Below are 56506 nucleotides of genomic sequence, written 5' to 3' on the forward strand. Positions count from 1 at the left end.
GCACGCGGTCACCGTGACCGTGCGCGACGACGGCCCCGGCATCGAGCCCGGGCGTCTGGAGCGGGCCCGCGCGGACGGCCGCCTCGGGGTCGCCCAGTCGGTCGTCGGCCGGGTCCGCGATCTGGGCGGCACCACCGAGCTGTACTCGGAGCCCGGTGAGGGCACCGAGATCGAGATGTCCGTCCCCCGCGACTGAACCCCCGGGGGCGGGCGCGGCGTCAGCGGAGCGGCGGCCCGTCCCCGGGTTCCTCCTGGTGGGAGAAGCGTTCCTCGTTCCAGGGGTCGGCCCTGTTGTGGTAGCCGCGCTCCTCCCAGAACCCGCGGCGGTCACCCACCATGTACTCCACGGACCGCAGCCACTTCACGCTCTTCCACCCGTACAGGTGCGGCACCACCAGGCGCACGGGGAACCCGTGTTCGGGGGCCAGCGCCACGCCGTCGCGGTGCGTGGCGAGCAGCACCCCGTCGTCAAGGAAGTCGTCCACCCGCAGGTTGGCGCTGTAGCCGTACTCGCCCCACGCCATCACGTGCGTGACCTCCGGTGACGGCGGGGCCAGCCGGACGAGGTCGGTGGCCAGGAGTCCGCCCCAGGGAACCTCGGGCACGGTGAACCGCATCACGCAGTGGAAGTCGCGGACCACGTCCGTGCGGGGCAGGCCGCCGAACTCCTTCCAGGTCCACCGGTAGGTGCCCAGGGACTCGGTCGCGCCGAACACGCGGAAGTCCCACCGCTCCGGTCGGAAGGTGGGCACCCGGCCGTAGTGCAGGGGCCTGTGCTCGTGGCGCACCGCCTGGCCCGGCGGCAGTCGCGGTCGATGCTCCGCGCCCGTGCCCCCGGCCTCCTCGCCCTCGGACAACCCGTCCTCCCGTCCCTTCGATGCGGCCCCGCGGGCCCTGGTACGTCCCCCCGCGCAGGGGTGGACGACGGCGTCCTGTCATCCTGCCAGGCGTCGGCGAGAGCCACGTCACTCCCCCCGGTTGTGTGGGGGAGCGCTCACCTTGCGCTATAGTCACTGCCATGCAGCAGAACTTTTGGCGCTTTTATGGCTACCGGCCCATCTCCCCGGTCGCCTGTAAAGCCCTGCGCTGACACAGACGACTTCCCAGGAGCCCCGGGCCGGTAACGGCCCGGGGCTCCTTTGTTTTCGCCCGGGGTCGAAGCCCCCGGCCTCGGCGCGACAACCGCGCGGCTCAGCCACCCAACCGACACACAGGGAAAACCACATGGTCATCGTTATGGCGCCGGGCGCCACCGCCGACAACATCGACGCCCTCGTCGAGCTGGTCACCTCCGCCGGAGGCGAGGCGTACGTGACACGCGGCGTCAGCCGCACCATCATCGGCCTGGTCGGCAACGTCGAGCGCTTCCAGGACCTCGGTCTGGCCGCCAAGCCCGGTGTGAGCGAGGTGCTGCGCATCTCGGCGCCGTACAAGCTCGTCAGCCGCGAGAACCACGACAGCCGCACCGTGGTCAGCGTCCGCGGCGTGCCGATCGGCGGCGACAACATGACGGTCATCGCGGGCCCCTGCGCCGTCGAGACCCCCGAGCAGACCCTCGAAGCGGCCCTCATGGCCAGGGCCGCGGGGGCCGCACTCCTGCGCGGTGGCGCCTACAAGCCCCGCACCTCCCCGTACGCCTTCCAGGGGCTGGGCGAGGAGGGCCTGAAGATCCTCGCCGACGTGCGAGAGAAGACCGGCATGCCCATCGTCACCGAGGTCGTGGACGCCGCCGACGTCCCGCTGGTCGCCTCCTACGCGGACATGCTCCAGGTCGGCACTCGCAACATGCAGAACTTCGCCCTCCTCCAGGCGGTCGGTGACGCAGGGAAGCCGGTCCTGCTCAAGCGCGGCATGAGCGCCACCATCGAGGAGTGGTTGATGGCCGCCGAGTACATCGCCCAGCGCGGCAACCTCGACATCGTCCTGTGCGAGCGCGGCATCCGCACCTTCGAGAAGGCCACCCGCAACACGCTGGACATCAGTGCCGTCCCGGTCGCGCAGGGGCTGACCCACCTCCCGGTGATCGTCGACCCGTCGCACTCCGGAGGCAAGCGCGACCTGGTCCTCCCGCTCTCCCGCGCGGCCATCGCGATCGGCGCCGACGGCGTGATCGTGGACGTGCACCCGAGCCCGGAGACCGCGCTGTGCGACGGTCCGCAGGCGCTGCTGGAGGAGGACCTGCCCCAGCTCCGCGACCTGGCGGGCACCCTGGCCACCCTGAGCGGCCGCACCCTCACCCCGGCGCCCGCGCGCGAGCTCGCCGACAGGTGAACGCGGTCCCCTGAGGCTCCGGCCCCGGGGTGAGACGACGGTGCCCCGGACGCTCACGAGCGTCCGGGGCACGTACCGTCCACGGACCCTGAGCGGGTCCGACCGGTCCTACACGGCCGAGGTGACGGCCTTGGCGGCGGAGGGGGCGACCTGGGTGGGCGCGGCCTCACCCAGGAAGCTGGGGCGGTGCAGCTGCGCGGTGGTCACCAGGTGCTCGGCCAGCTCCTCGGCGTCCAGACGCTTCTCGATCTGGCGTAGGTCGGGGATCTTGGCGGCCGTCTCCACCTGGCGCGGAGTCAGCATCGTGCAGCAGTCCTCGTCGGGCAGCTCCGAGATGGCCAGCGTGCCGATCCGGCGGGCCTGGTCCATGATCTCGGTCTTGTCCATGCCGATGAGCGGCCGCAGGATCGGCAGGTCCACCGCGTCGTCCAGGGCGGTCAGGTTGGTCATCGTCTGGCTGGAGACCTGGCCCAGAGCGTCACCCGTGATCAGGCACTCCGCCTTGAGGTCGTCGGCCAGCGCCTCGGCGGTCTTGAGCATCAGCCGCCGCTGGGCCACGATCTGGAGCCGCTCGATGCCGGAGCTCTTCAGCTGCTGCTGGGCCTTGCCGAACGGCACCACGAACAGGCGCGAACCCACCTGGTAGCGGTCCAGCTGGCGGACCAGGCTGTAGGCCTTGTAGATGGACTCGGGCCCGGTGAAGGGCATCCCGGAGAAGTGCAGGAAGTCCACCTTGAGCCCGCGCCGGATCATCCGGTGGGCCGCGACGGGGGAGTCGATGCCGCCGGACATCAGTACGAGGCCGCGCCCGCTCATCCCGGCGGGCAGCCCGCCCTGGCCGGGGATGCCGTCGGTGAAGACGAACGCCTCGTCCTTGTCGACCTCGACGTACAGGGTGTTGTCGGGCCGCTTGAGGTTCACCTTGTAGCCGTGCGCCTCGATGATCCTGGATCCGAGGTACCCGGCCAGGTCGCCGGAGTTCATCTCGAAGCGCTTGTCGCGGCGACGGGCGCGCACCGCGAAGGTGCCCTCGCGGCCCGCCATGGAGCGCACGCCGATGTCGACGATAGCGTCCAGGTCCTTGGCCACGCGGCGCACCAGGTGCACCCAGACCACGCCCATGACGTTGGCCATGCGGTCGGCGATCTCCGCGATCTCCAGGTCGGAGGCGCCGGGCTTGCGCACGATGATCACGCCCGCGCCGCGCTGGGAGAGGCGGATGTCGCCCAGGTCGCGCACGGAGGAGCGGATGTTGTTGTGCAGGCGGCGCTCGAACAGCTTGCGGTTGGAGCCCTTGAGAACGATCTCGCCGAGCTTCATGAGCACGCAGAGCTCGCCGAGCCCGGCGTCGGCTCCGACCTCGGTTACGGGGAGCGGCGCGGACTCAAGCGACGCGGACATGGTGCTACCTCCGGAGGGTGATACCTGGGGTGGGCGATGGAACGATGCCTTCCAGTATCGAACAATCCCCGGACCGCTCGGTCCATTCCCCGTGTACACGGCATCCGGGTGAGACCCCGGACACGGCCGGGCCCCTCCCTGACGTGGGAGGGGCCCGGCACACGCTATGGTCACGCCCTAGCCGAAGAAGACCTCGGCCTCTTCGTAGCGCTCCGCGGGCACGGTCTTGAGGGTGTCGGTGGCCTCGGCCAGGTCCACCCGCACGATGTCGGTGCCCTGGAGGCCGACCATCTTGCCGAAGGACTTGTCGTGCACCGCCTCGATGGCGTTCACGCCCAGGCGGGTGGCGAGCACCCGGTCGAAGGCGGTGGGGGTGCCGCCGCGCTGGACGTGGCCCAGCACGACCGAACGGGCCTCCTTGCCGGTGCGCCGCTCGATCTCCTCGGCGAGCGTCTGGCCGATCCCGCCCAGGCGCACGTGGCCGAAGGCGTCCGTCTCGCCGGTGGCCAGCTCCAGCTGACCCTCCTTGGCGTGGGCGCCCTCGGCGACCACGATGATGGGCGCGTACTGGGTCTCGAAACGGCTCTCGACGTGCTTGACGACCACGTCCATGTCGAAGGGGCGCTCGGGGATGAGGATGACGTTGGCACCCGCGGCCATGCCCGAGTGCAGGGCGATCCATCCGGCGTGGCGGCCCATGACCTCCACGACCAGGGCGCGGTGGTGCGACTCCGCCGTGGTGTGCAGGCGGTCGATCGCCTCCATGGCGATGTTGACCGCGGTGTCGAACCCGAACGTGTAGTCCGTGGCGTTGAGGTCGTTGTCGATGGTCTTGGGCACGCCCACCACGTTGACGCCGCGGTCGTGCAGCTGGCGGGCCACACCCAGGGTGTCCTCGCCGCCGATGGCCACCAGCGCGTCAACGCCCAGACCGGCCATGTTGTCCTTGACCCGCTCGACACCGCCCTCGATCTTCATGAGGTTGGTGCGGGAGGAACCCAGGATCGTGCCGCCCCGGGGAAGGATGCCGCGCACGGCGGAGACGTCCAGGGGCATGGTGTCGCCCTCCAGGGGGCCGCGCCAGCCGTCCCGGAAGCCGACGAACTCGTATCCGTAGTCCTTGATGCCCTTACGGACCACGGCGCGGATGACCGCGTTCAGACCAGGGCAGTCTCCACCGCCGGTCAGCACCCCGACTCGCATACGACTTCTCCTCGACGTTGGTGGGTGTTCCGGGCGCTGGGCGCCCTATGGTCTAGACCATAGTGGGCGGGGGTAGCCCAGGCCAACCCCGCCTGGAGAACACCATCCGAAACCCCGCGTTACGGCCGCCGTTGGAGGGAGTCTTCACGGAGTCATTCGTCCAGGCCCCGGTCGATGGCGTAGCGCACCAGCTCCACCCGGTTGTGCAGGTGGAGCTTGGTCAGGGTGTTCTGGACATGGTTCTGGACCGTGCGGTGGGAGATGGTGAGACGGCGGGCGATCTGCTTGTAGGCCAGTCCCTTGGCCACCAGTCTCAGCACCTCGGTCTCCCGGGGTGTCAGCTCGGGTGCCCGCTCCCGGCCGTCGTCGGAGCGGTAGTCCTCGGCCGACAACCGCCGGTACTCGCCGAGTACCAGTCCGGCCAGTCCCGGCGTGTACACGGCCTCGCCGGTGTGCACCCGGCGGACGGCGTCGAGGAGCTCCTCCCGCCCGGCCGACTTCACGAGGTAGCCGGTGGCACCGGCCTTGACCGCCGCCAGCACGTCGTCACTCTCGCCGCTGGCCGAGAGCACCAGCACCCGCGGCGGCTCGGGCAGCGCCACCAGCGCCGCGGTCAGCTCCACCCCGTTGGTGTCGGGCAGGTGCAGGTCCACCACGGCCAGGGTGGGCCGGACCGCCGGGGCGATCCGCAGGGCCTTGGCGCCGTCGCCCGCCGTCCCCACCACCTGGAGCCCGGCCTCGGCCAGGTCCCGCGCCACCGCGTCACGCCACATGGGGTGGTCGTCCACGACCATCACCCGGATCTCGTCACCGCTCATGCGGCCGACACTACTAGGGCGTGTTCGGCGGGCACACGCCCTGCTACACGTCGCCCCAGCGGCACTTGCACTGCGTTCTCATCAGTCGACAGCCAAACCCGGGCTGACTCCTTCTTCGGCCTTGCGCCAGCACCACTGGACGCACCGCTCGCGACGGGCAGCACCCACCGAACACGCCCTGACCGCCGCCCCCTCCCGGACAGGGAAGGGGCGGCGGTCATCCGGGCGGCGCGCGGTGGCGCGGAGTCCGGTCAGTCGTCGTCGTCCTCGTCGAGGTCGCCCAGGTCGATCCCGCCGGGAGTGGCGGTGAGCTTGATCTTGGTGCCCTCCGGCGCGCTGCCGGTGTGCGACTGGTGCGCCACCACGCGGCCGCCGAAGATCCGTTCGACCTCGACCTCGAACCCGGCCTCCTCCAGCTCCTTGCGGGCGTCGCGGACGGAGTCGCCGACCACGTCCGGGATGTCGACCTCGGGCGGGCCGCTGGAGACGGTCAGCGTCACGCTGGCCCCGGGGCCGACGTTGGTGCCGGTGTCGGGGGACTGGCTGATCACCAGGCCCTCGTCGATGTTCTCGCTCTCCTCCTCCACGATCTCGGCAGTCAGGCCGAGGTCGCTGAGGGTCTTCTCGGCGTCCTCGCGCTTCTCCCCGGCCAGGCTCGGAACGGGGATACCGCTGCTGACGGTGATGGTCACCGTCCCCTCCCGGTCCGCCTCCGCCCCGGCCTCGGGGCTGGTGGCCAGCACCTCGCCGGGGGCGTTGTCCGGGGAGTCCTGCTCCTCCTGGACGACGCTCTCGTCGTCGAAGCCGAGGTCCTCCATGGCCTTGAGCGCGTTGGCGACGTCGTCGCCAACGAGGTCGGGCATGGACACGTTCTGCGGGCCCTTGGACAGGAACACCGTCACCGTGTCACCCGGGGAGAGGCGGTCGTCCACCTCCGGATCGGTGTCGCCGACCTCACCGGCGGCGGCGTCGTCGCTGTACACCGTGTCGTCGGACAGATCGACCACCAGACCGGCCCCGCGGATCTGCTCGCTGGCGGCCTCGGGGGACAGCCCGATCACGTCGGGGACGGACTCGTAGCGGCCGAGCAGGAACCACCAGCCCGCCACACCCACGACCAGGGCCGTCACGAGCGCCCCGACCACCAGGAGGCGGTTGCGCGAGAACCACGACCCGCCCCTCACGGGGTAGTCGTCGTAACCGTCGTCGTCGTAGTCGTCCCGGCCCAGGTCGGCGCCGTTCATGTCCACGACCATGGTGGCGTTCTCGGTACCCGGACCTGCGCCGCCCGCGATCAGCTGGGGCGCGGTCATGGTGGCGGCCGAGTTGGCCTGCGGGGCCACGGGGGCCAACGGCGCGGCCGGAGCCGAGCCGGTGTCCGGCAGGGTGCGCAGGACCTCCAGGACCTTGGCCAGGTACTGGCCCGCGTTGCTCGGACGGTACCGGGGGTCGCGCTCGGTGGCCTTGGTGACCAGGCCGTCGACCTCGGGCGGCAGGTTCGGCAGGAAGTGCGAGGGACGCGGGACGTCCTCGGTCACGTGCTGGTAGGCGATCGCGATCGGCGTCTCACCGGTGTGCGGCTGGCCGCCGGTGAGCAGTTCGTAGAGCATGATCCCGGCGGCGTAGACGTCGCTGCGCGCGTCGGCGGTGCCCTTCTCGATCTGCTCGGGCGCCAGGTAGGCGGCGGTGCCCATGAGCGTGCCGGTACGGGTCAACCCCTGGTTGGACTGCTCCACCGCGCGGGCCAGACCGAAGTCGGCCACCTTGACCCGGCCGTCCTTGCTGATGAGGACGTTCTCGGGCTTGACGTCGCGGTGCACCATGCCGGCCTGGTGGGCGGCGCCGAGCGCGGCCAGCACCGAGGCCATGAAGTTCAGGGCCTGCTGCGGGCCCAGCCGACCGTGCTCCTTGAGGAGGTCGCGCAGGGTCTGGCCCGGGACGTACTCCATGGCCAGGAAGACGTGTCCCTGGTCCTCACCCTGGTCGAAGACCTGCACGACGTTGGGATGCGAGAGCTTGGCGACCGAGTGGGCCTCGTTGATGAAGCGCTGGACGAAGGTCGGGTCCTGGGCCAGGGAGGGGTGCATGACCTTGAGTGCCAGCCGTCGGTCCAGCCTCAGGTCGTGGGCGACGTAGACCGTCGCCATGCCGCCACCGGCGATCCTTGACTCGACGAAGTAGCGACGGTCCAGCGTCGCGCCTACAAGCGGGTCGGAAGTCGTCATGTCCACGGCGGGATTGTGTCCTTGCTGCGGGGAGCGCGGGCGTTCGCTGCCGGTGGCGCGTACCCGACACCTGGTGTCGATCCGACACGATAGCGGAAGCCGGTGTCAGGTTTGCCCCGCGGTTCACGGTCGCGGCGGCCCTCGTGTCCACCGTCGTGGAGCCGACCGGAGTCGGTTCGGGGCGTTCGCGCCTGGGCGGTATGTGGGTGCGGTGCCGCCGCGCGGCACGCACACCCCTCCCACGGTAGGGGACGGCACCAAACCCGGTTTTCACGGTGTGTTCGAGTGTCGTGACCCCATGTCCAGGGTGGTGTGTCCGCGCAGGCGGCGGCCCCGGCCCCCGGCCCCCACCGTGGCGGTGTCCTCTGGGGACGCTCAGACCACGTCGGGGCTGGACGCCCTGGCGTGGCGCCGGACCGGGATGCGTCCGGCCAGCCGGGCGCCGCGTCCGGCGCGCACGGCGTCGCGCATCGCCGTGGCCATCCGGACCGGCTCCTGGGCGCGTGTCACGGCCGTGGCCAACAACACGGCGTCACAGCCCAGCTCCATCGCCAGGGCGGCGTCGCTGGCCGTGCCGATGCCCGCGTCGACGATCACCGGGACGTCGGCCTGCTCGACGATCAGCTCCAGGTTGTGCGGGTTGCGGATGCCCAGACCGGAACCGATCGGCGCGGCCAGCGGCATCACGGCCGCGCAGCCCAGCTGCTCCAGGCGACGCGCCAGCACCGGGTCGTCGTTGGTGTAGGGCAGCACGGTGAAGCCGTCGTCGACCAGCGCCTCCGCGGCGTCCAGCAGTTCCACCGGGTCGGGCAGGAGGGTGTGCTCGTCGGCGACCACCTCCAGCTTCACCCAGTCGGTGCCCAGCGCCTCGCGGCCGAGCTTCGCCGTGCGCACGGCGTCCACGGCGGTGAAGCACCCGGCGGTGTTGGGCAGCGGGCGGATGCCGTTGCGGTCCAGGACGTCCCACACCGACCCCTGGGTGCCCGGGCTGATCCGGCGCATCGCCACGGTGGTGAGTTCGGTCCCCGACGCCAGGAGCGCCTCCTCCAGGACCTCCAGGGAGGGCGCCCCGCCGGTACCGGTGATGAGGCGGGAGCCGAAGGAGACCCCCGCGATGACGAGCGGGTCCTCCGGGGCGCTTTCCGCGACGGTCACGGACTCGTGCGTCTGTGTCATGGTTCAGCCTCCCTGTACGGCGGTGAGGACGTCCACGCGGTCGCCCGCGCGGAGCGCGGTGTCCGTCCAGGCGGTGCGGCGCACCACCTCGTCGTTGACCGCGACCGCGATCCCCCCGGGGACGGCGCCGTCCCCGGCGTCGGTGAGCGCGCGCACGACCCCGTCCACGGTGGTCGCCGCGCTGTCCCGGGCCTGTCCGTTGATGATCAGTTCCACTGCTACTCCCACGTCTGCTCACGCGTCCATCTGCTGGCTGCGAACCGGCGCGCGTACGGGGGCAGCGCGCCGGTGGTGAGGGCCTCGGCCATGACCTCCCCGGTCACCGGGGCCAGCAGGACCCCGTGCCGGAAGTGCCCGGCGGCCAGGTGTAGTCCGGGGACCCGTGTCGGGCCCAGGAGGGGTTCGTTGTCGGGTGAGCCCGGCCGCAGCCCCACACAGGTCTCGACGACCTCCAGCTCGCTCACCCCCGGGACGAGTTCGCGCGCGTCCCGCAGGACCTGCCAGAGCCCGCCCACCGTCAGGGATGTGTCGTGGCCCAGTTCCTCCTGGGTGGCGCCGACGATCACCTCGCCGTCCGCGCGGGGCACCAGGTAGACGGGGAACCCGCGCACCAGGCCGCGCACGGTGCGGGTGACCAGCGGTGGTTCCCCCGCGGGGACCCGGGCGCGCAACAGTTGCCCCTTGACCGGGCGCAGCGGCGGCACCACGGGTTCGGGCACCCGCACCCGGTCGCCCCAGCACCCGGCGGCGAGCACCACCTGTTCGGCGGGCAGCGCGGAGCCGTCGGCCAGGCGCACGCCCAGTCGCGCCCCGTCGGGGCCGGGGGTGGCGACCTCCTCCGCGTACCCGGAGACCTCGCGCACGCCCGCGCGCTCCCCGGCCCGGGCCAGGGCCAGAAGCAGGGCGCGCGGGTTCACGGAGTGGTCCTCGGGGGCCAGTACCCCGCCGCGCACGCCGGGCGCGAGGGTGGGTTCGAGGCGGCGGCACTCGCGGCTGGTCAGCCGTTGAGTGGGGATGCCCAGGCGTTCCTGGAGGGCGTGCAGGTCGGTGAGGACGGCCAGGTCGTCGCTGTCGAAGGCGACCAGGAGGGTGCCGGTGCGGCGGTGGCCGACGTCGACCCCGCTGGCCTCCTCCAGTTCGGCGACGAAGTCGTCGTACAGGCGCGCGGAGCGCACCCCCATCTCCATCAGCTCCTCCTCACCGAAGACCGCCTCGGTGGCGGGGGTGAGCATGCCCGCGGCGACGGTCGAGGAGGCGCGGGCGGCGGAGGGTTCGGTGACGGGGTCGGGTTCGACGAGGGTGACGGCGAGGCCGCGCTGGGCGGCCCGCCAGGCGGTGACCCGGCCGACGACACCGCCGCCGACCACGACCACGGTAGTGGTGGGATGAATCGTCTTCTGCGGGGGAACGTCGTTGGTGCGCACGGCGCCGTGTTCCACTCCCTTCGCCGGTATGACCCGGATCAGGTTCGTGCGGTCGGAGGCCGCGAGCCTCCCTCTCAGCCGGGTCCACCCGGCTCCCGCGGGACATGTCTGTCCACCCATCCTAGGACAACCCGTCCGGACCGGCCGTGGCGGGGATCTCCCAGGCAGGGAGCCCCCAGGGCGGCGCGATGGTCTCCGGGGCCCGGTCGGGTGTGGCAGATTGGTGAGGTGACACAAAGCGATCGTGAACTCGACGAACTCGTCGGCGAATGGCTGACCCTGCGTGAGGCGGCCGCCCCGCTGGGCGTGAGCCCCAACCGCATCAAGACCCTCATCCGCGAGAACCGCCTGATGGGCGTGGTGCGCGGTGGTGAGCTCTCCATTCCCGCCGCCTTCCTGGACGGCCAGGACCTGGTCAAGGGCCTGCCGGGCACCATCGTGCTGCTGACCGACGCCGGATTCTCCACCGGGGAGGCCCTGCGTTGGCTGTTCACCCCGGACGACACCCTGCCGGGCACGCCGATCCAGGCCATGCGCGAGAACCGGGGCACCGAGGTCCGCCGCCGGGCGCAGGGCATGGCCTTCTGAGCCGTCCACGGCCCGGGGACGCACCACCTCGGTGACGTCCCCGGGCCGTTGGTTATGGTGGGGCGCGTGAGGACGAGCCACGGAACCAGCCTGCGCGAGCGCCTGGACGCATCCCTTCTGTACCTGTGCACCGACGCCCGGGCCGGGAGCGGTGATCTCGCGGAGTTCGCGGACGCCGCCCTGTCCGGCGGTGTGGACATCATCCAACTCCGGGACAAGGGGCTGGAGGCGCGCGGGGAACTGGCCGCCCTGGAAGTCCTGAGGGAGGCGTGCGAACGCCACGGCGCCCTGCTCGCGGTCAACGACCGCGCCGACATCGCCCGCGCGGTGCGCGCCGACGTACTGCACCTGGGCCAGCGCGACTTGCCGGTACCCCTGGCCCGCGACGTCATCGGCGCCGACCCCCTGATCGGCCGCTCCAACAACGACCCCGAGGCCGCCGCGCGATCGGCGGAGGAACCCGGGAGCGACTACTTCTGCGTGGGCCCGACCTGGGCGACCCCGACCAAGCCGGGACGCCCGGCGGCCGGGCTCGAACTGGTGGAACGCGCGGCCGCGCTGGGCACCGACCGGCCCTGGTTCGCGATCGGCGGCATCGACCTGGAGAACGTGGACCGGGTGCTGGACGCCGGGGCCACCCGCGTGGTCGTGGTGCGCGCCGTCACCGAGGCGCAGGACCCGCGAGCGGCAGCCAGCGCCCTCAAGGCCAAGCTCACCGCGCGACTCGCCTGAACGAACACCGACGGCCCCGGGACCCCGCACGGGACCGGGGCCGCTCCATGCCCTGCCCCTCCCAGGGATCGTCCTCGAGCCGGCGACCGCACGGGGCCAGGGCGTGGTTCTCGGGTGCCTTCGCCGACGGCGGCCTGGCCGCCAGCGCCGTAGGAGTTGGTGGGGACGGTGGTGAGCGACGTCGGGGCGGATCGATCCAGAAGAAGGGCCCTGTGTGTCCCCTCTTGGACGCACCGCCGGTGGCGGCGCGGCCGCCATCGATGTGAGCGTCCGTCTCCCCTGCTGTGCGCTGCCACGCGGGCTCCGCGGTGTCGCACGGTGGGACCCGACCGGGTGGCTGTCCGAGCTTCATCGGCGCACAGGCACATCCCGGTGGTGACGCGAGGACACCGCGCCGCAGGCGTCCGTCGAGGTTGGCGGCGGGCGGCGGGCGGGAGGAATGATCCGGTCAGCACGACTCAGGGGACCAGGAGCACCTTTCCCGGCACACGGCGGCCCTCAAGAGCGGCGTGTGCCTCGGCGGCCCGCTCCAGCGGCAGGATCAGCCCCACGTGCGGTCGCAGGTGTCCGGCCCGCGCCTCCTCCAGTGCGAGCCTGGTGAGGTCGCCTCGGTCCGTTCCCGGCCGCGCCTGCATCTCGTTCAGACCCAGGGCGGTGATCCCGCGCCGCTCGGCCTCGGTCGTGTCCACCTCGGCGAACGAGCCTCCGGCCGTGCCGTAGCTGAGGAACCGGCCGCCGTCGGCCACCGCCCCGAAGGAGGCCGATCCCAGCTCACCGCCGGCCCCGTCGATCACCACGGCGGCCCCGGCGCCGCCGGTGATCCCGCGCACCCGGTCCAGCCAGCCCGGCTGCGAGTAGTCCACGGCCTCCTCCGCTCCGAGGGACCGGGCCAGCGCCAGCTTCTCCGCGCCCCGGGCGGCGCCGATCACCCGGGCCCCCGCGAGACGGGCGAGTTGCACGACCAGGCTGCCTGCCCCGCCGGTGGCGGCCAGGACCAGGACCCAGGCATCCGGACCGAAGCGGGCGGCCCGCTCCAGCATCATCGCGGTCGCCCCGTCGACCATCAGGGCCAGGGCGTCGAGGGGGCGCAGCTCCTCGGGGACCCGGAGCAGCCCCTCGGCCGGGACGGTGACGCGGTCGGCGTATCCGCCGTCGTCCGTGCGGGTGAGGACCCGCGTGCCCGTCCAGGCCGGGTCGGTGCCGGGGCCGACCGAGGTGACCCGGCCGACCACGCTACCCCCGGGCACGTAGGGCGGGGCCTGGGGGAAGTGGCCCTGTGCGGCGCCGCTGCGGATCAGGGTGTCGAGGTAGATCACGTTGGCCGCCCCGACCTCGACCAGCACCTCGCCGGGGCCGGGTTCGGGGTCGGGCAGCTCCCGCGTCACCAGGACCTCCGGGCCACCGAACTCGTCCACTCGCACCGCGCGCATCTCCACCACTCTCCTTCGGCGGGGGAGTGTCCCCCGGAGCCAAGACTGGTTCCTCAACGAATGTTGAGGTCAAGGGCCGCCGTCCCGGACAAGGGGAACCGCCGCGCCCGGGGCACGGCGGTGGCGGGGGAGGGGGCGGTCAGCCCCCGACGTGGGAGAGGGCGCTCGGATGGCGGCGCAGGAACCCCTCGATGGACTGCGCCGGGTGCCCGGTCAGGTCGGGAACGACGGGCGAGACCACATCCAGCTCCCCGGCGGCGATGGCGGCGTACGAGGAGGCCCAGCCCTCGATCGCCCACTCGGCGGCCCCGCTCGGACGACGCGATTCCAGGGCCTCCTCCCAGGTCTCGGGCACGTACCGGACGCTCCGCCCGGTCAACCGGCCCAGCTTCTCCACGGTGGCGCCCACCGACAGCGACTCCGGCCCGGTCACGTCGTGTGTCCTGTCCTCCGAGGCCGCCGCCACCACCGGATCGGTCAGCACGGCCGCGGCGACGTCGGCCACGTCGTCGCGCGAGACCCACGCGACCCGGCCCTCCCCGGCCGGGCCGCGCACCACGCCCTTCTCGTCCACCCAACGGGGCAGCAGGTCCAGGTACAGGCTGGGTCTCAGGAACGTGTGGGACACACCCGTCGACCGGATGTGGGCCTCCGTGTAGAAGTGCGTGCGGGCGAACGTGAACGTGGACGCCGGGCCCGCGCCCAGGAACGACAGATAGACGATCCGTGACACACCGGCGCGGACCGCCCCGTCCACGGCGCTCAGATGGGCCTCCACCCGGTCCTCGGACTCCGTCGCCGAGACCAGGAAGAGCGTGTCCACGCCACGACAGGCCTTCTCGAAGGCGGCTGTGTCCTCGTAGACCGCCATCGCCGCGCTGCTCTCCGGGTACTCCGGAGCCCGGTTGATGTCGCGCACGATGAGGCGCTGAGCCAGTCCGAGCCGTGCGATCCGGGCGGCCACACGCCCGCCCAGCGCACCGGTGGCCCCGGTCACCCCTATGGTGTGGTTTGTCATGTGATCGTCGCCCATGGAAACCCATCCTGGGGTACGAGTGTCCACCGGTCGCTGACCGGCGCGCCCCTTTTTGCGCCCCCCGGTCAGGCGCTGGTGCGCTCTTGGTGCTCGTCCGCCCGGGGCGGTCCGGAGGGCTCCGCGACCGCCCTCGTCGAACGCCGGTAGGACAGCTTGCGCAGCAGCACCTCGGCCGGTCCGCGTCGTCCGGCGCGCTCCATGGCGTAGGCGCCCGCCACCGTGACCAGCCACACCGCGACCGCGTACAGGAACATCGTCCACGAGGTGAGGTACGCGGCCAGGCCCAGACCCCACGCGGCCAGGATCGGCGCGCACAGGACGGACTGCGCCAGGTAGGCGCTGAGGGAACGCCTGCCGGTGGCGCCCAGAGCGGTCACCACGACCCCACCGGTCCGGCCGCGCTCCTGGAGGCGGTGGGCGATCAGCGCGATCAGCGCGACGTACCCCAGGCCGCCGAAGAGCCCGGTCAGCATGTGCGGGAAGGCGAGCATGAGGCCCTGGGCGGCGTTCAGGTCCCAGACACCGACCTGGTTCAGCGCCTCGGGGAGGCCGCCGATCCAGCCGACGGCGATGCCGAGGACCGCCACCCAGCGCAGGGCCCGCAGGTTCTGACCGGGCTCCTCCAGGAACCCGCGGCGCGCGGCCCAGAAACCGATCAGGATCGCGGTGGGCACGACCAGGCCCAGCAGTCCCTGGCCGACGCTGACCAGGGGCCAGTTCGCCACCCGGTCCACGGCGGCGGAGGCGATGGACGGGTCACCGATGTTGCCCGCCATCTCGCTGATGTCGAAGCCGCCCGAGCCGCCGTCGGTCTCGCTGACGAACGGCAGGGCCAGGAGGCTGAACGCGCTGACCAACGTCATGAGCGAGGTCAGCACGGCGCCCCACACGATCAGGGTCACGTCCTTGCGCCGGAAGAACAGCCAGCCCAGGACCAGTCCGGCCACGCCGTAGGCGCCCAGGACGTCGCCCATCCACAGCAGCAGGGCGTGGAAGAAGCCGAAGACGATCAGCCACAGGTTCCGGCGGCGCAGCAGGGCGTTGACGCTCCTCACGTCGGCTCCGGCCGCCTCCTGGCGGCGGGCCAGCTGCATCATCCCGTAGCCGAACAGGAACGCGAACATCGGATAGCTGCGCATGTCCACGGCCATGATCGTGAAGAACTGGGCGACGGAGTCCAGGCCGCCCTCGGGGGTGGGATGCATGGTCGGGCCGTTGCTCGGGGCCGCCCACAGGTACCAGACGGTGTTGGCCAGGGCGATGAACAACAGCATGAAGCCGCGCGCGAGGTCGGGCGCCAACGCCCGCTCCGTGGCACCGGTCGGACCGAGCACGGGGGTCTGTCGGGACATGGGGAGGACTCCGGTGTCGAGATGTATCGTGAGTCTCGATTCAATCGGGAGTCAGGCAGAAGCCGCAACAGGTACCAGGCGTGAGAAAACCCCCGAAGTCGCCAGGGTTGACCCCTAGGGGCTTCGAGGGTGAGCGCCGGGGGTGGGTCGGTTCGACCCACCCGAGGCGGATCAGTGCGAGCGTCGCGTGGCCGCCACCACCAGGTCGCCGAGCGGCCCGCGGGCGGACGAGTCCAGCTCGGGGCTCTCCAGGGCGGCCAGCGCCTGGTCCGCGTACTCGGAGACCATCGACTCGCAGGCGGCCAGAGCCCCGGAGGACTCGATCAGGGCGCACATCCAGTCCACAGCCTCCACGGCGAGGTCCGGCGCGCCCAGCAGGCTCCGGAAGCGCTCGGCGTCGGCCGCGCCGGACCGGGCCAGGGTCTCGGCGACGACCAGGGTGCGCTTGCCCTCGCGCAGGTCGTCACCGGCGGGCTTGCCCGTGGTGCCCGGGTCGCCGAAGACCCCGAGCACGTCGTCGCGCAGCTGGAAGGCGATGCCCAGGGGGATGCCGTAGTCGGTGTAGACGCCGGCCAGCTCCTCGTGGCGCCCGGCCAGCGCGGCGCCCAGGTGCAGCGGCCGCTCCACCGTGTACTTGGCCGACTTGTAGCGCATCACGCGCAGGGCGGCCTCGCGGGTGGCGGTGCCCCGCACCTGCTCCAGGGTGTCCAGGTACTGACCGGCCATCACCTCCGTGCGCATCGCGTCGAAGGGGGGCCGCCCGGCCTGGAGCGTGTCCGCTGAGAACCCGCTGCCCTGGTACATCTCGTCCGACCAGGCCAGGCAGAGGTCGCCGATGAGGATCGCGGCGCCCTCGCCGAACCCCTCGCTGTCACCGTTCCAGCCGTGGTCGGCGTGCAGACCGGCCATGCGCTTGTGCGTGGCGGGCCGCCCGCGCCGCGTGTCGCTGTTGTCGATCACGTCGTCGTGGACCAGGGCACAGGCCTGGAGGAACTCCAGGGAGGCCGCGGCCCGCACCATGCGCTCGTCACCGGCGGTGCCGCCCGCGCCGCGCCATCCCCAGTAGGCGAAGGTGGGGCGCAGGCGCTTGCCCGCGGAGACCATCACCTCCAGGGAGTCCATGGCCGGGGCCAGTTCCTCCCCGATCTCCAGGAGCCGTTCGCGGTGCGAGGCGCAGAAGGAGGAGAGTTCGCGGTCCACGTCGGAGCGGATGACGGACACGGCTGAGGTGGCTGAGGAAGATGTGGAGACGGCCATACCCTGCACATTAGCGGCTGGTCCGCGCGAGGATGCCCCGGATCGAGGTAATGGGGTCCGGTCCCGGCAGAGGGGGCGAGTGAGACCCACTTTGCCCATAATGGGAGACAGTGTTGTCCAATGTGGCATTTGTTGTCTCGCATTATGAGAAATGGAGCCGGGTTCCAGTTTTTGTCTCAGAAAGTGGGACGCGGCGTCCGGTTGCGAGGGGGTCTCGCCTAAGGTTGATGCCATGTTGGCTGCACCGACCCGCCCCGTGGCGCCCCGAACCCCGGCTTCCAGGCCGCGTCATATCCGCGACCTCCTCGACTCGGGCGAGCCGATGTTCTCCTTCGAGTTCTTCCCGCCCCGCAACGCCAGGGCCCAGGAACGACTCTGGCGCGCGATCCGCGAGATCGAGGCCCTCGGCCCGTCCTTCGTCTCCGTCACCTATGGCGCCGGAGGCGGCACCCGCGACCTGACGGTGGAGACCACCGAGCGCATCGCGACCGACACCACCCTGATGCCGGTCGCCCACATGACCCTGGTGGACCACTCCGTCGCCGAACTGCGCCACCTCATCGGCCGCCTGGCCGACGCGGGCGTGTCCAACATGCTGGCCGTGCGCGGCGACCCGCCCGGCGACCCCGACGGCGAGTGGGTCCAGCACCCCGCCGGGCTCACCTACGCCGAGGAGCTGGTCCGGCTCCTCAAGGAGAGCGGCGACTTCTGCGTCGGAGTGGCGGCCTTCCCCTACAAGCACCCTCGCTCGGCCGACGTGGAGGTCGACACCGACCACTTCGTGCGCAAGTGCGAGGCCGGGGCGGACTACGCCATCACCCAGATGTTCTTCGACGCCGACGACTACCTGCGCCTGCGCGACCGGGTGGCCGCGCGCGGCTGTGAGGTGCCGATCATCCCCGAGGTCTTCCCGGTGGTGAAGCTCGCCTCCATCCCGCGCTCGGAGAAGCTCTCCGGAGCCCCGTTCCCCTCCGCGCTGGCCGAGCGCTTCCAGCGGTTCGGCGACGACGAGGAGGCGGTGCGCGCCTTCGGGATCGAGCACGCCCAGCGCATGTGCGAGCGGCTCCTCTCCGAGGGCGCCCCGGGCATCCACTTCATCACGTTCAACCAGTCCACGGCCACAAGGGAGATCTACCGCGAGGTCGCCGGGCACCGGGTCCGAGGAGCGGCAGCCGAGCGGCCATGATCGAGAAGGGCTGGTCGGGGGAGCCGGGGAACGAGAAGGACTCCAGCACCTCGACGAACCCGCACGAGCGGTAGAGGTGGCGCGCCGCGGTGGGTCCCGTACGGGTGGACAACACGGCGGTGCGCTCCGGCCTCCGCGCGCACAGCGCGTGCAGCAGGGAACGGCCCAGTCCCCGGTTCTGCGCGTCCGGGAGCACGTGGACCTCGGCGATCTCCAGCGGGTCCGTCAGGTACCGGCGCGCGTGCCGTGAGCGCCCATGCAGTCTCAGCCCCTCGGTGACGACGTCGTGCCACCACTGGCCCTCGCGGCCGTGGAAGGCGTAGGCGAAGCCGAGGGGTCGCTCGCCGTCCATGGCCACCACGCAACCGAACCCGGGGTAACCGGCGTGGGAGGCCATCACGGCGGCCCGCCCGGGGAGCTGGTCGGGCGGTGGGCGCATGGCCGCCTCGTAGATCTCCAGCAGGGCGGGCACGGAGTGGGTGAAGGCGGGGGGAGCGAGTTCGCGTAACTCGGTACGGGCTGCCACGCCCCCACACTAGGGCGTGTCCACCGGTCGCCGCTGGTCCTGGCGTGCGCCGTGCGCGCCGCTCCTTGACGAGTCCCCCGGGTGGAGTGTTAACTGTGCTCTGTCGAACACGAGTTCGACTGGCTCCGTCGGTTCGTCCGACGGGGCACGGCGCGGCCGGGTCGGGGAGGGGAAGCCCCTGCCCGGCCGCGTGCGTTCACGCGGGAGCGCCGTGCGGCGTTCCCGTGTCCGGACACACTGAAGGCCGGGTGTTCCCCCAAGGGGGCACCCGGCCTTCTCCCGTTCCGGGGGTTCCCGGAGCCGGAGATTCCTAGAAGGCGTCGACTGCGCGACGCGCCTCGGGGTCGAGGACGCCCCAGTTGATGAGTTCCTCGGTCAGGTCGCCGGGCGACTTGTCGTAGATGACCGCGAGTGAGCGCAGGTCCTCCTGACGGATGGACAGCACCCGCCCGTTGTAGTCGCCCCGCTGGCTCTGGATGGTGGCGACGTAGCGGGAGAGCGGGCCCGCCTTCTCCTGTGGGAGCTGCTGCATGCGCTCCAGATCGATGACCAGCTTGGGTGTGGGCCCAAGGGGTGTGGGGGCGGCGCCGCCGGGCAGCAGCTCCGACATCGGCACCCCGTAGAAGTCGGCCAGTTCGGCCAGCTTCTGAACGGTGACGGCACGGTCACCGCGCTCGTAGGAGCCCACCACGACGGCCTTCCAGCGTCCGTGGGACTTCTCCTCCACCCCGTGAAGGGACAGGCCCTGCTGGGTGCGGATGGCACGCAGTCGCGCACCGAGGGACTTGGCGTATTCGGATGGCATTTTCTTGTCGCTCCCGGCCGTGACGGTGGCTGGCGTGAGTGGGGAGACGTCCGCTCGTACTCGGCGGGCCGCCTGAGCGGTCCAGCGGATGGTCACGGGGTGCAACCCCACCCGGTAGTGGTTACAGACAGTGACGGTAGAGGGGGGCTGGTGTCCAGGTCAAGCTGTTGGTGTGAAACGCGACTAATCAGTGGCCAAACCGTGCGTAGGTGAGACGCCTCTCATTTTGGGAGAAGTGGGGGCGAGTGGGGCACGCACGGAGGGCGGAAAGCCCGTCCCTACAGGGAATTTCGCGTTTCATCCGAATGGTGTGCAAATCCGGAGTGTCATGATACGGATACTCTTAGCTGGGCAATCATCGACGGTCTTTGTGATCAGCATCACACTGACAGTCTCGGAGCGTGGAACGCGCCAGAGGGCCTCACCGTCCGCGCTGGTAGCGTGGCTCCGATCGACATCCTTTAACGACCTGTTCTGTGAGGCAGGGAAGGGGTCACTACTTTGCGTGCGCGAAAACCAACCAGGGGTGACACGGGTACTGGTGTCCCCGCGCCCTCACCCGAGGTACCGGAAACCCCCGACGTACCCGAAGGCACCAGAGCCGTCCTCGACGGCAACGAGATCAACCGGGCCCTGACCCGCATCGCCCACGAGGTGCTCGAACGCACCAAGGGCGGCGAACACGTCACCCTCCTGGGCATCCCCTCACGGGGCGTACCGCTCGCCGAGCGCCTGGCTCGCCGCATCGAGCGTGTCGAGGACCTCAGCGTTCCCCACGGCTCGCTCGACATCACGATGTACCGCGACGACCTGCACCTGGCCCCGGCCCGCGCCCTGGGCCGGACCGCGATCCCCACGGGCGGCCTCGACGACCGCGTGGTCGTCCTCGTCGACGACGTCCTCTTCTCCGGCCGCACCGTCCGTGCCGCCCTCGACGCCCTCGGCGACCTCGGCCGCCCCCGCGCCGTCCAGCTCGCCGTCCTCGTCGACCGGGGCCACCGCGAACTCCCCATCCGCGCCGACTACGTGGGCAAGAACCTGCCCACCTCCCTGCGCGAGAGCGTCACGGTCCTTCTGTCCGAGACCGACGGCCAGGACGCGGTCCTCCTCGGTCCCTCGAAGCCGCGCTCCGGCGCGGTCGCGACCTCGGCCGACACCAAGGAAGGGGACGCCTGATGCGCCACCTGCTCTCCACCGGCGACCTCAGCCGCGACGAGGCCACGCTCATCCTGGACACCGCCGCCGAACTGGCGCAGGTCGGGGACCGCTCCGTCAAGAAGCTGCCCACCCTGCGCGGGCGCACCGTGGTCAACCTCTTCTACGAGGACTCCACGCGCACCCGGACCTCCTTCGAACTGGCCGCCAAGCGCCTGTCCGCCGACGTCATCAACTTCTCGGCCAAGGGCTCCAGCGTCTCCAAGGGCGAGAGCCTCAAGGACACCGCGCTCACCCTCCAGGCCATGGGGGCCGACGCCGTGGTCATCCGGCACAGCGCCTCCGGCGCCGCCCACCGCCTGGCCCACTGGGTGGACGGCTCCGTCCTCAACGCGGGCGACGGCACCCACGAACACCCCACCCAGGCCCTGCTGGACGCCTACACCATGCGTGACCGCCTGGGCCGTCTCGACGGCCTGCGCGTGGCCGTGGTCGGCGACATCCTGCACAGCCGGGTCGCCCGCTCCAACGTGCTGCTGCTCACCACCCTGGGCGCGCACGTCACCCTGGTCGCGCCGCCCACCCTGCTGCCGGTCTCGGTGCACACCTGGCCGTGCGAGGTCTCCTACGACCTCGACGAGGTCCTGCCCAAGTCCGACGTGGTCATGATGTTGCGGGTCCAGGCCGAGCGCATGCGCGACTCGTTCTTCCCCTCCGTCCGCGAGTACAGCCGCAACTACGGCCTCGACGGCGAGCGCCTGGGCCGGATGCCCTCCGACGCGATCGTCATGCACCCCGGTCCGATGGTCCGCGGCATGGAGATCTCCGCCGAGGTCGCCGACTCCCCGCGCTGCACCGTCACCGAGCAGGTCGCCAACGGTGTCAGCCTGCGCATGGCCGTGCTCTACCTGCTGCTCGGCGGCTCCTAGGAGCACCGGCCCCCGAACACGCGAGAGCCGCCGGAGCGAGCCGCGCTGTTCGGGGCCCCGCCCAGGCCGCCCCACGAAACTCACGAAACACGAGAAAGCCGACACCCTCATGCCCGAAAACACCGGACCGTACCTGATCAGGGGCGCCCGCCCGCTCGGCGGTGACCCCGTCGACCTGCTGTTCGTCGACGGCCGTATCGCCGGGATCGGCCCGGACCTGGAGGCCCCCGAGGACGCCCTGGTCGTGGACGCCACCGGTCTGGTCGCCCTGCCCGGACTCGTGGACCTCCACACCCACCTGCGCGAACCCGGCCGAGAGGACGCCGAGACGGTGGCCTCGGGCTCCCGCTCGGCCGCGATGGGCGGCTACACCTCCGTACACGCCATGGCCAACACCGACCCCGTCGCCGACACCGCCGGAGTGGTCGAGCAGGTCTGGCGCCTGGGCCGCGAGGCCGGGTACTGCGATGTGCGCCCCGTCGGTGCCGTCACCGTCGGACTCGCCGGTCAGCAGCTCTCCGAGATCGGCGCCATGGCCGACTCCGCCGCGCAGGTCCGGGTCTTCTCCGACGACGGCATCTGCGTCTCCGACGCCCTGCTGATGCGGCGCGCCCTGGAGTACGTCAAGGCGTTCGACGGCGTCATCGCCCAGCACGCCCAGGAACCCCGCCTGACCGAGGGCGCCCAGATGAACGAGGGCTGCGTCTCCGACCGCCTCGGCCTGCCCGGCTGGCCCGCGGTCGCCGAGGAGGCGATCATCGCCCGCGACTGCCTGCTCGCCCAGCACGTCGGCTCGCGCCTGCACGTGTGCCACGTCTCCACCAAGGGCTCGGTCGACATCATCCGCTGGGCCAAGGCGCGGGGCTGCGACGTCACCGCCGAGGTCACCCCCCACCACCTGCTCCTCACCGACGAACTGGTGGAGGGCTACGACCCGATCTACAAGGTCAACCCGCCCCTGCGCACCGCCGAGGACGTCCAGGCGCTGCGCGAGGGACTGGCGGACGGCACGATCGACATCGTCGCCACCGACCACGCCCCCCACCCCGCGGAGGCCAAGGAGACCGAGTGGTCCAACGCCGCCATGGGAATGGTCGGGCTGGAGACCGCGTTGGCGGTCGTGCAGCGCACCATGGTCGACACCGGCCTGCTCACCTGGGCCGAGGTCGCCGATCGCATGTCCACGGCACCCGCCCGCATCGGACGGGTCAGCGGACACGGCCGTGAGCTCACCGTGGGCGAGCCCGCCAACGTCGTCCTGTACGACCCCGCGGCGCCGGTCGACGTCGACGGCGCGGCCATGGCGTCCAAGAGCGACAACACCCCCTTCCGGGGCATGACCCTGCCCGGTCGGGTCCGCGCCACGTTCCTGCGCGGCGCGCCCACCGTCCTGGAGGGGAAGATCAATTGAGTACACCGAACGCAGTGAACGCCCAGGCCGAGCCTGGTGCGGCAGAGGGGGAAAACGTGTCCGAGGAGACCGGCGGTCCGGCGATCCTGGTGCTTGAGGACGGTCGTGTGTTCCACGGCCGCTCCTTCGGCGCCACCGGCGAGACCTTCGGGGAGGCCGTCTTCAACACCGGGATGACCGGCTACCAGGAGACCCTCACCGACCCCTCGTACCACCGCCAGATCGTGGCGATGACCGCCCCGCACATCGGCAACACCGGGGTCAACGACGACGACCCCGAGTCCGGCCGGATCTGGGTGGCGGGCTACGTCGTCCGCGAGCCCGCGCGCATCCCCTCCAACTGGCGCGCCCAGCGCACCCTCGACGAGGAGCTGCGCCGCCAGGGCGTGGTCGGCATCGCGCTGACCGGCACCCGGGCCCTCACCCGCCACCTGCGCGACCGGGGCGCCATGCGCGCGGCGGTCAGCAGCGTGGAGAGCGACCCCAGGGCGCTGCTCGCCCGCATCCTCGAGCAGCCCCGCATGGCCGGTTCCGACCTCGCCGCCGAGGTCAGCACCGAGGCCGCCTACGAGGTCCTGCCTCCCCAGGGAGTCGAGACCCGCCTCCATGTGGCCGCCGTCGACCTCGGCATCAAGGCCATGACGCCCCAGCGGCTGGCCGAGCGCGGGTGCAGGGTCACGGTCCTGCCCGCCACCGCCGCGGCGGTGGACATCCTCGCGTTGGACCCGGACGGCGTCTTCTTCAGTAACGGCCCCGGAGACCCCGCCACCGCCGACCGCTCGGTCGACGCCATGCGCGGGGTCCTGGACGCCGGGAAGCCGCTCTTCGGCATCTGCTTCGGCAACCAGATCCTGGGCCGCTCCCTGGGCCTGGGCACCTACAAGCTGCCCTTCGGCCACCGAGGCGTCAACCAGCCGGTCATCGACACCCGCACCAAGAAGGTGGCGATCACCAGCCAGAACCACGGCTTCGCCGTGGACGCCCCGCTCGACGCACCCTTCGACACCCCCTACGGCCGGGCCGAGGTCAGCCACATCGGCCTCAACGACCAGGTCGTCGAGGGCCTGCGGCTGCTGGACCGACCCGTGTTCAGCGTCCAGTTCCACCCGGAGGCCGCCGCGGGCCCCCACGACGCGTCCGAGCTCTTCGACGAGTTCGTCGACCTGATGTCCGCCCAGCCCGCACCGGCTGCCAAGTAGTAAGAGGAACAGAGCATGCCGCGCCGTAGTGATCTTTCATCCGTCCTCGTGATCGGCTCCGGCCCGATCGTGATCGGGCAGGCGGCCGAGTTCGACTACTCGGGCACCCAGGCCTGCCGTGTCCTGCGGGCCGAGGGCCTGCGGGTCATCCTGGTCAACTCCAACCCGGCCACGATCATGACCGACCCGGAGATCGCCGACGCCACGTACGTCGAGCCGATCACCCCCGAGATGATCGAGAAGATCATCGCCAAGGAGCGCCCCGACGCGCTCCTGCCCACCCTGGGCGGGCAGACCGCGCTCAACGCCGCCGTCGACCTGCACGAGGCCGGGATCCTGGCCAAGTACGACGTCGAACTGATCGGCGCCAACATCGACGCCATCCAGTCCGGCGAGGACCGCGAGGTCTTCAAGGGGATCGTCGAGCGCATCGGCGGCGAGTCCGCCCGCTCGCGCATCTGCCACGACCTCCAGGAGTGCCTGGACGCGGCCGAGGAACTCGACTACCCGGTCGTCGTGCGCCCGTCCTTCACCATGGGCGGCGCCGGTTCCGGATTCGCCCACAACGAAAACGAGCTCCGCCGCATCGCGGGCCAGGGCCTGGCGCTCTCCCCGACCACCGAGGTGCTCCTGGAGGAGTCCATCCTCGGCTGGAAGGAGTACGAGCTGGAGCTGATGCGCGACACCAACGACAACGTCGTGGTCGTGTGCTCCATCGAGAACCTCGACCCCATGGGCGTGCACACCGGTGACTCCATCACCGTGGCCCCGGCCATGACCCTCACCGACCGCGAGTACCAGAAGCTGCGCGACATCGGCATCGCGGTCATCCGCGAGGTCGGCGTGGACACCGGCGGCTGCAACATCCAGTTCGCCGTCCACCCCACCACCGGCCGGGTCATCGTCATCGAGATGAACCCCCGGGTGTCCCGCTCCTCGGCCCTGGCCTCCAAGGCCACCGGCTTCCCGATCGCCAAGATCGCCGCCAAGCTGGCCGTCGGCTACACGCTGGACGAGATCCCCAACGACATCACCAAGGAGACCCCGGCCAGCTTCGAGCCCACGCTCGACTACGTGGTCGTCAAGGTCCCCCGCTTCGCCTTCGAGAAGTTCCCCGGCGCGGACCCCACCCTCACCACCACCATGAAGTCGGTGGGCGAGGCCATGGCCATCGGCCGGTCCTTCCCCGAGGCGCTTCAGAAGGCCATGCGGTCGCTGGAGAAGGCCGGTGTCGGCCTGACCTGGGCCGGGGACCCCGGCGACAAGGACGAGCTCCTGCGCCGCTCCGCCCAGCCCACCGAGCACCGCCTCCGCCAGGTCCAGCAGGCCCTCCGTGCCGGTGCGACCGTCGAGGAGCTGCACGAGGCCACGAAGATCGACCCGTGGTTCCTGGACCAGATGCTGCGTCTGGAGGAGACCGCCCGCGCCCTGGCCAGCGCGCCCAAGCTCGACGCCGCCCTGCTCCGCGACGTCAAGGGCCTCGGCTTCTCCGACGTCCAGATCGGCGAGATCACCGGCAGGCCCGAGGACGTCGTCCGCGAACTCCGCCACGCCCTGGGCATCCACCCCGTCTACCTGACCGTGGACACCTGCGCGGCCGAGTTCAAGGCGGAGACGCCGTACCTGTACTCCAGCTACGACGAGGAGACCGAGGTCCCCACCGGAGACCGGCCCAAGATCATCATCCTGGGATCGGGCCCCAACCGGATCGGCCAGGGCGTGGAGTTCGACTACTCCTGCGTCCACGCCTCCTTCGCCCTCTCCGAGGCCGGGTTCGAGACCGTCATGGTCAACTGCAACCCCGAGACCGTCTCCACCGACTACGACACCAGCGACCGGCTCTACTTCGAGCCGCTCACCCTGGAGGACGTCCTGGAGGTCGTGCGCGCCGAACAGGCCGCCGGACCGGTCGTCGGCGTCATCGTCCAGCTGGGCGGCCAGACCCCGCTCGGACTGGCCCGCCGCCTCAAGGACGCCGGGGTGCCCATCATCGGCACCAGCCCCGAGGCCATCGACCTCGCCGAGGACCGGGGTGAGTTCGGCAGGGTCCTGGCCGAGGCCGGACTGCCCGCGCCCAAGTACGGCACCGCCTACTCGTTCGAGCAGGCCAAGGTCGCCGCTGACGAGATCGGTTACCCGGTCATGGTCCGCCCGTCCTACGTGCTGGGCGGCCGGGGCATGGAGATCGTCTACAGCGAGCGGATGCTCGCCGACTACATCGAGCGCAACGCCGAGGTCAGCCCCGAGCACCCGGTCCTGATCGACCGCTTCCTCGACGACGCCATCGAGATCGACGTCGACGCCCTCTACGACGGCAAGGACCTGTACCTGGGCGGCGTCATGGAGCACATCGAGGAGGCCGGCATCCACTCCGGCGACTCGGCGTGCACCCTGCCCTCCATCACCCTGGGCAGCGAGGACATCGAGCGCATCCGCTACTCCACCGAGGCCATCGCGCGGGGCACCGGGGTCCGGGGCCTGCTCAACGTCCAGTACGCGCTGGCCTCCGGAGTCCTCAACGTCCTGGAGGCCAACCCGCGCGCCTCCCGCACGGTCCCGTTCGTCTCCAAGGCCACGGCCGTGCCGCTGGCCAAGGCCGCGGCGCGCGTCATGGCCGGGAGCAGCATCGCGGACCTGCGCGCCGAGGGCATGCTGCCCGCCAAGGGCGACGGCGGCGACATGCCCGCCGACGCCCCGGTGTCGGTGAAGGAGGCCGTGCTGCCCTTCAACCGGTTCATCAACAAGGAGGGCGAGGGCGTCGACACCGTCCTTGGCCCCGAGATGCGCTCCACCGGTGAGGTCATGGGCCTGGACACCGGGTTCGGCCCGGCCTACGCCAAGTCCCAGCTGGCGGTCAACGGAGACGTGCCCACCCAGGGCAAGGTGTTCGTGTCGGTCGCCAACCGGGACAAGCGCTCGATGATCTTCCCGGTCAAGCGCTTGGCCGACCTCGGCTTCGAGATCCTGGCCACCGAGGGGACCGCCGTGGTGCTGCGCCGCAACGGCGTCCACGCCACCGTGGTGCGCAAGCACAGCGCGGGCACCGGACCCAACGGCGAACGCACGATCGTGCAGCTCATCCACGACGGCGGAGTGGACCTGATCGTCAACACCCCGTTCGGCAGCGCGGGCCAGTCCGGTCCTCGTCTGGACGGATACGAGATCCGAACCGCGGCCATCTCCCGCGGGGTGCCCAGCGTCACCACCGTGCAGGGCCTGGCCGCCGCCGTGCAGGCGATCGAGGCCCGCGTTCGCGGCGACCTCGGGGTGCGCTCCCTCCAGGAGCACTCCCAGTCGCTCACGGAGAGCCGCCGGAACTCCTAGGCTGTAGAAGTCCGGGTACCGCCGGGCCGACCTCCCGCAGCAAGTGCGGGACGAGTCGAGCCGTCGGCGAGGAACGAGCCAGGCGTGGACGAGGATGCTGTGCTCGCCTCAACCCACATCCCCGGCAGTTCCGGGTACCCGGACACGGGCTGAAGCGGAGCGGAGGCCCACAGCAGGCACTGTCCGGGTGCCGCGCGAACCGCGCGGCACCCGGACAGTGAAGCCGAGTTCCAGAGAGGCCACCACCAGACATGAGCGACAACGGACCGGTGCAGACCAGGTGCCCCGTGCTGAACGTGCGCAGGGTGGACGCCTACTACGCCATCACCGTCGTCGCACCGGGCATAGCCGAACGGTTCCGTTCCGGGCAGTTCGTCTCGGTGGCGGTCGGCGGGGACCACTCCAGCACGCTGCTGCGCCGTCCCTTCGCGATCCACGACGTCAAGCCGGACTACGGCGGAACCGTCGAGTTCCTGTTCGCGGTGCGCGGCACCGGGACCGCCTGGCTCGCGGAACGAAGATCACGCGACCTGCTCGACGTGGTGGGCCCGCTCGGGCGGCCCTTCCCCCTGCCCCGTGACCCCGTCAACTGCGTGCTCGTCGGCGGCGGGTCCGGGAGCGCGCCGCTGTTCCCGCTGGCGCAGTCCCTGCGCAGGCGCGGCTGCCGGGTGGACTTCGTGCTGGGCGCGGCCTCCGCCGATCGCGTGTTCAGCGCCATCACGGCCCGCCGCATCGCGGAGACGGCCGCCTTCACCACCGACGACGGCTCCTTCGGCACGCGTGGACGGGTCACCGACGTCCTGGGCCGCGTGATCGAGGAGGCCCGTTCGGACGCGGTCTACGCCTGTGGCCCCATGCCGATGCTCAGGGCCGTCACCCAGGTGGCGGGCACCCACGGCGTCCCGGTGCAGGTCGCGGTCGAGGAGACCATGGCGTGCGGGATCGGGATCTGTATGACCTGCGTGATCCCGGTGGTGGGCGAGGACGGCATCACCCGGATGGTGCGCTCCTGCGTGGACGGCCCCGTGTTCCGGGGCGAGCAGGTGCGTTTCGACGACGTCGGGTCCATCCCCTTCGACGCCCTGGGCGCCCCGGGGTGGAAGGGGTCCAGCGCGGCCCGTGCGGCGGAGTCGGCCCGCGACATCGCCTGACCCATCAGAGCCATGAGAGGGCCCGGCGCGGTGCCGCGCCGGGCCGCGAGCGAGCGAAGGCCAGTGAACGCAGACCTCAGGACCAGGCTCGGCTCCCTCCAACTCCCGAACCCGGTGGTCACCGCCGCCGGGTGCGCGGGTTCGGGGCGTGAGCTGTCGCAGTTCTTCGACATCGGGGAGATCGGCGCGGTCACCACCAAGTCGTTGATGTTGGAACCGCGTGCGGGCAGACCCGCCCCGCGCATGGCGGAGACCCCCAGCGGGATGCTCAGCACCACGGGCATGCAGGGCCCGGGGGTGGACGTGTTCCTCCAGCGGGACCTGCCCTGGCTGCTCTCCAGGGGAGGGCGGGCGATCGTCTCCATCGCGGGGTCGGGCGTGGGTGAGTTCGGTGAGCTGGCGCGGCGCGTCTCCGAGGCGGAGGGAGTGGGCGCCATCGAGGTCAACCTGTCCTGCCCGAACCCGGCCGACCCCACGGGGCGGTACTTCGCCGACGACGCCGCCCAGGCCGCCACGGTGGTGCAGACGGTGCGCTCGCACGCCCGCTCGGACGTGCCGGTCCTGGCCAAGCTCGCCGCCGACGTCCCTGACGTCGTCGAGCTGGCCAGCGCCTGTGTGGCGGCCCGCGCCGACGGGCTGACCATGATCAACACCCTGCGGGGGATGAGCGTGGACACGCGCACGCTGCGCCCGGCGGTGGCCGGGGGGATGGGCGGGCTGTCCGGTCCGGCGATCCGCCCCCTGGCGGTGGGGTGCGTCTACCGGGTGCACGAGGCCTTCCCCGAGGTGCCGATCGTCGGCGTGGGCGGGGTGCGCACCGGTACGGACGTCCTGGAGTTCATGGCCGCCGGTGCCAGCGCGGTGGCGGTGGGGACGGTCAACTTCTCCGATCCGTCCGCCTGCACGCGGGTGCTGCGGGAGTTCACCGAGGCACTGGACGCGCGCGGCGTCTCCAAGGTCTCGGAGGTGGTGGGGGCCGCCCACCGTCCCGGAACGGGACTGTGACCGCCCGTTCACACACCCGCAGGGGCCCCTGACCGGCCTGAACGGCGCTGAGATGGCTCTGTGTGCCCGAACGCGTGCTGCGGGGATACGTGGGTGGGTTCGCGGAGAACGTGCGCCTACGTCCGTTTGAGCGGCCGTTACGGGGAAGTGACGCGGGTTGGGCGCATGAAGCGCCCGATCCGGGGAACCGCACACCATGGTGGTGTGCACATGACAGCGAACGTGCATCGGCTGGTGCGTGTGTAAGCACGGGCGTAAGTACGGACGTAAGGCACGAACGGATGTTTTTCCGGCACCGGCCCGGCGCCGGTGGCACACGATTGGAGATACCGACATGACCGCGCCCTCAGCGCCCATCGCCGTCGCGATCGACGCCAACGAGATCGAGACGGCGGCCACCTGGGCCTCCGCGGTCGCGCCACACGTGAGCACGGTGAAGGTGGGGCTGGAGCTCTACCTGCGCTACGGCCCCGACGTGATCAGTGCCGTGCGGGGCGCCAACCGGGTCGGGGTCTTCCTCGACCTGAAGCTCCACGACATCCCCGCCACGGTCGCCGGGGCGGCCCGTTCGGTCGCGGGACTGCGGCCCTCGATCCTGACCGTGCACGCGTCCGGGGGAGCGGACATGGTCCGCGCGGCGGTCGAGGCCGCGCCGGACACCAGGATCGCGGCGGTCACGGTGCTCACGTCCATGAACGAGGCGGACCTGGAGCAGGTGGGGCTGCTCGGTCCCTCGCGGGACGCGGTGCGGCGCCTGGCGGTGCTCGCGGTGGGCGCGGGCGCGCGGGCGCTGGTGTGCTCGCCCCAGGAGGTCGCGATGGTCCGTTCCGAGGTGGGCCCGGACGTCACGCTCATCACCCCGGGTGTGCGTCCGGCCGGGGCGGACCTCGGGGACCAGTCGCGGGTCGCCACCCCCGAGGCGGCGATCGAGGCCGGGGCGGACCTCCTGGTCATCGGACGACCCATCACCCGTGCCCCGGACCCGGGTGCCGCGGCGGCCTCGATCGCGGCGGCCGTGCGGCGCGCCGGGGCCCGTGTCTGAAACCCGGGGTCGGGTCCGGGCACCCGTGGGCTGCCCGGACTCGGGGGAGGTGAGGGCGGGAACGTCTCATTTGTCGCATCTGTCCCATCACTCACAGTTGTGGATCACGGACGGTCACCAATTAGGCGTGTCCGAAACCGGTAATCCACGGCGAAGAGTGACCCGAGTCACCGCAGGGTGACCTGCGCAGGTGGTGCGCTTTCCCAGCTCGGCAATCGGGACCAAAGTCCTGATTTTCGTGTCCGACCGCAATTGGATCGTGACTCTGGGTAGTTCCTTCGATGAAATAGCCCTTGAAAGGGCACTTTACGTTGCCTAACAGGGGTCAGACCTACTAACTTGCGCAGGCGTCCGCCCTCTACAAACGAGTAGAAAACCGAGGTGACCCGGCGTGGCCCTTCCTCCCCTCACACCCGAGCAGCGCAGCGCGGCTCTTGAGAAGGCCGCCAAGGCCAGAAAAGAGCGTGCGGAGGTCAAGAACAAGCTTAAGAACGGCGGCATCTCGCTGTCCGAGGTCCTCTCCAACGGACTCAAGGACGACGTCATCGGCAAGATGAAGGTTTCGGCTCTGCTGGAATCCCTCCCCGGTGTCGGCAAGGTGCGTGCCAAGCAGATCATGGAGCGGCTCAACATCGCTGAGTCGCGCCGTGTCCGAGGACTGGGCACCAACCAGCGTGCCGCCCTCGAGAGCGAGTTCGGCGACCTCACCAAGTAACACCGGTCCGGTGGAGACACCGGCCAGCACCGCCCCCGACGCGTCCCCCACAGTCGCTCGGAGCCGCCGCACCAATGGTCACGGCAAGCGGTGAGCAACAACTCGACGCCACGGTGGGGCGGGCGGGTGGACCCCAGGTCACACCCCGTCCGCCCCCACCGTGGCTCGGTGATATAAAGGGAGCTTCCCGCGACCGTACGCTGCGCGCCAGTACGCCAGCACGAGCCGCCCGCGCGGTGCTCGCCGGACCTCGGGTCCGGCCCGGGCAGCGCCCACGAGGCCCACGGCCCACCGCGTGGCGGAGAGCCGAATGGAAGCCTGATACTCACATGCCTGCGCAGACCGCAGACCAGACCCGACCGGCCGAGAAACGACTGACCGTCCTGTCCGGCCCCTCCGGCGTGGGCAAGAGCACCGTCGTCGCCCACCTGCGCCAGGTCAACCCCGACGTGTGGCTTTCGGTGTCGGTGACCACCCGCGCGCCCCGCCCCGGCGAGCGCGACGGGGTCCAGTACCACTTCGTCACCGACGAGGAGTTCGACCGCCTCGTCGCCGAGGACCAGCTCCTTGAGTGGGCCCAGTTCGCGGGCAACCGCTACGGCACCCCGCGCGGTCCCGTCGAGGAGCGCCTCAGCGCGGGGGTCCCCGTCCTGCTGGAGATCGAACTCCAGGGAGCCCGCCAGGTGCGCGAGTCCATGGACGACGCCCTGCACGTCTTCCTCGCACCGCCCTCCTGGGACGAGCTGGTCCGCAGACTGACCGGCCGGGGCACCGAGTCCGACGAGGTGGTCCAGCGCCGACTGGAGGTCGCCAAGGTCGAGCTCGCCGCCGAGAAGGAGTTCGACACCACCCTCGTCAACACGTCCGTACAGGAAGTGTGCGACGAGCTGCTAGCGTTGATGACAGCGCCCAAGGTGTGATAGTCGGGTGCGAATCGGGCCGCGCCGATCTCCGGCGGCGGCCGCATCCGCCCCGTTCCGGGCCTCTAGAACCTTTTCATCCAATCAACGTCACGGCTTTCGACGAGCCGGAGACCGTCCCTGGGGGTAACGAAGTGGCTGGTACCGAGCCCGTCGCCGAAGGCATCACCAACCCGCCGATCGACGACCTGCTGGCGTGCGTCGACAGCAAGTACAGCCTGGTCACCATGGCCTCCAAGCGGGCCCGCCAGATCAACGCCTACTACGCGCAGCTGGGCGAGGGCCTGCTGGAGTACGTCGGCCCGCTGGTCGAGACCCAGGTCCAGGAGAAGTCCCTGTCCATCGCCCTGCGCGAGGTCAAGTCCGGCCTGCTCACCGCCGAGCCGTACGAGGGCAACTGACTCAGCGCCCCGACGGGGCACGCCCTGTCCGGGCGACACCGACCGCGCCCGTCGCACCCCCCACCCGGGGCGTGCGGCGGGCGCGGCCTGGTAGAACTCCATGTGTGAGTGACACAGAATCCGTTCCCCAGGTGGTCCTCGGCGTCGGCGGGGGCATCGCCGCCTACAAGGTGTGCGAGCTGCTGCGCCGACTGACCGAGTCCGGCCACCGCGTCCGGGTCGTGCCCACCGCCGACGCCCTGCGCTTCGTCGGTGAGCCCACCTGGGCCGCCCTGTCCGGCCAGCCCGTCGCCACCGGCGTGTGGGACGAGGTCCACGAGGTCCCGCACGTGCGTATCGGCCAGTCGGCCGACCTCGTCCTCGTCGCCCCGGCCACCGCCAACCTCCTCGCCAAGGCCGCCGCCGGACTCGCCGACGACCTGCTGACCAACACCCTCCTCACCGCGCGGTGCCCGGTCGTGTTCGCCCCCGCCATGCACACCGAGATGTGGGAGCACCCCGCCACCCAGGCCAACGTGGCCACCCTGCGATCGCGCGGAGCCGTCGTCCTGGACCCGGCCGTGGGCCGTCTCACCGGCGCCGACACCGGACGGGGGCGCCTGCCCGACCCCGCCGAACTCTTCGAGGCCGCCCGCCTGGTCCTGCGGCGGGGCGCCACCCGCTCCGACCTGGCGGGCCGCCGTGTGGTCGTCTCCGCGGGCGGCACCCGCGAGGCCATCGACCCGGTCCGCTTCCTGGGCAACCACTCCTCGGGCCGCCAGGGATACGCCCTGGCCCGCACCGCCGCCGCCCGGGGAGCCGACGTGACCCTGGTCGCGGCCAACGTCTCCCTTCCCGACCCAGCCGGGGTGCGCCTGGTGCGCGTGGAGTCCGCGGTGGAGCTGGCCGAGGCCATGGAGGCCGAGCGCACCGGCGCCGACGCCGTGGTCATGAGCGCGGCCGTCGCGGACTTCCGTCCGGTCACCAGCGCGGCCTCCAAGATCAAGAAGTCCGGTGACGCCCCGGCTCCGATCGAACTGGTGGAGAACCCCGACATCCTCGCCGGTCTGGTGGCCTCCCGGACGCGTGAGGGCACAGAGCAGACCATCGTGGGCTTCGCGGCCGAGACCGACGACGTGATCGACAACGGCCGCGCCAAACTGGCCCGCAAGGGCTGCGACCTGCTCGTGGTCAACCAGGTCGGCGGCGGGCGCGCCTTCGGCACCGACGACAACCAGGCGACGGTGCTCGGTTCCGACGGAAGCGCCGTGGACATTCCCACAGGGCCCAAGGAGGACCTCGCCGACCGCGTGTGGGACCTCGTGGTCGAACGACTTCCGGGATGAGCGTCACGGTCGGGGAGGGAACCCCGCCGTACAGCGCGATCCGGGTGAGCGTCACCGTCACCTCGGCAAAACTTCCGCTCGGCGCGCTGGATTCCTACCGCTGAGTACGACAGACTCGTTCGGGTGCCGACGAACGGCTGAGGAGGCCCGCCGCCGCGCATCCGCCCCCACCAGTCCCGTTACAGTGGACCGATAACCAACCGCGTCGGTCGGTATTGCCGTCCCGACACATGTCAGCCAGCAGCCGCTGCAAGGAGTCACTTAACGTGTCCCGCCGCCTTTTCACCTCCGAGTCGGTCACCGAAGGCCATCCCGACAAGATGGCCGACCAGATCAGTGACGCGATCCTCGACGCGATGCTCGCCACCGACCCCGGCAGCCGGGTCGCCGTCGAGACGCTGATCACCACTGGTCAGGTCCACATCGCGGGTGAGGTCACCACTCAGACCTACGTAGACATCCCCGCGATCGTGCGAGAGAAGATCCTCCAGATCGGGTACGACTCGTCCGCCAAGGGTTTCGACGGTGACTCCTGTGGGGTCAACGTCTCCATCGACGCGCAGTCCCCGGACATCGCCCAGGGCGTCGACACCGCCTACGAGGCGCGCGTCGAGCACGAGGACGACGTCCTCAACCGGCAGGGCGCGGGCGACCAGGGCCTCATGTTCGGTTACGCCAACCGTGAGACCCCCGAGCTCATGCCGCTGCCGATCAAGCTGGCGCACTCGCTCTCCGAGCGCCTTTCCGAGGTCCGCCGCAACGGCACCGTCCCCTACCTGCGTCCCGACGGCAAGACCCAGGTCACCGTCGAGTACGAGGGCCAGACCCCGGTCCGGCTGGACACCGTCGTGGTCTCCAGCCAGCACTCGGCGGACATCAACCTGGAGGAGATGCTGACCCCGGACATCCGGGAGCACGTCATCGAGCCCATGGTCGCCGCCTACGGTCTGGACGCGGACGACTACCGCCTCCTGGTGAACCCGACCGGCCGCTTCGAGATCGGCGGCCCGATGGGCGACGCCGGTCTGACCGGCCGCAAGATCATCGTCGACACCTACGGCGGCTACGCCCGCCACGGCGGCGGCGCCTTCTCGGGCAAGGACCCGTCGAAGGTGGACCGCTCCGCCGCCTACGCCACCCGCTGGGTCGCGAAGAACATCGTCGCCGCCGAGCTGGCCGAGCGCGCCGAGGTCCAGGTGGCCTACGCGATCGGCAAGGCCCACCCGGTGGGTGTGTTCATCGAGACCTTCGGCACCGAGAGGGTGGCGCCGGAGCTGATCGAGAAGGCGGTCAAGGAGGTCTTCGACCTGCGTCCCGCCGCGATCGTTCGCGACCTGGACCTGCTGCGTCCGATCTACTCCCGGACCGCCGCCTACGGTCACTTCGGCCGTGAGCTGCCGGAGTTCACCTGGGAGCGCACGGACCGCGCCGCCGCGCTGCGTTCGTTCGTCGGCGCCTAGGAGACGTACCAGTACCGAGGGCGGGTGGCCGTGGGCCACCCGCCCTCGGCCGTGTCCGGGACCCGCCGCATGCCCTACGCACCGTTTGACTACTCTGTGTTATTAATTATGCACAGAAAGTCATTAATGGTGCCATGTGGAGGGGGAACACCATGGCCGTGCCAGCTGCGGTGTCGGCGTTGGGCCTGGCCGCGTTGATCGCGCTGCCCGGACAGCCGGTCCAGACGGACGACGGGCCGGTACCCGGTGCCGGGAGCCTGCACGTCACCGTCCAGGAGCGGTCGGAGGATCGACTGCGCCCGGGCGACCGCGTGGAGTACACCGTCAAGGTGCGCAACGCCGGAGTCGAGGCGCTTCCGGACGCGCGTGTGGTGCAGTTCCTGCCCCCCTCGATGCGTTACGTCTCCGGTGCCCCCGAGGGGGTCGAGGAGGGGCGGGCCGAGTGGGTCCAGCCCCTCGAGCCGGGGGAGCGCGCGGCCCTCACCGTGGTCGGCGAACTCACCGAGGTGCCCGAGGGTGCCCAGCAACCGGTCTCCACCGTCTGCCTGCGCCCCGCCGCGGACGCGTCGCTGTCCTCCTGTGCCTCCGCCGTCCACGAGGTCCAGCGGGTGGTGCCGATGGTCTGGGTGGTGGCCGGGCTGCTCGCCGTGGCCGCCTTCGCGATCGCGGTGGGCGGCTACCTGCGCTATCGGGGCACCCGTGGACCCCGGCCGGAACCGGAGACCCCGAGCAACCACAGCCCGGGTTCGGTGCCCAACCTGCGCACCTTCCCGGGACGGGCGCCCGTCTACCACCTGGATGCCCACAGGTGACCGGGGACTGAGAGGCGGGGCCGGGGAGCACCCCCGGCCCCGCCTCTCGTACGGATCAGTCCAGTTCGGTGCGGCGCCTGCCGACGAACAGGGCGGCGACACCGGCGGCGGTGGTCAGCAGACCGGCGACCGCCGGGACGACCGCGCCCGCACCGGTGACGGGCAGGGTCGGCGGAGCGGTGGGTGGCGCGCTCGGGCCCTCCGACGGGCCGGGTGAGGGAGACGGACTCTCACTCGGGGAGGGCGACGGGCGCGGTGGCTCGCTCGGGCTGGGCGAGGGTGACGGGCTCGGGCTCTCCGACGGGCTCGGGGAGGGCGGGGCGCTCGGGTACCCGGGGGTCGGTTCCGGATATCCGGGGGTCGAATGACCCGGATCCGGTTCCGCGTACCCGTCCGGGGCGTACCCGTGCTTCGGCTCGGACTTCGCCTCCGTCTCCGGATCCGTGTGTGGCCCCGGTTCGGTGTGGCCTCGGCCGTCCTGGGGCTCCGGCTCCGAGTAGCCGTACCCGTAGCCGCCCCGGGGCTCCGGGTCGGCCCGCGGCCGGTCCTCCCGGGTGTCCGCCCCCGGGGCCGCTCCCTCCACTGCTGGATCGGAGTCCGACCGTCCCCCCTCGGTCACGAACCCGCCGTCACTCAGCGGTGCTGGAGCCGGGGCGTCCCACTCGGCCGCCACCGCCGACCCCCACCCCCAGAAGAGCGGGACGGCCACCACCGCCCCCGCCGTCGCGGTGGCCGCGGCCCGCAGGGCGCCCCTGCCGATGGTGCCGAGTCGTGCTTGGTCGCGCCGACTCGACGTCTTGCTGTGATCAGTCATGCACCCATTGTGATCAATCCCGCGCGCGGATGCGCTCATCGGCGCGACAACGAAAGAGGAAAACAGGGCGAGAATCACGAAAGGGGCCGTACCCGAACGGGTACGGCCCCACGTGAGCCCGGCGGCAGAGCCTCAGCTCAACTCGCCCAGTGCCTTCTCGGCCTCGGCCAGCCAGGAACGGCGGGCCTCCAGAGCGGCCTCGTGCTCCTTGACGCGGCGGGCGTCGTTGTTGGCCCTGGCCTTCTCCAACTTGGCCTCAAGGCCGGCGATCGCCGTCGACAGCTGGTCCACGGTGTCCTTCGCGCGGGCCCTCGCCTCGGGGTTCGTGCGCTCCCACTCGGCGTCCTCGGCGCGGCGCACGCCGTCCTCGATCTGCCGGAACGCGCCCTCCAGCTGGTCGCGTACGTCCCGCGGCAGGTCGCCGGCCTCCTCCCAGGCCTCCTGGAAGTCCCGCAGGCGGGCGCGGGCCCGGCGGGGGTCGGTGATACCGGGGATCTCGGCCTTCGCGTCGGCCAGGATCCGCTCCTTGGCCTCCGCGTTCACACGCAGCTCCGCGTCGCGCTCGGCGAAGGTCGCGTTCCGGGCGTCGAAGAACGTGTCCTGTGCGGCCTTGAACCGGGTCCAGAGCTTGTCCTCGCTGGCCCTGTCGGCCCGGCCCGTGGCCTTCCACCGCTGCATCAGGTCGCGGTAGGCGCGTGCGGTGGGCCCCCAGTCGGTGGAGGTGGACAGCCCCTCGGCCTCGGCGACGATGCGCTCCTTCTCGGTGCGCACCCCCTCGCGCTGCTGGTCCAGGTTGGCGAAGTAGGCCTTGCGCCGCTTGGAGAAGGAGTTGCGCGCGGCGGACATCCGCTTCCACAGCGCCTGCTCGGTGGGGCGGTCGGCCCGGGGGGCCTTCTTCCACTCCTCGATGAGCTGGAGCATCCGCTCGCCGCCGGACTTCCAGTGAGTGGTCTCCGTGGCGACCCGCTCGGCCTCCGCGACGATCCGCTCCTTGACCTCGCGGGCCTGGCCCCGGGCCTCCTCCTGCGCCTGCTTCTGCTCGACCTTGCGCTCCTCGGCGCGGCCGGACAGCGCGTCCAGTCGGCCGATGAGCGAGTCGAGGTCACCGACCGCGTTCGCGTCCGTGATCGTGGAGCGCAGCTTGTCGATGGTGGTCATCGCGGTGGAGGCGGACAGGTCGGTGCTGCGGAGCCGCTTCTCCAGCAGCTCCACCTCGGTGACCAGAGAGTCGTACTTGCGCCGGAAGAAGGCCAGGGCCTCCTCCGGGGCGCCCGCCTGCCACGATCCGACGACCCGTTCGCCTTCACCTGTGCGCACGTAGACCGTGCCGTCATCGTCTACGCGGCCCCAAGGGTCCGTGGTCACCGTGTCCTCCTGCTGTCATGAACCCGGCCGGTCGCGGTCGGGTTCGGGTCGTCGCGGCGGTACCGCGCCTGTTCGTGATGGGAACCACCGTGCACCAGCACGATATCCATACGATTCGGCGGACAACGACGCGCCGTGTCTCACGTCAACGCAGTTCGGGGGTTCTGGTCCCGCTGCCGTGCCGTCGGCCGGGCCCGTCTCCCGCCTCGGAAGAGGAGGCGCAGGTCGAGGGCCTCGATCAACTCGACGACGCTGACCAATATGGCACTACCGCGCGCCCAGGCAAAGAGCAGGGGCGCGCGCGGTGATCGAATGGTGATCAAACGCGTTCTCGGACGAACCCGCCGGTTCGCCCGCCCTGACCCGGCTCGGTAGGCTCTGCGGCCAGGGGACCCGTGCTCCGGCCGAGGTCGGAGGGTTCCCGGACAACCGAAGCCACCAGGACAGGACGACCAGCCGTGCTCATCGCCGCGCTTCCCACCGGGCCCCTCTCCGCGAACTGCTACGTGCTCGCACCCGCGCCCGGCGGCGCCTGCGTCATCGTCGACCCGGGCCAGGGCGCGGCTCCACAGGTCGCCAAGGCCCTGGCCGAACACGACCTCACACCGGCCGCGATCCTGCTCACCCACGGCCACTTCGACCACGTCTGGTCGGCCGCCGAACTCTGTGAACTGCACGACGTACCGGTACACCTGCACGGCTCCGACCGCGGTCTGCTCACCGAACCGGCCGCGGGCGTCGACGCGGGATTCGCCGCGCAGCTCGAGATGCTCCTGGGCCCCGGCCCCTTCAGCGAACCGGATCAGCTGGTCGAGGTGACGGACGGCCAGAGCCTGACTCTGGGCGGGATGGAGTTCACCGTCGAGCACACCCCCGGCCACACCCCCGGATCGGTCGTCTACCTCACGAGCACCGGGGACGGGGTACCGGTCATGTTCGCCGGGGACCTGGTCTTCGCGGGGTCGATCGGACGCACCGACTTCCCCGGCGGCGACGGCGAGGCGATGAACGCGAGCCTCGCCCGCACCGTCCTCGGACGCGGCGACGACACCCAGATCCTGCCCGGCCACGGACCCGCCACCACGGTGGAGCGAGAGCGCACCACCAACCCGTACCTGCGCGGGGTCACGGGCTGACCCCCGCCCGCCGTCGTATTCCGGGGGCCCGGCCGGTGCCGTTGGCGGTAGGATTCCAGTTGTTCAAGGGGCGACGCCCCGCCCCCCGCCGGACCCGGTCTCGGGCTCCCCGGCATCCTCGCTCAGCCGCGTAGTTAGTGGACTTGGTAACTCATGCATCGTTACAGGACTCATTCGTGTGGTCAGCTCCGTAAGGAGCACGTCGGGCAGCAGGTGCGCCTCTCTGGCTGGGTGCACAACCGCCGGGATCTCGGTGGGCTGCTCTTCGTCGACCTGCGCGACCACTACGGTGTCACGCAGCTCATGGCCCGCCCCGAGTCCCCGGTGTTCGAGGAGCTCAGCCGCATCTCCAAGGAGTCGGTGATCCAGGTCACCGGCGTCGTGGCGGCCCGCAGCGCGGAGAACGTCAACCCGAACCTGCCCACCGGTGAGATCGAGATCGAGGCCACCGACGTGGAGGTCCTCGGCACCACCGAGGAACTGCCGCTGACGGTCTTCCCCGAGGACAACACCTCCGAGGAGCGACGTCTCACCTACCGCTTCCTCGACCTGCGCCGAGAGCGCATGCACCGCAACGTCATGCTGCGCTCGCAGGTGGTGGCCTTCATCCGTCAGAAGATGACGGAGCTGGGCTTCAACGAGTTCCAGACCCCCATCCTCACCAGCTCCAGCCCCGAGGGCGCCCGCGACTTCCTGGTGCCCTCCCGCCTGCACCCGGGTGAGTTCTTCGCCCTCCCGCAGGCCCCCCAGCAGTTCAAGCAGCTGCTGATGATCGCCGGGTTCGACCGCTACTTCCAGATCGCGCCCTGCTTCCGCGACGAGGACAGCCGCGCCGACCGCTCGCCCGGCGAGTTCTACCAGCTCGACGTCGAGATGAGCTTCGTCGAGCAGGAGGACGTCTTCGAGGTCATCGAGAGCGTCATGACCGACGTCTTCCGCGCGTTCTCCACGGACTGGGAGATCACCTCGCCCTTCCCGCGCGTCGCCTACCGCGACGCGCTGGAGTGGTACGGCACCGACAAGCCCGACCTGCGCGTGCCGATGAAGATGCTCGACGTCACCGCGCTCTTCGACAAGACCGACTTCCGTGCCTTCGCGGGCAAGAAGGTCCGGGCCCTGGCCGTCCCCCGGGTGGGCGACAAGCCGCGCAAGTTCTTCGACGGGATCGGCGACTTCGCCGTCGAGCAGGGCGCCAAGGGCCTGGCCTGGCTGAAGGTCGGCGAGAACGGTGAGCTCACCGGGCCCATCGCCAAGTTCGTCACCGAGATCAGCGACGACCTGCTCCAGACCCTGGACGCCGGTCCCGGGTACGGCCTGTTCTTCTGCGCCAGCGAGGACGAGGCGGAGATCAACCGGATCATGGCACCGGTCCGCGTCGAGGCCGGGCGCCGCGCCGACCTCGCCGAGGAGAAGGTCTACCGCTTCTGCTGGATCGTGGACTTCCCGATGTTCGAGCGCTCCGACGAGGGCCACGTCGAGTTCAGCCACAACCCGTTCTCCATGCCCCAGGGCGGGATGGACGCGCTGGAGAACAAGGACCCGCTGGACATCCTCGCCTGGCAGTACGACATCGTCTGCAACGGCGTGGAGCTGTCCTCCGGCGCGATCCGGAACCACTCGCCCGAGATCATGTACAAGGCCTTCGACATCGCGGGCTACGACAAGGACGCGGTCGAGGCCGAGTTCGGCGGCATGCTCAAGGCGCTCAAGTTCGGCGCCCCGCCGCACGGCGGCATCGCCCCTGGCATCGACCGGATCGTCATGCTCCTCGCGGACGAGCCCAACATCCGCGAGACCATCGCCTTCCCGCTGAACCAGAACGCCCAGGACCTCATGATGGGCGCTCCGGCGGTCGTCTCCGAGCAGCAGCTGCGTGACGTGCACATCCGCACGGTGCTCCCGGAGCAGAAGAAGAAGTAGCCGAGTCGGCCCCGGGACACGGGGCCGCCGGACACGAGGCGTCGGCCACCGGAACCCTCCGGTGACCGGCGCCTCTCCCTTATTGCCTGGACCCTCTCTTCTCCGCGTTGTTAGCCTGGGCCCGTGCAGTACCTCTACTTCCTGTAATCCGAGCCGAGGCGCCCGCCCGCCACGACGTGGCCGCGGGTGCCGGACGTGTGTCCTGACCCCTTCCGGGTCATCCCGTCTGCTCGAGGAGCTCACACGCGCCCCGCCGTCGAACCGAGTTCGCGTTCCGGCCGGGCGGAGCTCGGTTCGGAGGTACCTTGACCGCCCTCACACCCGTTTCCGGCCTGCCCGCCGGAGAACGGGCCCAACTCACCGCGACCGGTGTCCACCTCGCCCGCGGCGGCCGCCCCGTCCTGTCCGGCGTCGACATGACCGTCACACCCCGTTCCCGGTGGGGTGTGGTCGGCGAGAACGGCCGTGGCAAGTCGACCCTCCTGCACGTCCTGACCGGTGCGCTCGTCGCGGACTCCGGTCAGGTGCGAAGCGTCGGCACGCTCGGCGTCGCCGAACAGGAGATGACCGTCGCGGACGGCCGCACCGTCGGCCACCTGGTCGACACCGAACTCGCCGACGCCCGCGCGGCCCTGGCCGCGCTCGACGCCGGCGCGGCGGGGCTGGCCACCGGGGACCCGAAGGCCGCCGAGCACTACGCCGAGGCTCTGGCCGCGGCCGAGGTCCTGGACGCCTGGGACGCCGACCGTCGGGTCGACCTCGCCCTGGAGCACCTCGGAGCCGTCACCGACCGGTCCCGGCCCCTGGCGGAGCTGTCCGTGGGCCAGCGCTACCGGGTCAGACTCGCCTGTCTGCTCGGCGCCACCCGTGACTTCCTCCTCCTGGACGAGCCCACCAACCACCTGGACGCCGCCGGGCTCGACTTCCTCACCGACAGGCTGCGGGGGCATCCGGGCGGTGTGGTGCTGGTCAGCCACGACCGCGCCCTGCTGTCGGACGTGGCCACGACCGTGCTCGACCTCGACCCGAGCCGGGACGGCGAGCCGCGCGTCTTCGGCGGGGGGTTCGCCGGATACCAGGAGGGCAGGCGCGCCGAGCGGGAGCGCTGGGAGCAGGAGTACGAACAGCAGCGCGCCGAGCACGCCCGGCTCACCCGGGACCTGTCCGAGGCCCAGAACCGGCTTGTCAGCGGTTGGCGGCCGGAGAAGGGCACCGGAAAGCACCAGCGGGCGACCCGAGCGCCCGCCCTGGTCCGCGCCGTCCACCGGCGCCGGGACGACCTGGAGGCGCACGCGGTCACCATGCCGCCGCCTCCCATGCTGTTCCGGTTCCCGGAGCTGCCCGCACGCCCGGGAGCGAACCTGCTGCGGGCCGAGGAGGTCCGCGTCGAGGGGAGGCTGGACCTGCCGGTCACGCTCACTCTGGAGTCGGGCACGAAGCTGGTCGTCACCGGGCCCAACGGCGCGGGCAAGTCGACCCTGCTGTCCGTACTGACCGGGCGGACCGAACCGACCGCGGGAGCCGTGCGGACCGCGCGCGGCGCTCGGGTGCTGCTCCTGGAACAGGAGTCGCCGTCGGCCGGTGCGCGGCGGGCCCACGACGTGTTCGCCGCGTACCAGGGCCGCCTCGTCAGTGAGGGGGTCCTGGGGGAGGACGAGACGGTCTCCCTGAACGCCCTGGGGCTCCTCTCGTCCGCCGACGCGGGCCGACCGGTGCGGGAGCTGTCGACGGGCCAGCAGCGCAGGCTCGACCTGGCGCTCGCACTGGCCTCGCGGCCGCACGTGCTGCTGCTCGACGAGCCGACCAACCACCTGTCGATCCCGCTGGTCGAGGAACTCACGGAGGGACTCGGCGCGACCCGCGCGGCGGTGGTCCTGGCCACCCACGACCGTCAGCTGCGGCGGGACACGGGGGCCTGGGAACGGCTCGACCTCGGGGCCACCGAAACGGTCGCGGAGGCCGCGCTCGGATAGTGGCCGACCGGTGGCGGTGCGCGCAACGTCGCGCGCACCGCCACCGGCGGCGTCAGCGGGTCAGGGTTTGGTGGCGCCGCAGCGCTGGCAGCAGATGTCCTCGTCCTCGGGATTGCTGTGGGTGCAGAGCCGACAGGTCCAGTCGCAGACGGCGTCGCGAAGGGGGGCTCCCGTCAGGGCACGGACGCGTTCAGGGTGCATGGTGAGTCCTCGGGGTGGGATGACGAGTTCTCGACTGACCAGTTCGGTGCCCGTAATGACCCCGCTTTGAACGTGCCACATTCGGCCAGAAAGTGAAAATAGGTGTTTATCAGGTCAAAAACCTCGTCCGTAATGCGGAAGAGGTCGACACGCGGATGCGGCCGGGCCCGTCATCCCCTACCGTTGGGGGCGAATCACCCTCCCACGCCGAGGTACGCACGTGTCCGGGAGTGAACACGGAGCGTCGACGGGGCCCGTCCCAAAAGAGGGCGCCGTGGGAGCGGAGTGCATTTCTGCCCCGCCGAGTCACACGAGCGTAACGATTCACGCCCTGGGGTCGGTAGGTTACGGCCTTCCGGAGTGGAACCGGCCGCGACCCCATCACGTTGATGGACCATGAGGGTCCGTGTTCGACGAGGTTACGCAGCCGACGGGAGGCGGCGCCGGTGAGCCGGCCTCGGTTCCCTCCCCGGACCGGTCGCGTTCCGGACACTACAATGAGCCGAATCGGTACGTTCCAGGGGTGACCGCGCCTGACGCGGGTGTGACGTCCGAGCCGACATGAGGATGAGTCATACGTGAACGGAAAACGCGCTTCAGGCGGTGGCTCCGGGGACGCACTCGCGGAGGCGTTCCGGCATGCCCCCGAGCCCATGGCGGTCACCGGGACCGACGGCGCGATCCAGCACGCCAACCGCGCGCTCACCGAGCTCTTCGGCAGGGACGCCGCCGAGCTCACCGGACGCCCCTGGTTCGAGCTCCTGGACTCCGCTGACGTCGAACAGGGCACCAGAGCCCACCATGACGCGCTCGCCGGGACTTGGCACCGCCGTTCCCGACTGCGCCTGGCCGTCACCGACAAGTCCTCCAGACTGGCGGAGGTCCGGCTCCGCCCCGTCGACGGCGACGTCGACCTCGTGCCCGACGACCCCTCCGCCCCGGCCGTGGTCGTCCTCCTGCACGTGCTCTCCACCGAGGAGACCGACCTTCGGGTGGTCGGCGAGCTGCGCACGGACAACTCCGACTCCGTCCTGTGGAGCCTGGACCTGAGTAACGGGCGCCTGCGCGAGCTCTTCGGACCCACCCCGCTGGGCGGGCTCCTGGCCGGGAACGACCGCGATCTGGAACGGATCCTCGAACGCATCCATCCCGACGACAACGCCCGCGTGCGCGACGCCATGGCGGCCTCGTTCACCGGTCGGGACTACGAGCAGCGCTTCCGGATCTTCGACCGCCTCGGCGACGAACGCTCCCTGCACGTGCGGGCCCGCTTCGTGCCCGGCCAGCCCGACCGGCTGGTCGGGATCATCGACGACGTCACCGAACACGTCCAGCTGGTGCGCCGCCTGGCCGACCGCCGCCGCACCGAGGCCGAACACGGCCGTCTGGTCACCGAACTCTCCTCCAAGCTCGTCTCCGCCACCACCGTCGACAAGGTGATGGACCTGCTCAGCGAGGAGTTCCTGCCGATCTTCGGCGGTGTCTACGCCCTGGCGCTGTACGTCGAGGAGGGCCTGCTGCGCACCTCGCCCAGCGCCCGGGAGCGCGGAAACACCCACCGCATAGATGGTCGACGGGCCGACGACACCGACTTCCCCATGGGCGCGGTCATCCAGGACCGCCAGCCCCGGTTCTTCGAGAGCCGCGCCGAGATCGCCAGCCGCTTCCCGGCCGCCGTCGACCTCATGCGCTCGGCCCGCGGCCAGGCCTGGGCCACCGTCCCGATCTTCGGTGACGGCAAGATCGCCCTCGGCGTGTGGCAGATGGTCTGGGACCGGCCCCACCACGCCAGCCGCGACGAACGCGCCCTCATGCTCACCTTCGCGGGGCTGGCCGGACAGGCGCTCCAACGGATCAAGGCCCAGCAGGCCGAGCTGGAACTGGCCGACGCCGTCCAGCGCCGCATGCTGCCCCGCCAGGTGGCGAGCTTCCCGGACATGGACATCGCCACCAAGTACCTGCCCTCGCGCGCCGAGTGGCGTATCTGCGGTGACTTCTACGACGTCATCGAGCTCCCCGACAACAAGGTGGGCCTCCTGGTCGGGGACGTGCAGGGCCACGGCGTGGAGGCGGCCGCCGCCATGGGCCAGATCCGTGTCGCCTTCCGCGCCTACGCCAGCAACCAGTCCGACCCGGGCGTCGTCCTGGGGGAGACCAACCGGCTGCTCACCGAGACCGGCGAGATCGTCTTCGCCACCTGCGGCTACCTCGTGGTGGACCGGGCGAGCGGGGTCATGCAGGCCGCCTGGGCGGGCCAGCCGCCAGCGGTGCTCGCCACCCAGGGCACCTACGAGCTGTGGTCGCCCGAGACCGGACCGCCCCTGGGCGTGCTCGCGGACACCGAGTACACCGTCACCACCCGGGTCCTGGCGCCCGGCACCACGCTGCTGCTCTGCTCCGACGGGCTCGTCGAGAGCTCCGACGTCACCATGCAGGACGGGCTGGCCCAGGTGGGGGAGGCGCTCGCCCAGCACGGGGAGGACCCCAACGCCGCCGCGCAGGTCCTGGCCGAGATGGCTCCGGCGGGTCGGGGCGACGACATCGCCCTGCTCATCACCCGGATGATCCCGCGCGCCACGCCCCCGCCCGAGCAGGCCGAGAGCCCCGAGAACATCTCCGTCCACCAGGGCTGAGACCGGCGCCTCGGGCCCGGCCACGGACGCGCCGGTCCTCGCCTACCCTGGGTGTGTGTCCGAAACACTGTTCGACGATGCCGGGGCCGAGGCCGCCAAGGGGCAGGAGCCGCTGGCCGTACGCATGCGGCCGCGTACCCTCGACGAGGTCGTGGGCCAGCGCCACCTTCTGGGCGAGGGCAGCCCGCTGCGCCGCCTGGTCGAGGACGACGCGCCCATGTCCGTGTTCCTGTGGGGGCCGCCGGGAACGGGAAAGACCACCCTGGCCACCGTGGTCAGCCGCGTCACCCGGCGCAGGTTCGTGGAGCTCTCGGCGGTCAACGCCGGGGTGAAGGACGTGCGCGCGGTCGTGGAGGAGGCCAAGCGCCGCATGGGCATGAACGGCACACGCACCCTGCTGTTCGTGGACGAGGTGCACCGCTTCAACAAGACCCAGCAGGACGCCCTGCTGCCCGCGGTGGAGAACCGCTGGGTCAGCTTCATCGGCGCCACCACCGAGAACCCCTTCTTCTCCGTGGTCAGCCCGCTGCTGTCCCGGTCGCTGCTGCTCTCACTGGAGTCCCTGGACGACTCCGACATCAGGGCCCTGGTCGACCGGGCGCTGATCGACGAGCGCGGGCTGGACGGCAGGTACACCCTCACCGAGGAGGGCGCCGAGCACCTCATCCGGCTGGCAGGGGGAGACGGCCGACGCTCACTCACCTACCTGGAGGCGGGGGCCCTCGTCGCAGGGCCACCCTCCGCCGAGGGCCCGGTGGAGATCACCGCCGAGCACGTCGAGCGAGCCGTGGACCGCCACGCCGTGCGCTACGACCGCTCCGGAGACCAGCACTACGACGTCATCAGCGCCTTCATCAAGAGCATGCGCGGCTCCGACCCGGACGCCGCCCTGCACTACCTGGCCCGCATGATCGAGGCGGGGGAGGACCCCCGCTTCATCGCCCGGCGCCTGGTGGTGCACGCCAGCGAGGACGTCGGCATGGCCGACCCCACCGCCCTCCAGACCGCCGTCGCGGCCGCCCAGGCGGTGGAGCTGATCGGGCTGCCCGAGGCCCGGATCAACCTCGCCCAGGCGGTCATCCACATCAGTCTGGCCCCCAAGTCCAACGCGGTGATCACCGCCATCGACGAGGCCATGGGCGACGTCCGCGCGGGCCGGGCCGGTCCCGTCCCGGCCCACCTGCGTGACGCCCACTACAAGGGCGCCGCCGACCTCGGGCACGGCAGGGGGTACCGCTACGCGCACGACCACCCGGGCGGGGTGGCCCCGCAGCAGCACGCCCCCGAGGGGCTCACCGAACGCGAGTACTACCGCCCCACCCAGCACGGTGCCGAACGTCGCTTCACCGAGATCCTCCAGAAGATCAGGAGCGTCCTCAAGAGCGAGGGTTAGGGGGTGGTTGTGGATCCCCCGCCCACCCCTCGCCCGCCACCACCCTCAACGGACGCCTGCGGCGCGGTGCCTTCCCTCTTCGTCGCCCTCCACCGCCCTCAACGGATGCCTGCGGCGCGGTGCCCTCGCGTCACCACCAGCCCGCCCCTCGCCGCACCGACGAAGCTCGCACAGCCAACCCCCGGGCGGGCCCCGCTGTGCGACTCTGCGGAGCCTGCGTAGCAGCGCACTGCAGGGGCAGCTTCGCTCCACAGCTCGCGAAAGATGGCCGGGACCCTCTGTGTGGGACTGCGGAGCCTGCGTAGCGGTGCAGTAGGGGAGACGGACACTCGTATCGATGGGTCTCCGCCGCCAACCGGCGACGGCATCCAAGAAACACGCCCTGGACGCACGACGGCCCCGGCGCGGTGCGCCGGGGCCGTGTCACCGGGGGCGGTTGCGACCGCCCCCGGCTCAGTCGGAGAACAGCTCCACGACCTCCACCACCTCACGGGGCCCGTCACCCTCCTGCTCCTCCGCGAAGGTGATCTCCACGATCATCACCGGCCCCCAGGACAGGTGGTCGACGAAGTCGCTCCCGCTCAGGTCCCAGGTGCCGCGCGCCTCCTCGTCGAGGAAGACGTGCTCGGGAGCGGCGCAGAAGCGGGCGCACTTCACCTCGGCGTCGGACCTGATCACCGCCTCACCCGGATCGCCCGCCTCCTGCCACTGCTCCGCCCAGGCCTCGTGGCTCGGGATGCCCTGATTGCGCGGGATCTCGTCGTCCCGAGTGACCGGTGTGTACACCCAGGTCCGCTCCTCCACCCCCGCCTCCGGCTCCTCCTGTTCCGAGGGGTCGAACCGCACCACCAGCGTGCCCGGGGCCTCCTCCTCCGCGGGCTCGGACTCAGGGGCCTCCGAGGCCTCGTCGGCGACCGGGTCGGCCTCGGCGCCGTCGCCGACCATCTGCGACAGGCCCCAGACACCGCCGCCGACCAGCACGGCCGCGACCGAGGCTGCGCCCGCCAGGAAGAGGGTGCGGGTGGGACGGTGGTTGCCCATCCTGCCCTCCAACCGGATCACTTCGGGCACCCGGGCGGGCGGCTCCACCGCGTGCCACTCGCGTTCGAGGAGGCGGCTGATCTCCTCGCGTCCGCCGGTCGGGGCGTCACCCTCCTCCGCGCCCTCCGCGTGCCACACGGCGATGACCGCTCCGGTCACCTCGCGCAGGCTGGGCCGACGGTCCGGGTCGGGATCCAGGGCGCGCCCCACGACCGGGCGCAGACCCTGCGCGAGCCCGTCCAGGGCGAAGTCCCCGGCGGCCACCCGCTCGGCGATCTCCTCGGGCTCACCGGGGCCGAAGGGCAGACGCCCGGTCCCCGCGAAGGCCACGACGGCGCCCCAGGCGAACACGTCAGCCGCGGGCGACGGCGCCCCGCCCCGGTACCGCTCGGGGCTCAGCCAGGTGGCACCCGAGCCGCGCAGCCGCTCCGCCTTCGGGGCGATCGCGCACTCCATGATGTGCGGCCCGTGCGACTCCAGCAGGATCTCGCTGGGACGCAGCGATCCATGGGACACCCCGCGGGCGTGCAGGGCCGACAACCCCTCTGCCAACGCGGTGGCCAGCGCGATCAGCTTCCCGACCCCGACACCGCCACGCCTGGTCACGTAGTGGGACAATCGCTGCCCTGCCAGGTAGGGCATGGACAGCCACGGCGGGTTGGCGTCCGGGTCGAAGGCGAGCGGCACGACGACCCGTTCGGGGTCGACCTGTGACAGGTTGCGCAACCTCCGAGCCAGCGCGGGGTAGACGTCGGGGGACTCCAGTTCGGGGGACCGGAGCAGCTTCACGGCGACGAGGCGGTCGCCGGCGGTGGTGGAGGCGGTGTCCACTGCGGCGTACACGGTGCCGGTGGAACCCTGCCCCAGTCGTCCGAGGACGAGGTAGGGGCCGATCCGCGACGGGTCGTCCGGGTAGAGGGGTGCCAGGTCCGGGGGTACCAGTACGGAGATCTCACGCGGAGAACGGGGGCTCATGGGTGTCCTGTCGGTGCTTCTGGGCCAGCGAGGGGCTGCGGGGCGTGCCCTGGTGTCCGGACATCGTAGTGAAGAACCATCTCTGCGGTGATTCTCGCCGACGCCCGCCGGTCCGTCGATCCCCGAGGGTCCCGAACCGGACGTCTCGGACACGTGACCGTTCCCACCGCCTGCCACACCGTGGCGCGCCCACGCGTGCCGACACCGGACGCGATAGGGTCGGCCGAAACCAGCCGCCCCGGCCCTCAGTGGCAGCGGCGGCGGACGCGGATCGGGAGCCCCGACCCGGCGCGATCGCTGGCCCCCGTACCCCGCCCCAAGGTGTCCGGTGCGCGCCCGAGCGCGCGCGGGGACCGTTCGCACACCCTCGAAGCAACCCTCTATCTGCCCTACGGAGCCTTCATGCTGACCGGAGGAGAGGTCGCCGCGCTCGTCGCAGCGGTGGTCTGGGCGGTGCTGGCCACGTTCATGTGCGTGGCGCTCGTCAAACTGATCAAACTCATCAACGAGACCACCAAGGTCGTCTCCGAGGTGGGGGACCGGACCCCGCCGCTGCTGGACGACGTGGCCTCCACGGTGGAGCGCACCAACACGTCACTGGAGCGGGTCGAGGAGATCACCGCCAACGTCCAGGCCTCCTCGGAGGACGTGTCCACCATGACCGCCCTCACCCGGTCGGTGTTCACCGGCCCGCTGGTGAGGATCGCCTCGTTCTCCTACGCCGTCCGTCAGGTCCTGGGCCGCCGCAAGGCCCTGGCCGTGATGCGCGGCCGCAAGCGGAGGGAGAACCGGTGATCGGACGACTGTTCTACATCGCGGCCGGGGCCGCGATCGGCGGCTACGCGGTGCACCGGGTGCACCGGGCCCGCCGGGCCATGACGCCCGGGGGCATCGCCGACCGGGTCGAGGGCCGGGTCAGCGAGTACCGGGGCGCCCTCCAGGAGCTCAACGAGGACCTCGCGGAGGCGGTCCGGGAGGAGGAGGCTGAGCTGCTGCGCCGCTACGCGCCCCAGTCCCGCTCCCTGCGCTCCTCGGACCCTGAGCCGAGGGGACTCCGCGACCGCGGGTAGCGGCTGGCCGTAATGGGCACAACCTGGGGCAACGAGGGGAACCGCGCGGGCGTCGCATCCGTCGGATCGTTACGTCGCAATCGCGAACCGATGCTCTCGGATGCGCGTCTGTAGGGTTGACGAACCAGTGCAACACGTGAGGAAGCGCCATGTACCCGCCACAGCCGCCCCAGGGTCCCTACTCCGGTGGTCAGGACCCCTACAACCAGGGACAGCCCGGCTACCCCGGCGTCCCGCAGGGACCGCCCAAGATGCCCGGGACCGCGATCACCGTGCGCGTGCTGATGTTCATCGGCGGCGTGTGCGGACTGCTCTTCGGCGGCCTCGTCCTGTTGATGGGGCTGATGGCCGGCGGTGACAACGAGTTCGGCCAGGCCTTCGCCGAGGGCGTGCAGGAGACCGGGGTCAACATCGACGCCGCCGAGGTCGTCGCCGTCATGGCGATCCTGGGCGGGGTCATGTTCGTGTACGGCCTCGTCTCCACCGCCCTGGCCTCGTTCATGGGTCGGCGCAGCGGCGGCATCCTCTGGTCGATCGTCGTCTTCCAGGCCCTGGCCGCCCTCCTGTTGCTCGTCAACATCTTCACCGGCGCCATCGGGTCGTTCATCCCGCTGCTCTTCGCGATCGGCATGATCGTCCTGATGGTGGTCCCGGCGACCCGCGCGTACTACAAGCCCGCGCCCGCCGGTCACTACCCCGGTTACTGAGATCCGGGGCGCAACACCCGCCCCGGCACCGCTCTCTCCGGGTCTGTCCCTGTCGAGATCCTCCCGCTGTCCACACGCTCCCTCAGAGAGGACCAAGGTGTACCCCACGCCTCCCTCAGGCCCCCAGCAGCCCTACGGCCAGGGCCACCCGCCCCAGCACCCGCAGGGTCCGCCGCAGCACCAGCAGGGCGGCTACGGCTACCCCCAGCAGCCGATGCAGCACGGCCACGGACCCGGCCAGCCCTACGGAGCGCCCGGCGCCCCGCCTCCGCAGTTCCACGGTTCGCCCGGCGCCCCCGACACGATGCCCGGCCCGGCGACCACGGTCCGCGTGCTGATGTTCATCGGCGGTCCGGTCGGCATCCTCCTCGGTCTGATCATCGGGGTGTTCGTCGCGCTCGGCGTGGGCGTGGGCGCGGCGGCCGGGACCGCGTCCGAGGCGAGCGGTGCCGAGGTCGCCGGGATGGTGGGAGTCCTTGGCGCCCTCGGAGCCTTCTTCGCTCTGATCCCCCTGGTCTACGGCATCGTCTCGACGACGCTCGCCGCCAGGATGGGCAAGCGCACGAAGGGCCTCTTCTGGGGCGTCGTCGTGTTCAACATCGTCTCCGCGCTCCTGCTGGTCCTCAACCTGGTCAGTGCGCTCGCCATGGAGGGTGCGCCCACCTCCCTGCTCCCGCTGGCCTTCCACGCCACGATGACCGGGCTCATGTTCGCCCCGAGGGTGCGTCAGTTCTACGGCGCCTGAGGCGCCTCGTCACGGCCCGCCGACCCGGCGGGAGAACCGTGACCTCCGATGAGGGGCCCGGCGGGAGACCGCCGGGCCCCTCGGCGTTCCCGCACCCGGCCCGGAGCCCTCGCGCGCGGCCCATCGGGGATGCGTCGGTGGCCAGCGGCGATAGCCTTGGAATGGCCGACCGCCGCCGTTGTCATCAACGGTGCGGGTCCTCGGCGGCCACTGCAAACCATGCGCGCAGACGTGGCGGTCCCCTCTACGATGGGCCCCTACCGACCACGCGTGACCACGGTCCCACCCAGGGACAACCCCGCCGCCACCGGGCGGCGGAGCCAAGCACAGGAGGGCATCAATGGAGACGGCAGAGATCGCGCGCCGCTTCCTCAGTTTCTTCGAGAAGAACGGACACACCGTGGTGCCCTCGGCAAGCCTGATCGCCGAGGACCCCACGCTGCTGCTGGTGCCAGCAGGCATGGTCCCCTTCAAGCCCTACTTCCTGGGTCAGCGCACACCCTCCTACGACACCGCCACCAGCGTCCAGAAGTGCATCCGGACCAAGGACATCGAGGAGGTCGGCAGGACCTCCCGTCACGCCACCTTCTTCCAGATGCTGGGAAACTTCTCGTTCGGTGACTACTTCAAGGAGCGGGCGATCCCGCTGGCGTGGGAGCTCGTCACCACCCCGGTGTCCGAGGGCGGATTCGGGATCGACCCCGACAAGCTGTGGGTGACCGTCTACCTCGACGACGACGAGGCCGCGTCGATCTGGCGCGACAAGGTCGGTGTCCGCCCCGAGCGCATCCAGCGCATGGGCATGGACGAGAACTACTGGGACATGGGAGTGCCCGGTCCCTGCGGCCCCTGCTCCGAGATCTTCTACGACCGCGGCCCCGAGTACGGCGTCGAGGGCGGTCCCGAGGCGGACGAGAACCGCTACATCGAGATCTGGAACCTCGTCTTCATGCAGTACGAGCGGGGTGAGGGCTCCGGCAAGGACTACCCGATCCTCGGCGAACTGCCCAGGAAGAACATCGACACCGGTCTCGGTCTGGAGCGCCTCGCGGCGGTCCTGCAGGGCGTCGACAACATCTACGAGACCGACATCATCGGCCGCGTGCTGCACCGCGCCGCCGAGCTGACCGGCACCGCCTACGGTGACGACCACGACCAGGACGTCATGCTCCGCGTGGTCGCCGACCACGTGCGCAGCGCCGTCATGCTCGTCGGCGACGGCGTCAAGCCCGGCAACGAGAAGGCCGGGTACGTCCTGCGCCGCATCCTTCGCCGTTCGATCCGCAACCTGCGGCTGCTCTCGGGCACCGACTCCTTCTTCCTGCACGACCTGACCGCGGTCAGCATCGACGCGATGAAGGACATCTATCCGGACCTGCTCGACAAGGCCGACGTCATCCACGGCGTGGTCGACAACGAGGAGCGCAACTTCGCGGACACCCTCCGCGCGGGCACCACGCTCTTCGGCCGCGCCGCCGAGCGCACCCGCGCCGCGGGCGGTACCGAGTTCTCGGGTGTGGACGCCTTCCAGCTCCACGACACCTACGGCTTCCCCATCGACCTCACCCTGGAGATGGCGGCCGAGCAGGGTCTGAGCGTGGACGAGGGCGCCTTCCGCGAACTCATGCAGCGCCAGAAGGACACCGCCAAGGCCGACGCCAAGGCGAAGAAGCTCGGCAACGCCGACATCTCGCTCTACGCGCAGATGCACGAGAACGCCGGCAACACCGAGTTCCTGGGCTACACCGAGGCCGAGAGCGACTCCCACGTCAAGGGCATCGTCGTTGACGGCGAGGGCGTCCCCGCCGCGCGCGCGGGCGACAAGGTGGAGATCGTCCTGGACCGCACCCCGTTCTACGGGGAGAGCGGAGGTCAGCTCGCCGACACCGGAACCCTGACCGTCGACGGGCGCGGCGTGGTGGACGTCGAGGACGTCCAGAAGCCGCTCCCGGGCCTGTTCGTGCACCGGGGCACCGTCCGCTCCGGAGAGATCGTCCTGGACGACACCGTGCACGCGGAGATCGACACCGGTCGCCGCCACGCCATCGAACGGTCCCACTCGGCCACCCACCTGATCCACTCGGCGCTGCGCAACGCGATCGGCCCCTCCGCCGGACAGGCCGGTTCGGAGAACCGCCCCGGCCAGCTGCGGTTCGACTTCACCGCCGACAACGCGCTGGGCGGCCAGCGCCTGGCCGAGGTCGAGGAGGAGGTCAACACCGTCCTCGCCGGTGACATCGCGGTCCAGACCGAGGAGAGGAGCCTGGACGAGGCGCTCAGGATGGGCGCCCTGGCCATGTTCGGGGAGAAGTACGGCGACCGCGTCAGGGTCGTGGAGATGAGCGACTACTCGGTCGAGCTCTGCGGCGGCACGCACGTCGGTTCCACCGCCAAGCTCGGCATCGTCAAGCTGCTGGGGGAGTCCTCCATCGGTTCGGGCGTGCGCCGCGTCGAGGCGGCCGTGGGCGTGGACGCCTTCAGGCGCCTGTCCAAGGAGTCGGCCCTGGTCGGTCAGCTCTCCGAGCAGCTCAAGACGCCGCGCGAGGAACTGCCCGAGCGGATCGACACGATGGTCTCGCGGCTGCGCGTCGCCGAGAAGGAGATCGAGAAGCTGCGCGCCGCCCAGGTGCTCCAGGCCGCGGGCGACCTCGCGGCCGGCGCGCGCCGACACGGCTCGGCCCGGGTCGTGGCCGCCGAGGCGCCCGAGGGTGCCAGCGGTGACGACCTGCGCAAGCTGGTCCTGGACGTGCGCGGACGCCTCGGTGAGGACGAGCCCGTGGTCGTGGCGATGACCGCCGTGCCCAAGGACCGTCCCGTCGTGGTGATCGCCGCGAACAAGGCCGCGCAGAAGGCCGGGATCAAGGCGGGCGACCTCGTGGGCGTCGCGGCCCGCGCCCTCGGCGGCGGTGGCGGCGGCAAGCCCGACATCGCCCAGGGCGGCGGCACCGACGCGAGCAAGGTGGACGAGGCCCTGCGCGCCGTGGAGGCGCGCGTCGCGGGCGCCTAGCCGCCTGGGCGCTGGTCCGTCCGACCGCGCCTCGTGGGGCCTTGTGGGTCACGCGGGGCGCGGTCGCCTTTTCGCCACTCCGAACGGGTCAATCACCCCGAGTTGTCGAACCTGTCCGTACAGTTTCGTTATGTGACCAAGCTGACGGTTCCCGAGCCGCCGGGACCCGATCCGACGCACGATGCCGCCGGACGACCCGGTGACACCCGCCCGGGCCCGGTGCGTGACCACTGTGACCTACACTCGGACCGTACGTGTGCGCCCCGGTCCCCGTTGACACGGCCGGACCCGAGGCCCCTGGCCCGGTCCCCGCGCGACCGGGGGCGTTCCATGGGTCAGGCTGCGCACCGTCATCGAATCGGGCATACTGTGGCGCGTCACAGCCGATCACATGGCTGTCTGCGCGGAGATTCCCGCGATCCAGCTGATGAACAGGACCACCGTGTTGAGGATTTCCCAGCAGCGGTGCTGTGCCGTCGACGGTACGGCCCGCGCGAGCAGCGCCCCCAGGCAGGAGGAGGCGTCCTCGTGAGACACGGTGTGCGCCTGGCGATCGATCCGGGCAACGCGCGTATCGGCGTCGCCGCCAGCGACCCCAGCGGCGTGCTGGCCAGCCCGGTCGAGACCATCCCGCGAGGCAGGGGCGACGTGCAGCGCATCGCCCTCCTCGTACTGGAGAAGGAGGCCCGCGAGGTCGTCGTGGGCTACCCTGCTTCACTGTCCGGCCAGGAGGGACCGGCGGCCCGGTCCGCGCGCGAGTTCGCGAACACCCTGGCCCGACTCCTCGACCCCGTCCCCGTCAGGCTCGTGGACGAACGACTCACCACGGTGACCGCCCAGGGACAGCTGCTCTCCGGCGCCTCCTTCGGGAAGAAGGGGGCCAAGGGCGGCCGGGCCCGCCGCTCGGTCATCGACCAGGCGGCCGCCACCGTGCTCTTGCAGAGCGCCTTGGACCAGGAACGGTCAACAGGCCATCCCCCGGGCGAGATCGTCCGTGCAAGCCAGGGAGATTCATGACCGACAGGGATGACTACCCCGATCCCTACCGTGGCCGTGCCGACCGCGAGGGCGGCTACGACTACGACCCGCTGTCCGACCCGCTGCCCGCGCAGCCGCCGTCACGCGGACGTCGGGCGCGCCCCGAGCCCCAGTCCAACCCCTGGGCCGAGCAGCCCGGGACGGGTGAGTTCGGGCACTCCGGACCACCCGCCGGCGATGCCCGCGCCCCCCGGTACGCGGCCCACACC

The 56506-nt window shown here is 71.2% G+C and carries 50 protein-coding genes and 1 riboswitch (1 of these 51 cut by a window edge); of the genes, 31 read left to right on the top strand and 19 right to left on the bottom strand.

Annotation, left to right across the window (positions count from 1 at the left end; translation table 11 throughout):
* A protein-coding gene (gene macS, locus ADX84_RS00535) for a MacS family sensor histidine kinase (RefSeq protein WP_082206219.1) crosses the window boundary here: on the top strand, positions 1–196 show its 3' end. Its footprint begins 884 nt before the window's first position; only the last 196 of its 1080 coding nucleotides appear in the window; its start codon lies beyond the left edge, outside the window; its stop codon occupies positions 194–196.
* Positions 197–218: 22 nt separating this feature from the next.
* Here macS and ADX84_RS00540 read toward each other — a convergent pair whose 3' ends face one another.
* Positions 219–857 (bottom strand): molybdopterin-dependent oxidoreductase, encoded by a 639-nt coding sequence (locus tag ADX84_RS00540; protein WP_199776437.1) that lies wholly within the window; start codon positions 855–857, stop codon positions 219–221.
* A gap of 367 nt (positions 858–1224) precedes the next feature.
* On the opposite strand from ADX84_RS00540, the gene aroF reads away from it, so the two are divergent.
* Entirely contained in the window at positions 1225–2271 is a 1047-nt protein-coding gene (aroF, locus tag ADX84_RS00545) for a 3-deoxy-7-phosphoheptulonate synthase (RefSeq protein WP_049565537.1), read from the top strand.
* Positions 2272–2379: 108 nt separating this feature from the next.
* Here aroF and thiI read toward each other — a convergent pair whose 3' ends face one another.
* The 7 genes from thiI to thiO all read right to left on the bottom strand — a co-directional run bounded on the left by thiI (position 2380) and on the right by thiO (position 10518).
* Positions 2380–3672, bottom strand: a complete 1293-nt coding sequence (gene thiI, locus ADX84_RS00550; RefSeq protein WP_049565534.1) for a tRNA uracil 4-sulfurtransferase ThiI — start codon at positions 3670–3672, stop codon at positions 2380–2382.
* A gap of 177 nt (positions 3673–3849) precedes the next feature.
* Positions 3850–4875 carry a 6-phosphofructokinase gene (locus ADX84_RS00555; RefSeq protein ID WP_017546543.1) on the bottom strand — a complete coding sequence of 342 codons (1026 nt, stop codon included), beginning with the start codon at positions 4873–4875 and terminating at the stop codon, positions 3850–3852.
* A 152-nt stretch (positions 4876–5027) separates the two neighbouring features.
* Positions 5028–5693 (bottom strand): response regulator transcription factor, encoded by a 666-nt coding sequence (locus ADX84_RS00560; RefSeq protein ID WP_049565532.1) that lies wholly within the window; start codon positions 5691–5693, stop codon positions 5028–5030.
* 251 nt (positions 5694–5944) lie between these two features.
* Positions 5945–7924 (bottom strand): Stk1 family PASTA domain-containing Ser/Thr kinase, encoded by a 1980-nt coding sequence (gene pknB, locus ADX84_RS00565; RefSeq protein WP_049565530.1) that lies wholly within the window; start codon positions 7922–7924, stop codon positions 5945–5947.
* 369 nt (positions 7925–8293) lie between these two features.
* Positions 8294–9094 carry a thiazole synthase gene (locus ADX84_RS00570; protein WP_049565664.1) on the bottom strand — a complete coding sequence of 267 codons (801 nt, stop codon included), beginning with the start codon at positions 9092–9094 and terminating at the stop codon, positions 8294–8296.
* A gap of 3 nt (positions 9095–9097) precedes the next feature.
* Complete coding sequence (gene thiS, locus ADX84_RS00575; RefSeq protein WP_049565523.1) at positions 9098–9310, bottom strand: sulfur carrier protein ThiS; 213 nt, start codon at positions 9308–9310, stop codon at positions 9098–9100.
* Positions 9311–9312: 2 nt separating this feature from the next.
* Complete coding sequence (gene thiO, locus ADX84_RS00580) at positions 9313–10518, bottom strand: glycine oxidase ThiO (protein WP_082206218.1); 1206 nt, start codon at positions 10516–10518, stop codon at positions 9313–9315.
* Positions 10517–10627: riboswitch (TPP riboswitch) on the bottom strand. Its footprint overlaps the gene before it by 2 nt.
* Before the next feature lie 119 nt (positions 10628–10746).
* Here thiO and ADX84_RS00585 point away from each other — a divergent pair.
* Both ADX84_RS00585 and thiE read left to right on the top strand, forming a co-directional pair.
* Positions 10747–11106 (top strand): Rv2175c family DNA-binding protein, encoded by a 360-nt coding sequence (locus ADX84_RS00585; RefSeq protein WP_026129616.1) that lies wholly within the window; start codon positions 10747–10749, stop codon positions 11104–11106.
* Positions 11107–11172: 66 nt separating this feature from the next.
* Complete coding sequence (gene thiE, locus ADX84_RS00590) at positions 11173–11838, top strand: thiamine phosphate synthase (protein ID WP_049565515.1); 666 nt, start codon at positions 11173–11175, stop codon at positions 11836–11838.
* Positions 11839–12296: 458 nt separating this feature from the next.
* On the opposite strand, the gene ADX84_RS00595 is transcribed toward thiE, so the two are convergent.
* The 4 genes from ADX84_RS00595 to ADX84_RS00610 form a co-directional block, all read right to left on the bottom strand.
* Complete coding sequence (locus ADX84_RS00595; RefSeq protein WP_049565736.1) at positions 12297–13268, bottom strand: zinc-binding dehydrogenase; 972 nt, start codon at positions 13266–13268, stop codon at positions 12297–12299.
* A 139-nt stretch (positions 13269–13407) separates the two neighbouring features.
* Positions 13408–14301 (bottom strand): SDR family oxidoreductase, encoded by an 894-nt coding sequence (locus ADX84_RS00600; RefSeq protein ID WP_049565511.1) that lies wholly within the window; start codon positions 14299–14301, stop codon positions 13408–13410.
* 68 nt (positions 14302–14369) lie between these two features.
* Entirely contained in the window at positions 14370–15656 is a 1287-nt protein-coding gene (locus ADX84_RS00605) for a DUF418 domain-containing protein (RefSeq protein WP_049565508.1), read from the bottom strand.
* A gap of 171 nt (positions 15657–15827) precedes the next feature.
* Positions 15828–16913 (bottom strand): polyprenyl synthetase family protein, encoded by a 1086-nt coding sequence (locus tag ADX84_RS00610; RefSeq protein ID WP_199776436.1) that lies wholly within the window; start codon positions 16911–16913, stop codon positions 15828–15830.
* A 256-nt stretch (positions 16914–17169) separates the two neighbouring features.
* Here ADX84_RS00610 and metF point away from each other — a divergent pair, with 256 nt between their 5' ends.
* A complete protein-coding gene (gene metF, locus ADX84_RS00615) occupies positions 17170–18099 on the top strand; it encodes a methylenetetrahydrofolate reductase [NAD(P)H] (RefSeq protein ID WP_049565506.1) in 930 nt (309 codons plus the stop codon).
* Here metF and ADX84_RS25160 read toward each other — a convergent pair.
* The gene (locus ADX84_RS25160) at positions 18017–18625 is read right to left on the bottom strand and encodes a GNAT family N-acetyltransferase (protein ID WP_049565503.1); all 609 of its coding nucleotides are present in this window, start codon (positions 18623–18625) and stop codon (positions 18017–18019) included. The two genes, metF and ADX84_RS25160, sit on opposite strands and share 83 nt — an antisense overlap.
* 310 nt (positions 18626–18935) lie before the next feature.
* Positions 18936–19430, bottom strand: a complete 495-nt coding sequence (locus ADX84_RS00625; RefSeq protein WP_013154123.1) for a transcriptional regulator — start codon at positions 19428–19430, stop codon at positions 18936–18938.
* A 501-nt stretch (positions 19431–19931) separates the two neighbouring features.
* Here ADX84_RS00625 and pyrR point away from each other — a divergent pair.
* From pyrR to ADX84_RS00695, 14 genes are all read left to right on the top strand, one after another.
* Entirely contained in the window at positions 19932–20606 is a 675-nt protein-coding gene (gene pyrR / locus ADX84_RS00630) for a bifunctional pyr operon transcriptional regulator/uracil phosphoribosyltransferase PyrR (protein WP_049565496.1), read from the top strand.
* Entirely contained in the window at positions 20606–21514 is a 909-nt protein-coding gene (locus ADX84_RS00635; protein ID WP_017546558.1) for an aspartate carbamoyltransferase catalytic subunit, read from the top strand. The genes pyrR and ADX84_RS00635 overlap by 1 nt, the downstream gene beginning before the upstream one ends.
* 109 nt (positions 21515–21623) lie before the next feature.
* A complete protein-coding gene (locus tag ADX84_RS00640) occupies positions 21624–22925 on the top strand; it encodes a dihydroorotase (protein WP_049565485.1) in 1302 nt (433 codons plus the stop codon).
* Positions 22926–22981: 56 nt separating this feature from the next.
* A complete protein-coding gene (carA, locus tag ADX84_RS00645; protein WP_049565482.1) occupies positions 22982–24124 on the top strand; it encodes a glutamine-hydrolyzing carbamoyl-phosphate synthase small subunit in 1143 nt (380 codons plus the stop codon).
* 15 nt (positions 24125–24139) lie between these two features.
* Positions 24140–27448, top strand: a complete 3309-nt coding sequence (gene carB / locus ADX84_RS00650) for a carbamoyl-phosphate synthase large subunit (protein ID WP_049565480.1) — start codon at positions 24140–24142, stop codon at positions 27446–27448.
* A 251-nt stretch (positions 27449–27699) separates the two neighbouring features.
* Positions 27700–28599 (top strand): dihydroorotate dehydrogenase electron transfer subunit, encoded by a 900-nt coding sequence (locus tag ADX84_RS00655; protein WP_049565667.1) that lies wholly within the window; start codon positions 27700–27702, stop codon positions 28597–28599.
* 63 nt (positions 28600–28662) lie between these two features.
* Positions 28663–29604, top strand: coding sequence for a dihydroorotate dehydrogenase (locus ADX84_RS00660; RefSeq protein WP_049565670.1), 942 nt, complete (start codon positions 28663–28665; stop codon positions 29602–29604).
* Between the two features lie 334 nt (positions 29605–29938).
* Complete coding sequence (gene pyrF / locus ADX84_RS00665; protein ID WP_049565673.1) at positions 29939–30646, top strand: orotidine-5'-phosphate decarboxylase; 708 nt, start codon at positions 29939–29941, stop codon at positions 30644–30646.
* Between the two features lie 391 nt (positions 30647–31037).
* The gene (mihF, locus tag ADX84_RS00670) at positions 31038–31361 is read left to right on the top strand and encodes an integration host factor, actinobacterial type (protein ID WP_017546565.1); all 324 of its coding nucleotides are present in this window, start codon (positions 31038–31040) and stop codon (positions 31359–31361) included.
* Positions 31362–31690: 329 nt separating this feature from the next.
* Positions 31691–32281 carry a guanylate kinase gene (gmk, locus tag ADX84_RS00675; RefSeq protein WP_049565678.1) on the top strand — a complete coding sequence of 197 codons (591 nt, stop codon included), beginning with the start codon at positions 31691–31693 and terminating at the stop codon, positions 32279–32281.
* Positions 32282–32415: 134 nt separating this feature from the next.
* A complete protein-coding gene (gene rpoZ, locus ADX84_RS00680) occupies positions 32416–32682 on the top strand; it encodes a DNA-directed RNA polymerase subunit omega (RefSeq protein WP_049565681.1) in 267 nt (88 codons plus the stop codon).
* A gap of 131 nt (positions 32683–32813) precedes the next feature.
* Positions 32814–34007: a bifunctional phosphopantothenoylcysteine decarboxylase/phosphopantothenate--cysteine ligase CoaBC gene (gene coaBC, locus ADX84_RS00685; RefSeq protein ID WP_049565684.1), complete on the top strand. Its 1194-nt coding sequence runs from the start codon at positions 32814–32816 to the stop codon at positions 34005–34007.
* Between the two features lie 266 nt (positions 34008–34273).
* Entirely contained in the window at positions 34274–35467 is a 1194-nt protein-coding gene (metK, locus tag ADX84_RS00690) for a methionine adenosyltransferase (RefSeq protein ID WP_049565687.1), read from the top strand.
* A 152-nt stretch (positions 35468–35619) separates the two neighbouring features.
* Positions 35620–36279, top strand: coding sequence for a DUF11 domain-containing protein (locus ADX84_RS00695; protein ID WP_049565690.1), 660 nt, complete (start codon positions 35620–35622; stop codon positions 36277–36279).
* A 55-nt stretch (positions 36280–36334) separates the two neighbouring features.
* On the opposite strand, the gene ADX84_RS00700 is transcribed toward ADX84_RS00695, so the two are convergent.
* The gene (locus ADX84_RS00700; protein ID WP_049565693.1) at positions 36335–37093 is read right to left on the bottom strand and encodes an LPXTG cell wall anchor domain-containing protein; all 759 of its coding nucleotides are present in this window, start codon (positions 37091–37093) and stop codon (positions 36335–36337) included.
* 132 nt (positions 37094–37225) lie between these two features.
* Positions 37226–38458: a DUF349 domain-containing protein gene (locus ADX84_RS00705; protein ID WP_049565696.1), complete on the bottom strand. Its 1233-nt coding sequence runs from the start codon at positions 38456–38458 to the stop codon at positions 37226–37228.
* A 458-nt stretch (positions 38459–38916) separates the two neighbouring features.
* On the opposite strand from ADX84_RS00705, the gene ADX84_RS00710 reads away from it, so the two are divergent.
* From ADX84_RS00710 to ADX84_RS00720, 3 genes are all read left to right on the top strand, one after another.
* Positions 38917–39594, top strand: a complete 678-nt coding sequence (locus tag ADX84_RS00710; protein WP_049565699.1) for an MBL fold metallo-hydrolase — start codon at positions 38917–38919, stop codon at positions 39592–39594.
* Between the two features lie 153 nt (positions 39595–39747).
* Positions 39748–41514, top strand: a complete 1767-nt coding sequence (gene aspS, locus ADX84_RS00715) for an aspartate--tRNA ligase (RefSeq protein ID WP_082206225.1) — start codon at positions 39748–39750, stop codon at positions 41512–41514.
* A gap of 305 nt (positions 41515–41819) precedes the next feature.
* Positions 41820–43487 carry an ABC-F family ATP-binding cassette domain-containing protein gene (locus ADX84_RS00720; RefSeq protein ID WP_049565705.1) on the top strand — a complete coding sequence of 556 codons (1668 nt, stop codon included), beginning with the start codon at positions 41820–41822 and terminating at the stop codon, positions 43485–43487.
* A 60-nt stretch (positions 43488–43547) separates the two neighbouring features.
* Here the strand turns inward: ADX84_RS00720 and ADX84_RS26190 are convergent, their stop codons facing one another.
* Positions 43548–43688: a hypothetical protein gene (locus ADX84_RS26190; RefSeq protein WP_169336573.1), complete on the bottom strand. Its 141-nt coding sequence runs from the start codon at positions 43686–43688 to the stop codon at positions 43548–43550.
* A gap of 578 nt (positions 43689–44266) precedes the next feature.
* On the opposite strand from ADX84_RS26190, the gene ADX84_RS00725 reads away from it, so the two are divergent.
* Together ADX84_RS00725 and ADX84_RS00730 are read left to right on the top strand one after the other, a co-directional pair.
* A complete protein-coding gene (locus ADX84_RS00725; protein ID WP_049565707.1) occupies positions 44267–46321 on the top strand; it encodes a SpoIIE family protein phosphatase in 2055 nt (684 codons plus the stop codon).
* A 55-nt stretch (positions 46322–46376) separates the two neighbouring features.
* Positions 46377–47714 (top strand): replication-associated recombination protein A, encoded by a 1338-nt coding sequence (locus ADX84_RS00730; RefSeq protein ID WP_049565710.1) that lies wholly within the window; start codon positions 46377–46379, stop codon positions 47712–47714.
* 453 nt (positions 47715–48167) lie between these two features.
* Here ADX84_RS00730 and ADX84_RS00735 read toward each other — a convergent pair whose 3' ends face one another.
* On the bottom strand, positions 48168–49730 hold the full coding sequence (locus ADX84_RS00735; protein WP_049565712.1) for a serine/threonine-protein kinase: 1563 nt from the start codon (positions 49728–49730) through the stop codon (positions 48168–48170).
* 402 nt (positions 49731–50132) lie between these two features.
* Between ADX84_RS00735 and ADX84_RS00740 the strand changes: the two genes are divergently transcribed.
* The 5 genes from ADX84_RS00740 (at position 50133) to alaS (ending at position 55259) form a co-directional block, all read left to right on the top strand.
* The gene (locus ADX84_RS00740; RefSeq protein WP_017546580.1) at positions 50133–50525 is read left to right on the top strand and encodes a DUF948 domain-containing protein; all 393 of its coding nucleotides are present in this window, start codon (positions 50133–50135) and stop codon (positions 50523–50525) included.
* Complete coding sequence (locus ADX84_RS00745) at positions 50522–50800, top strand: hypothetical protein (protein WP_049565716.1); 279 nt, start codon at positions 50522–50524, stop codon at positions 50798–50800. Before ADX84_RS00740 ends, ADX84_RS00745 begins: the two co-directional genes overlap by 4 nt.
* 149 nt (positions 50801–50949) lie before the next feature.
* Complete coding sequence (locus tag ADX84_RS00750) at positions 50950–51507, top strand: hypothetical protein (RefSeq protein ID WP_049565721.1); 558 nt, start codon at positions 50950–50952, stop codon at positions 51505–51507.
* 97 nt (positions 51508–51604) lie between these two features.
* Complete coding sequence (locus ADX84_RS00755; RefSeq protein WP_049565724.1) at positions 51605–52252, top strand: hypothetical protein; 648 nt, start codon at positions 51605–51607, stop codon at positions 52250–52252.
* Positions 52253–52592: 340 nt separating this feature from the next.
* On the top strand, positions 52593–55259 hold the full coding sequence (alaS, locus tag ADX84_RS00760; protein ID WP_049565726.1) for an alanine--tRNA ligase: 2667 nt from the start codon (positions 52593–52595) through the stop codon (positions 55257–55259).
* Between the two features lie 387 nt (positions 55260–55646).
* Here alaS and ADX84_RS26195 read toward each other — a convergent pair whose 3' ends face one another.
* Positions 55647–55796, bottom strand: coding sequence for a hypothetical protein (locus ADX84_RS26195; RefSeq protein WP_169336572.1), 150 nt, complete (start codon positions 55794–55796; stop codon positions 55647–55649).
* On the opposite strand from ADX84_RS26195, the gene ruvX reads away from it, so the two are divergent.
* Complete coding sequence (gene ruvX, locus ADX84_RS00765; protein WP_049565729.1) at positions 55788–56276, top strand: Holliday junction resolvase RuvX; 489 nt, start codon at positions 55788–55790, stop codon at positions 56274–56276. The two genes, ADX84_RS26195 and ruvX, sit on opposite strands and share 9 nt — an antisense overlap.
* On the top strand, positions 56273–56506 hold a 234-nt coding region (locus ADX84_RS00770), incomplete at its 3' end, for a hypothetical protein (RefSeq protein ID WP_049565731.1). The genes ruvX and ADX84_RS00770, both read left to right, overlap by 4 nt.

The sequence above is a fragment of the Nocardiopsis sp. SBT366 genome, from assembly GCF_001083815.1.
Taxonomy (GTDB): domain Bacteria; phylum Actinomycetota; class Actinomycetes; order Streptosporangiales; family Streptosporangiaceae; genus Nocardiopsis; species Nocardiopsis prasina.

Coding starts and splice junctions, on each gene's coding strand:
- aroF (WP_049565537.1), top strand. CDS start 1,225: ATGGTCATCGTTATGGCGCCGGGCGCCACCGCCGACAACATCGACGCC.
- thiI (WP_049565534.1), bottom strand. CDS start 3,672: ATGTCCGCGTCGCTTGAGTCCGCGCCGCTCCCCGTAACCGAGGTCGGA.
- ADX84_RS00555 (WP_017546543.1), bottom strand. CDS start 4,875: ATGCGAGTCGGGGTGCTGACCGGCGGTGGAGACTGCCCTGGTCTGAAC.
- ADX84_RS00560 (WP_049565532.1), bottom strand. CDS start 5,693: ATGAGCGGTGACGAGATCCGGGTGATGGTCGTGGACGACCACCCCATG.
- ADX84_RS00570 (WP_049565664.1), bottom strand. CDS start 9,094: ATGACACAGACGCACGAGTCCGTGACCGTCGCGGAAAGCGCCCCGGAG.
- ADX84_RS00595 (WP_049565736.1), bottom strand. CDS start 13,268: ATGCGCGCGGTGCGAGTGGACGAGTTCGGTGGCCCGGAGGTCCTGGTG.
- ADX84_RS00600 (WP_049565511.1), bottom strand. CDS start 14,301: ATGGGCGACGATCACATGACAAACCACACCATAGGGGTGACCGGGGCC.
- ADX84_RS00605 (WP_049565508.1), bottom strand. CDS start 15,656: ATGTCCCGACAGACCCCCGTGCTCGGTCCGACCGGTGCCACGGAGCGG.
- ADX84_RS00610 (WP_199776436.1), bottom strand. CDS start 16,913: ATGGCCGTCTCCACATCTTCCTCAGCCACCTCAGCCGTGTCCGTCATC.
- ADX84_RS00625 (WP_013154123.1), bottom strand. CDS start 19,430: ATGCCATCCGAATACGCCAAGTCCCTCGGTGCGCGACTGCGTGCCATC.
- ADX84_RS00635 (WP_017546558.1), top strand. CDS start 20,606: ATGCGCCACCTGCTCTCCACCGGCGACCTCAGCCGCGACGAGGCCACG.
- ADX84_RS00640 (WP_049565485.1), top strand. CDS start 21,624: ATGCCCGAAAACACCGGACCGTACCTGATCAGGGGCGCCCGCCCGCTC.
- carB (WP_049565480.1), top strand. CDS start 24,140: ATGCCGCGCCGTAGTGATCTTTCATCCGTCCTCGTGATCGGCTCCGGC.
- ADX84_RS00655 (WP_049565667.1), top strand. CDS start 27,700: ATGAGCGACAACGGACCGGTGCAGACCAGGTGCCCCGTGCTGAACGTG.
- pyrF (WP_049565673.1), top strand. CDS start 29,939: ATGACCGCGCCCTCAGCGCCCATCGCCGTCGCGATCGACGCCAACGAG.
- gmk (WP_049565678.1), top strand. CDS start 31,691: ATGCCTGCGCAGACCGCAGACCAGACCCGACCGGCCGAGAAACGACTG.
- ADX84_RS00695 (WP_049565690.1), top strand. CDS start 35,620: ATGGCCGTGCCAGCTGCGGTGTCGGCGTTGGGCCTGGCCGCGTTGATC.
- ADX84_RS00700 (WP_049565693.1), bottom strand. CDS start 37,093: ATGACTGATCACAGCAAGACGTCGAGTCGGCGCGACCAAGCACGACTC.
- aspS (WP_082206225.1), top strand. CDS start 39,748: ATGCATCGTTACAGGACTCATTCGTGTGGTCAGCTCCGTAAGGAGCAC.
- ADX84_RS26190 (WP_169336573.1), bottom strand. CDS start 43,688: ATGCACCCTGAACGCGTCCGTGCCCTGACGGGAGCCCCCCTTCGCGAC.
- ADX84_RS00735 (WP_049565712.1), bottom strand. CDS start 49,730: ATGAGCCCCCGTTCTCCGCGTGAGATCTCCGTACTGGTACCCCCGGAC.
- ADX84_RS00740 (WP_017546580.1), top strand. CDS start 50,133: ATGCTGACCGGAGGAGAGGTCGCCGCGCTCGTCGCAGCGGTGGTCTGG.
- ADX84_RS00750 (WP_049565721.1), top strand. CDS start 50,950: ATGTACCCGCCACAGCCGCCCCAGGGTCCCTACTCCGGTGGTCAGGAC.
- alaS (WP_049565726.1), top strand. CDS start 52,593: ATGGAGACGGCAGAGATCGCGCGCCGCTTCCTCAGTTTCTTCGAGAAG.